The sequence below is a fragment of the Saccharopolyspora sp. SCSIO 74807 genome (assembly GCF_037023755.1).
GTDB classification, from domain to species: domain Bacteria; phylum Actinomycetota; class Actinomycetes; order Mycobacteriales; family Pseudonocardiaceae; genus Saccharopolyspora_C; species Saccharopolyspora_C galaxeae.
In genome coordinates this window covers 794,239-851,909 of record NZ_CP146100.1, presented here as the reverse complement: position 1 = coordinate 851,909, position 57,671 = coordinate 794,239, and the positions used below count along the sequence as shown (strand labels likewise).

Annotated in this window: 15 protein-coding genes (2 of these 15 only partly in view); 13 read left to right on the top strand and 2 right to left on the bottom strand. The window is 71.4% G+C overall.

The window, feature by feature from the left end; all coding sequences use genetic code 11:
* On the bottom strand, window positions 1-1,675 hold the 5' portion of the coding sequence (locus V1457_RS03585) for a LuxR C-terminal-related transcriptional regulator (protein WP_338600168.1). 1,142 nt of this gene lie to the left of the window's left edge; 1,675 of the gene's 2,817 nt are visible here — the first part of the coding sequence; its start codon is at window positions 1,673-1,675; its stop codon lies off the left edge, out of view.
* Window positions 1,676-1,995: 320 nt separating this feature from the next.
* Between V1457_RS03585 and V1457_RS03580 the strand changes: the two genes are divergently transcribed.
* The 3 genes from V1457_RS03580 to mycP all read left to right on the top strand — a co-directional run bounded on the left by V1457_RS03580 (window position 1,996) and on the right by mycP (window position 10,054).
* Complete coding sequence (locus V1457_RS03580; protein ID WP_338600165.1) at window positions 1,996-4,773, top strand: AAA family ATPase; 2,778 nt, start codon at window positions 1,996-1,998, stop codon at window positions 4,771-4,773.
* 194 nt (window positions 4,774-4,967) lie between these two features.
* Window positions 4,968-8,774, top strand: coding sequence for a hypothetical protein (locus V1457_RS03575; protein WP_338600162.1), 3,807 nt, complete (start codon window positions 4,968-4,970; stop codon window positions 8,772-8,774).
* Complete coding sequence (mycP, locus tag V1457_RS03570; protein WP_338600159.1) at window positions 8,771-10,054, top strand: type VII secretion-associated serine protease mycosin; 1,284 nt, start codon at window positions 8,771-8,773, stop codon at window positions 10,052-10,054. The genes V1457_RS03575 and mycP overlap by 4 nt, the downstream gene beginning before the upstream one ends.
* A gap of 83 nt (window positions 10,055-10,137) precedes the next feature.
* Here mycP and eccCa read toward each other — a convergent pair whose 3' ends face one another.
* A complete protein-coding gene (gene eccCa / locus V1457_RS03565) occupies window positions 10,138-14,133 on the bottom strand; it encodes a type VII secretion protein EccCa (protein ID WP_338600156.1) in 3,996 nt (1,331 codons plus the stop codon).
* 137 nt (window positions 14,134-14,270) lie between these two features.
* Here eccCa and eccD point away from each other — a divergent pair, with 137 nt between their 5' ends.
* The 10 genes from eccD to V1457_RS03515 form a co-directional block, all read left to right on the top strand.
* Window positions 14,271-15,677, top strand: coding sequence for a type VII secretion integral membrane protein EccD (gene eccD, locus V1457_RS03560; protein WP_338600153.1), 1,407 nt, complete (start codon window positions 14,271-14,273; stop codon window positions 15,675-15,677).
* Window positions 15,677-17,116, top strand: coding sequence for a type VII secretion protein EccB (gene eccB, locus V1457_RS03555; protein ID WP_338600150.1), 1,440 nt, complete (start codon window positions 15,677-15,679; stop codon window positions 17,114-17,116). Before eccD ends, eccB begins: the two co-directional genes overlap by 1 nt.
* A gap of 181 nt (window positions 17,117-17,297) precedes the next feature.
* Window positions 17,298-17,627 carry a hypothetical protein gene (locus V1457_RS03550; protein ID WP_200068559.1) on the top strand — a complete coding sequence of 110 codons (330 nt, stop codon included), beginning with the start codon at window positions 17,298-17,300 and terminating at the stop codon, window positions 17,625-17,627.
* Between the two features lie 56 nt (window positions 17,628-17,683).
* On the top strand, window positions 17,684-17,983 hold the full coding sequence (locus V1457_RS03545) for a WXG100 family type VII secretion target (protein WP_200068560.1): 300 nt from the start codon (window positions 17,684-17,686) through the stop codon (window positions 17,981-17,983).
* A gap of 122 nt (window positions 17,984-18,105) precedes the next feature.
* Window positions 18,106-18,552 carry a hypothetical protein gene (locus V1457_RS03540; RefSeq protein WP_307849889.1) on the top strand — a complete coding sequence of 149 codons (447 nt, stop codon included), beginning with the start codon at window positions 18,106-18,108 and terminating at the stop codon, window positions 18,550-18,552.
* Window positions 18,553-18,618: 66 nt separating this feature from the next.
* Window positions 18,619-21,354 carry a hypothetical protein gene (locus V1457_RS03535; RefSeq protein ID WP_200068561.1) on the top strand — a complete coding sequence of 912 codons (2,736 nt, stop codon included), beginning with the start codon at window positions 18,619-18,621 and terminating at the stop codon, window positions 21,352-21,354.
* 4 nt (window positions 21,355-21,358) lie between these two features.
* Window positions 21,359-23,410, top strand: a complete 2,052-nt coding sequence (locus V1457_RS03530) for a hypothetical protein (protein ID WP_200068562.1) — start codon at window positions 21,359-21,361, stop codon at window positions 23,408-23,410.
* The gene (locus V1457_RS03525; protein ID WP_200068563.1) at window positions 23,407-23,868 is read left to right on the top strand and encodes a YbaB/EbfC family nucleoid-associated protein; all 462 of its coding nucleotides are present in this window, start codon (window positions 23,407-23,409) and stop codon (window positions 23,866-23,868) included. Before V1457_RS03530 ends, V1457_RS03525 begins: the two co-directional genes overlap by 4 nt.
* On the top strand, window positions 23,861-24,187 hold the full coding sequence (locus tag V1457_RS03520; RefSeq protein WP_200068564.1) for a hypothetical protein: 327 nt from the start codon (window positions 23,861-23,863) through the stop codon (window positions 24,185-24,187). The genes V1457_RS03525 and V1457_RS03520 overlap by 8 nt, the downstream gene beginning before the upstream one ends.
* A gap of 68 nt (window positions 24,188-24,255) precedes the next feature.
* Window positions 24,256-57,671: the 5' portion of a hypothetical protein gene (locus V1457_RS03515; RefSeq protein WP_338600136.1), read on the top strand. It continues 14,725 nt past the right edge of the window; only the first 33,416 of its 48,141 coding nucleotides appear in the window; it begins with the start codon at window positions 24,256-24,258; the stop codon falls past the right edge of the window.

Genomic DNA, 57,671 nt, shown 5'->3' with positions numbered 1-57,671 from the left:
CGATGAACCCGCCGGGCTCGCCGACCTCGTCGGAATCCAGGTTGAACAGGGCGTTGAGCAGCGCGGCGGCCTCGTCCAGCCGACCGTCGAACAACGCCGAGGAGAACCGGCGGATCTCCGCGTCGAACCGGGAACCACCGCCGAACGCGGCGAACATGCCCGCGGGCTCCGGATGCGCGCGCTCGTCGTGCAGCAGCGCCGACAGCCAGCACATCCCGACCGTCACCAGCAGCGTCCGGCGTTCCCGCAGCGCCTCGCCGGTGCCGGAAGCGGCCGGGGCGAGCAGCCCGATGTCCTCGGTCAGCTCGCGGTACTGGCCCAGCGAAGTGCGCAGCCGCAGCAGCGTGCGCAGCAGATCCGGCCAGCGCTCGTCATCGGTGGCCAGCTGGCGCAGCGCCGCGTGGTACCAGGTGGCCGCCCACGACGGGGCGGTGTCGGCGACGCGGTCGGCTTCCTCGATGAGCACCTGCGCGCCGAGCGAGCTGTCGAAATCCGGGCCGGTGCGCACCAAGTGGTAGGCGAGCGTCGGCCGATCCACCGCACCACCCCGCTGCAACTGCGCCAGCATCCGCCGGGCCAGCGCCGCGTGCAGCGACCACGCCCGCTCCGGACCGGCGCGGCGGCGCAGCGTCGCGGCCAGCGCGGGTACCGCGAACCGCACCTCGTCCTGGACGTCGACCACCAGCACACCGCGCGCGACCAGCCGGTCCAGGTCCTGGCCGGACGGTTCCAGCCCGACAGCGGCGGCCGCGGTCAGCATCGGCAGGTCGTCCACCCGCACCCGATCTTGCAGCGCCAGCACGGAAGCCAGCCGTTCGGTGTCGTCGCCGTCCTCGACGACCGCTTGCACCAGGGCGTGCTGCTCCGGCAGCGCCACCGGCTCGGTCAGCGGGGACAGGCAGAAGTGCTCGTCCACCACGGTCAGCCGCCCGCGCTCGCGCAGATCGTGCAGCGTCGACAGCAGCGTGCCCGGATTGCCGAACAGCGGGCCGAGCGCGGTGCGCAGCGCCTCCACCACCGTCTGGTCCAGCTTCGCCCGGCCGTGCGCGGCGCACCAGCGGGTCAGCAGCGCGGTGACGTCCCGGTCGGCCAGCGGCCCGAGCTCCACTACCCGGTCGGCCAGCGAGATCAGCTGCCAGGTGCTGCTGGCGGCGAACGAGTGCGTGCGGGTGGAGAACACGACCGCGCAGCCGACCGCGCGCAGCCGCTGCACCAGCGGGCACAGGGCCACCGACAGCAGCGGGCCGCAGCGGTCCACGTCCTCGATGATGATCACGGTGCGGGCGCGGGCGGCGACGACGCCGAGCGCGCGGGCCAGCTCGTGCACCATCGGCAGCAGCGCGCGCTGCGGCTGCTGGTCGAGCTCGCTGCGCCGCCGCGCGGCCGCGGCCACCGCGTCCAGCAGCTGCGGATCCCAGCCGCGCTCCAAGAACTGCCGCGCGCCGTCGAGCAGCGCGTCGATCGCGGCGCGGCCGTCGCCGTCCGCGGCATCGGCCAGCAGCACGTGGCCACCGTGGCGCTGCGAGTTCGCCGCGGCCGCCTCCAGCAGCGCGGTCTTGCCTTCCCCCGGCTTGCCGTGCAGCGCCAGCAGCTCCCCCGAGCCGCGGCCGCAGGCAGCACTGATCTCGGCCCACTGCTCGTCCCGGCCGAACACCGGCCCGCTGTCCCGAGCCATTCTTCCTCTCTCCAATCGACTGCTCGCGGCCGGGCGCACCCCACCGCAAGCCTCCCCCTCGCCCTTCCTATTGCCCGACCGTGCGCGAGCGGTGGCCCGGTGATTGCGCGGACCTAGATCGAGGGACATCCCTCGGCTGGACCACAATGGGGCATTCGGCGCGGCCGGCGTCGACCGGCCCGCGTGCGGACATGGAGCCGTGGCGAGCTTTCCGGGCAACGGACTCAGGAAGGAGTGTGGAGTGGTTCGCGCAGAACGTCGCTTTTCGGCCGAATCTCCCGCTGTGGCCGGTTCCGTCCCGGACGGCCCTGGGCAGTGCCGTGGCTGAGCGCACATCGGCCGAACAGGATCCGGTTGGCGCGCGGCTGGCCGGCCGCGACGACGTGCTCGCCGAAGTGCTCAGAACCGTGCAGGCCAAGGACGTTCCCGTGACGTTGCTGAGCGGTGCCGCCGGCTCCGGGCGCACGGCGGTGCTCGCGGAAGTGCGCGATCGCTGCACCGCCGCCGGTGCGCGAGTGCTGGAGATGCGGGCCACGGAGCCGGACCGCTCGACTCCGTACGGTGCGCTGTACCGGCTGTTGTCGGAAGTGGGCGAACTCGCTCCCGCGGCCGGGGAGGCGCGCGGATCGGTGCTCGCGCTGGTGGCCAAGCTCAGCGCCGCGCCGGACCCGGCCACCTCGCAGCCCATCGCGGCGCAGCTGGCCGGTGCGCTGCACGCGGCGACCCGCAACATGCGGCCGCTGGTGGTGCTGGCCGACGACGCGCAGTGGCTCGACGATGCCACCGCCGCGCTGCTGGAGCCGCTGGTGCAGCGGATGAACGGCAATTCGTTCTCGATCGTGCTGTCCGCTCGGTCCGATGTGGACTCCGGTAGGGGAGTTGCGGCGCTGCGGCGGCTGCGCGCGGCCGGGCTGGTGCGCACGGTGACGCTGCGCCCGCTGACCAGGCTGCACAGCGCCCGGCTGATCGCCCGGACATTGCAGGCGAAACCGGACGCGGAAGTCGTCGACATGCTGCACGGCGCGGCCCGCGGACTGCCCGCGGCGCTGGAGGCGGGCATCGACGCCTACCGGCGCGCCGAGGCGCTGAGCATCGTGGACCGGCACGCCTACCTGGTCTCGCACGAGGAACGTCCTGCGCTGGACGATCGGCATCCGCTGCTGGCTCCGGTGCGCGACGCAGGCGGGCAGTCCTGGGCGGTGGCGCGCGCGATGAGCCTGCTCGCGCCGCTGGGCGAACAGGCGCCGCGGCTGGCCGGAGCGGCCATCGGGCTCGACCCGGAAACCGTGCGGGACGCGCTGGAACGACTCCGCGAGCGTCGCGTGCTGATCCGCTCCGGACGGCGTTGGCGGTTCCGGGTGCCGATGGTCGGCGTTGCGCTGGAAGCCGGGCTCGGACCGTTCGAGCGCCGCAACCTCGCGGCCGCGGCGGTCACCGCGATCTGGGACGGCTCGGCGCAAGCAGAAGACCCTGCTTACTTGCCGGACCGGCTGATCGACGCGGGCGCGCTGGTCGATCCGCAGCGCGCGGGGCGGGAACTGCTCGAAACGGGCGGACAGCGCATCTTCCAGGACACCGCGAACGCCTCGCGCTGGCTGCAAGCGGCCGCGGACAAGCTCGGCGATCCGGCCTCGCGCGCCATGGCGCTGATGGGAAACGCCGCCGCGTGCACCTCGCGCAGCCGCTTGAGCGAGACCGCTGAGAACGCCCGCGACCTGCTCAGCAGGCACGCCGCCGAGCTGGAACCGCAGCTGCTGCAGATGTCGGTGCTGTCCTACCTGTCCGTGATCGCCAGCATCGGTGACCACACCGCGCTGCGGCACATCGCCGAGGCGGAGACCCCGATGCCGGGCGGGCGGGCGCAGCAAGTCGTGGCGCAGGCGTTCGCGCTGGGCTGGCAGGACGAATGGGTGGCGGGCCGCCGCCTGCTGGACGAGAACCGCGAACTGTGGGCCGGGGCGGAACCGGTGCTGGAAGACCACGTGAACACCTACCGCAGCGGCGTCGCGCTGATGCAGGGCGACACCACCGAGCTGTTCCGGTTCATCGAGGATCCGGCGCTGTGGCGGGGCGGCGACCTGCCGACGCAACGGCTCGAAACGGTCCGCTACGAAGTCAACATGCTGCTCGCGCTGGGCGAGTTGCAGGATGCGACGGAACTGATGCGGCGCTACGAGCTGCCGCCGTCGCAGCTTTCGGAGATCGGCCGGTTCATCGTCGAGCACAGCCGCGGCGACTGGCTGCACGCGCTGGACATCGCCCGGCGCTACATGGCCGCTCCGGTGCACCGCGTCGAGTCCGTCGGCTGGGCGATGCTGCACATGGGCGCGGCGCAGGTGCACACCGAAGGCGGGATGCTCGCCCGCGCGCGGCACATGATCCAGCGGGCCGGGGGCGGATCGTTCGCCTACCTCTTCCGGTTCGCCGAAGCGCAGGTCTCGCGCGCCCTCGGCGAGCACGAGGACGCCGACGCCCTGCTGCGCGAAGCCGTGCGCATCTCCGAGGAGACCGGGTTCGCGATCGGCACCGAACTGCTGTGGGCCGAGGTCGCGCTGCGCGCCGAGCTGCGCGAAGACCACGTCGAGGCGCAGGAAGCGTTGGCACGGCTGGAAAAAATGGCCGCCCGGCTCGGCACCGGCCGCGCCGAGCTGGCACTGCGGCTGACCGAGGCGCGGATGCACGGCGACCTGGCGGCCGCGGACGCCGCGGTGGCGCTGGCCCGCGAGCGCGGCCAGCGCTATGAGCAGATCATCACCTTCAGCGGTGTCGCCAAAGCCGGGTTCCACACCGCGAAGCTGCTGCCGGAAGCCTACGAACTGGCGGGTGAACTGGGCTCGCTGCTGCAACGTTCGCGGCTGCGGCGGGCGATGCGCGAGCACGGCGTCCCGGTGCCCGACCGCACCACCGCGACCCGCGAGAACGAGCGGCTGCTGGCGGTGCTGGTGACCGAGGGCCTGACCAACCGGCAACTGGCCACTGTGCTCGGCGCCACGGAGAAGAGCGTGGAAGGGCGGCTCACCCGGATGTTCGCCCGCATCGGCTACCGGTCCAGAGTGGAACTGGCCGCGGCGATGGTCACCGGCGAGTACCCGGGCTGAGCCGGGCATGGCAAGATCAGCCGCAGCGGGCCTCCGGGATGAACCCGCGCTTCACCGCGGGAAGTGAGGGATACCCCGCCAGCAGCCCGTCCCCGCCCGATGCTGCGCGTGGACCGTTGGCGCAACGGTGATACTCCGGCGGTCGGACCCGTAGAAGCGTCACTTCGAGCCACTTGTGCTCGATGGGAGTGGAGATGCAGCAGGCGTCAGCAGGTCAGTCGCGCGGTTCGCTGGTAACCGAGCGGTGCGGTTCGCACGTGCTCGTCCGGCGCCGGGACGAGACCGCGACCGAGCGGGCCTTCTTGGCGCAGCTACCGGCCACCCCGAACGAGCTGTTCGTAGCCGTTTCCCGTGCGGCGCAGCAGGTTCCCGAGCTGCTCGGAGAACTGCCCGCGCTGCTCGGGCCGGTGGTGAAGGCCGCGGAGCAGGCTCCGCGCGTGCTGTGGCTCACCGCTCTCGGCGGCCGCGCCGAGCTGGCGGGCCGGCTTTCCCAGCAGCTCGGCATCGACGTGGTGCTGCCGGACGTGCAACCCGCGACGGCGCCCGGCACCGGCGCCTACGCCGGACGCGCCGCGGGCGGCAGCGGCTGGTACCGGTTCCGCGCGAACAACCGGCCCCTGCTGTTCAGCACCCGCTACCCGGTCCCGGGCTGGGAGCGGTCGATGCCCGCCCAGCGGCTGGTGCACGGATCCGCCGCCGTGGAACCGATGCCCGCGGGCGCACTGGTGCACGACGCGCGGAGATCGCCGCAGGCGGCCGCGCAGCTGGCGGCGCGGGTCGCGGTCTCCTCCCGGTTCCCGAAGCTGCTGCTCGGCGGGCAGGTCTCGCCGGAAGCGGTCGGCGGCGTGGTCAAGCAGCTGCCGGAGACCGCGCGGGCGGGGCTCATGCTGGTCCCGCTGGTCGCCGACGCGGGCAGGCACCAGTGGATGGCGGAACTGGCGCTGCGCCTGTCCAGGCCGCTCACCTTCACCGCGGGCGCGGAACTGGCCAACGCGGGCGGCGCCTGCGCGACGGTCCTGCTGGAGGAGTCCGGGCAGCAGCGGTTCCGCCCGTTCGCGACGGTGCTGCGCCAGCCCGCCGGGGCCGGTGACCAGGAAGTGCTCGACATCGCGGAGCCGCCGCCGGGCTGGCGGCGCTACGGGCCGCGCTCTTATCGCCTCGCCGCGGACACCGATGACAGCGGGGTGCTGGCCGATGTGGTGCCGTCCGGGATCGTGCTGCATGGGACCGGGTCGGAGCTGGCCCCGGAAACGGCCGCAAGGGCCGTGCCGTTCAGCCCCGACGAGTGGGTGCTGAACGTGGGCACCGCAGGGGAGGCGGTGGACGATGCGCTGCTCACCGCCGTCGAAGCGCTGCTGAACAAGCTCGACCCGGGGCGGCGTGCGACCGTGCGGCTGCGTGCGCCGGGAAAGCTCGAGCACGACACCGCGGCGCGGCTGCGCAAGATCGGCTCCGCGGCCGGGGTGCGGATGGACCTCCCGGCCGAGACGCCTGGGCAGTCCACTTCGGACGGTTCGGTGGGTAAGCCGGAGGGCGGCACCGTCACCGGGACGGAATCCGGCGGTGGTGCGGCATCCGGTCGTGGCCAGGCCGACAGTGCTCGGTCCGGCGGCGCACCGGCCGGTGATGCGCAGTCGGAACCCGGGCTGTCGGGTTCCGGTGGCCCCCGGCCCGGTGTCGTGCAGCCCGGCTCGGCCGAGTCCCCCGCCGAGCAGTCCGGCCCGGCGCAGCCGGGAACGGCCGCGCGATCGGATTCGGCTCAGCCCGGACCGGCGGGGACCGGCTCCGGGCAGGCGCCGGAATCTGCGCAGTCCGATCCGGCGTCCGCGGCCGGGCAGCCGCCGGGCGGCGCGCAATCCGGCACCGGGCGATCGCCTGCGGCCGAACCGCAGGTGCCCTCGGCCGGTCAGACCCAGGCGCTCGGCAAGCCGGATGCGCAATCGCCGCAGGCGGCGCCGGCTGCGCCCATCGTGACGATGTCCGCCCCGCCGGTCTCGACCGTCTCCGGGGCGCCGTCCCGATCGGATTCCGCTGCGCGGGCAACGCCGCCCGATTCGCCCGAGTCCGCTGAGCAGTCGGAGTCCTCCGAACCGCAGGATCGGGAAACCCCGGAAAATCCGGACGTCACGCCGGAATCGGCGGAGTCCGATTCGGACGGTCCGGACGAGCCGACGAAGCAGAACCGTCCGGTCGGCGAGCCCCCGCAGACCGGTCCGGACGCGCCGACCGAGCAGAACCGTCCGGTCGGCCGGAATCCGCAGGCGGGTCCGGACGTTCCCGCGAGCCCGGTCGGCAGACCGGGCCCGAACGGCCCGGCGACTCCGAACGGTCCCGCGAGCCCGGTCGGCCCAGCCGGTGCGGACCGCCCGATGAGCCGCAACAGCCCTGTCCGTCCCCACAATCCTCAGTCCCCCAATCCCGGGCATCCGCACAATCCCGCGAACGCCGCCGGTCGCCCGGTTCCGGGCGAGCCGCCGAATCGGGGCGGTTCGGCCAATCCCGCCGGTCCGGCCGCGCCGCAAGGTCCGGGTGCTGCGAACGGCCCGGCCGCGCCCAACGGCCCGGCCGCGCCCAACGGCCCGGCGAACCGGAACAGGCCGCCCGGCCCGAACGTGCCGATCGAGCAGAACCGCCCGATCAACCAGCATCCGCCGAGCGGGCCGAATCCCGTGGCGACTCCGGGTGGTCCGGTCGCCCCGCACGGCCCGGCGCATCGGAACGGTCCGGCGGCGCCGAACAATCCGGGTGTTCCGAACAATCCGGTGGCGTCCCCGAACGCTGCGCCGAACCCGAACGCTGCGCCGAACCCGAACGGCCCGGTGACCCCGAACGGTCGCGCCAACCCGAGCGGCGGCCCGGCGGCTCCGAACGCGCCGACACCGCCGAACCCCGCGGGACATCCGAACGCCCAGCCGAGTCCCAACCCCCGGCCGAACCCGAACGCGCCCGCGCCTCCGGCAGCGCCCGGACCCGCGGGCCCGCGGAACCCGGCGGCTCCGGAAGCCGGACGCGCTGCCGAACCCCAGGTGCCCGGCGTCGTGAGCGGGCCGGGCCAGTCGACCACCGTGCGGCTGGACCCGGTCGGCGGCTCCGAGCAAGTGGCCGAGCAGGCCGCGCCCGTCGAAGAGGCCCCGCCGGATCCGGCCCAGGCGTCGAAGGTCAAGGACCGCAAGAGCACCACCGGCGAGCAGAACCGTTTCGCGGCGGCCGCGGGCGAGGCGTACTCCGACGCGCTGGCGACCGTGAACGCCGCCATGGCGACCTGGCCTTCGCTGCGCCACTCCGACGACTCCGGCGCCAAAGCCGACTACGTCGCGGTGTGCCTGTACCTCGGACTCGGCGACGGCGGCGCGGGCGAACTCAACTCGGCGGTGCGCAGCGGCTCCGCCACCGCGCTGGAAAGCCACCTGCCATGCCTGGTCTCCGGGATGCGGCGGCTGCCGACGCACCGCAGGCCGGTGCTGCGGCAGTGCACCGTGGCGGACTCGGTCGAGGGGCGCTCCGAACCCGGCTCGCTGCTGGTGGAGCCGGGGTTCCTCAGCGCGAGCATGAACCTCGACGTGACCGTGCCCGGTGCGCACGTCGATGTGCTGATCTGGCCGTCCAAGGCGCGCCGCACCTCGGAGCTGGTGTTGAACCGTCCGGTGGACGAGGTCGTGTTCCTCGCGGGCACCCGGTTCAAGACGCTGGCCGTGCGCGAAGCAGCGGAATCCGAGGACGGCATCGACGAGGACGACGGCCCGACGGCCCCGCGGGCCGCGGTGCTGTTCCGCGAACTCGCCCCGGACGAACGTTCCACCGGATCCGAATTGGACGAACGGGACCAGGCCGCGCTGTCCAAACTGGACCGGGCGCTGGCCAGGCGGCAGCGCGCGTCGCTGCGGCAGGTGGAGGACTCCGACGTGGTCGCCCGGCTCACCAGATCGATGGTCGTGGCGCCCGAGGAGCACGCCGTGGACGAGCAGTTGGCCACCGCCGGAACCTCGGCGGGGCAGTCGTGACCGGGCGCGCGCGGCGCACCGCCGTCTGCCTGGCGCTGGCGGGAGGATTGCTGCCCGCGGTGGCCGTTCCCGCTGCGGCGCAAGGCGATCCGCCGCCGCTGCCGAACTCGGGGCAGAACTGCATCCAGGCGCCGACGGTGACCTACGAGAGCACTCCGTGGGGCCAGCAGCTGCTGGCACCCGAGCGCATCTGGGACATCACCGAGGGCAAGGGCATCAAGGTCGCCGTGGTGGACACCGGTGTGGATGCGCAGACGCCGCAGCTCGCGGGCAAGGTGCTGCCCGGCGCGGACGTGATGGGCGGCCCGGCGAACGGGCCGGCCGCCGACGACTGCTTCGGGCACGGCACGTTCGTGGCCGGGATCATCGGCGCATCGCCCGCCGAAGGCACCGGGTTCACCGGCGTCGCACCCGGCGTGCAGATCGTGCCGATCCGGGTGGCCACGGGTACCGAGGAGCAGACCGGCAACACCTTCACCCCTGCCGCGCTGGCCCGCGGCATCCGGGCGGCAGTGGATTCCGGCGCCCAGGTGATCAACGTCTCGGCGAGCTCCAACGCGCCGGATCCGCAACTGGCCGATGCGGTGCGCTACGCCGCCGAGCGGGACGTCTCGCTGATCGCCTCCGCCGCGAACGGTGCGCAGAAGGGCGACCCGGTCACTTATCCCGCGTCCTACCCAGGGGTGATCGCGGTGGGGGCGATCGATTCCGCAGGCAACCATGCGGCGTTCTCCCAGACCGGGCCGTACCTGTCGCTGGTGGCGCCGGGCGTGGACGTGGTCAGCACCGGGCCGCACGGGCCGGGGCACTGGCAGGGCAGCGGCACCAGCTACGCGGCGCCGTTCGTGGCGGGCACCGCCGCGCTGGTGCGCGCGTACCACCCCGAGCTGAACGCCGCGCAGGTCAAGCAGCGGCTGGAGATGACGGCCAGCCATCCGGCGACGGCGCTGCCGGACCCGGCGCTGGGCTGGGGGACGGTGAACCCGACCGCCGCGGTCTCCTCGGTGGTGAACGGCGAAGGCGGCGTCGGGCGGACCGTGGTGCCGCCGTCGCCGAAACCGGCTTCGGCGCGGCTGGAAGACGATCTGGGGCCGCGACTGGCGCTGCTCGGTGGCGGTGCTGCCGTGGTGGTGATCCTGGCGCTGGTGCTCGTCTTCCGGCTCGGCGCGGCGGGCAACCGGCGCGGCTGGAGCCCGGCGCGGGTGGTGCGGGTGCGTCCGGACCGTTCCGAAACCGAACCGGACGCCGAGCAGCAGCCGGTCTCCACCCCCAGCGGCTGACCGCCTGCCCGCTGCATTCGGAACCGAGCGAGCGGGCCGCTCACCCGCAACGGGTGGGCGGCCCGCTCACTTCAAAGCACTCCCTAGTCCTTCGACTTCGGGTTGGTGCCCTCGGTCAGCGGGGTTTGGACCAGGCGGACCGAGCGGCGGCGGTTGACGTACTGGGCGCGGCCCGGCAACAAGGTGCGCGGACGCAGGTTGCCCAGGAACATGCCCTCGTCCTTCGGGCAGGACAGCAGCAACCCCGGTGTCCCGAGCTCCCACATCCGCCGGATCACCGGGTTCGACATCGACCGCGCGGCACCGGACGTGCTGCGCGCGATGATCACGTGCACCCCGATGTCCGCGCCGTGCGGGATCAGCGGCATCAGCGGTTCCAGCACCCCGCCGCCGAAACCGCTCTCGGCCAGCTGGAAGTCATCGATGATGACGAACAGCCGGCCGCCCTGCCACCAGTCCCGCTTCGGCAACCGGCTCGGGCTGATCTCCGGCCCGGGGATGCGCTTCTCCAGCCCGACCGCGGCGCCCGCGATGGACTTGCCCAGCGCATCCGCACCGACCGCGTACTCGATCTGGTTCTCCGGCGGGATCGAGTCGTGCAGCTCGCGCTGGAAGTCGCCGAACATCACCCGCGCCTCGTCCGGGCCGTAGGCGGCGGTGATCGAGCGGGCGATGTGCCGCAGGACGCTGGTCTTGCCGGTCTCCGCATCGCCGTAGACCAGCAGGTGCGGGCTGGCGTCGAAGTCGTACCACTGGGTGGACAGGCCGACGTCCTCGATGCCCAGCGGCACCCGGACGACCGCCTGCGGCGTCGGCCGCACCGGGTCGGGCAGGTCGCTCGCCGAGAGCATCGTCGGCAGCATCCGCACCTGCGGAGCCCGCGGCGCGCCCGGCTGGGCCAGCGCCTCGGACAGCTCGGTGGTGGCATCGGCGAGGTCTTCGGTGTCCGACGTCCCGTCGATGCGCGGCAGCGCCGCCAGGAAGTGCAGCTTGTCGGTGGTCAGCCCGCGGCCGGGAATGTTCGGCACGGTCGCGGCCAGCCTGCTGTTGACCTCCGAGTCGACCGGGTCGCCGAGCCGCAGCTCATACCGGGTGCCCAGCACGTCCCGCAGCCACGGCCGCATCTCCGACCAGCGGTTGGTGGCGACCAGCAGGTGGATGCCGAAGCTCAGGCCGCGCGCGGCGAGCTCGGTGAACCGGTCCTCGAGCTCCTCGAAGTCCTGCCGGATCGTGTACCAGCCGTCGACCACCAGGAACACGTCGCCGTACGGGTCGTCCTGGTGGAACCGGCCTTCCCGGCGAGCGCGCCGGTAGCTGGTCATCGAGTCGATGTTGTGCTCGGCGAACAGCGCTTCCCGCCGGGCCAGCAGGTTCGTCATCTCCAGGACGGTGCGGGTGACGCGGTCCTTGTCCAGCCGGTTGGCCATGCTGCCCACGTGCGGCATCTTCGCCAGCGAGCTGAGCGTGCCGCCGAAGTCCAGGCAGTAGAACTGCACTTCAGCGGCGCTGTGCGTGAGCGCCAGCGAGCTGAGCATGGTGCGCAGCATCGTGCTCTTGCCGGTCTGCGGCCCGCCGACCACGGCCACGTTGCCCTTGCTGCCGGACAGGTCCGCTTCGAGCAGTTCGCGGCGCTGCTGCGCAGGCAGGTCCACCAGACCCGCCGGGATCTGCAGGCCCGCCGTCTCCAGGTCGCCGACCGGACGCGGCCCGAGCTCACCGTGGTCGACCAGCGGCGGCAGCAGCTGGTCCAGGGTCGGCGAGGTCTTCAGCGGCGGCAGCCAGACCTGGTGCGCACGGGGACCGATGTCGCGCAGCCGCTCGATCAGCACTTCGAGCATGGACTGCGCGGGCTCGTCGGGTGCCGGCTCCGGTTCCGGCTCCTGCTGCGGTGCCGCGGTCGGTTCGACGTAGCCGGTGCCGAACGACACGACCTGCTGTTCGGCCTTCGCCCGGGTGGTGCGCTGGCGCTTGCTCGACCGGTACGGGCCGGAGACGTAGGCGCCCTTGAACCGCACCAGATTCGTGGTGTCCGGACGCAGGTAGCCGTTGCCGGGGCTGGTCGGCAACTCGTAGGCGTCCGGCACCCCGAGCACGCTGCGGCTCTCCATCGCGGAGAAGGTGCGCAGCCCGATCTTGTAGGACAGGTGCGTTTCGATCTTGTGGATGCGGCCCTCGTCGAGCCGCTGCGAGGCCAGCAGCAGGTGCACCCCGAGGCTCCGGCCGAGCCGGCCGATCATCGCGAACACGTCGACGAACTCGGGTTTGCTGGAGAGCATCTCGCTGAACTCGTCGACCACGATGAACAGCGCGGGCATCGGTTCCAGCTGCGCACCCTGCGCGCGGGCCGCCTCGTAGTCGCGCCGCGAGGCGTAGTTGCCGGAGGCGCGCAGGTGCTCCTGGCGGCGGTTGAGCTCACCGGTGAGCGCGTCCTGCATCCGGTCGACCAGCTCCAGCTCGTCGGCCAGGTTCGTGATCACCGCCGAGGTGTGCGGCAGCTGGTCGAACCCGAGGAACGCCGCACCGCCCTTGAAGTCGACGAGCACGAAGTTGAGCTCCTCCGAGGAATGCGTGGCCGCCAGCGCCGCCACCAGGGTCCGCAGCAGTTCGCTCTTGCCGGAGCCGGTCGCGCCGATGCACAGCCCGTGCGGGCCCATTCCGTCCTCAGCGGATTCCTTGATGTCCAGTTCCAGCGGAGCACCGCCGCCGCCGATGCCGATCGGCACCCGCAGCCTGCGCTTGGCGGTGGACCGCTCGCGGCGGTACTTGACCGGGTCGAAGGTGCGCACGTCGCCGATCCCGAGCAGTCCGGCCATGTCGTAGTCGCCGGTGAGCGGCTCGTCCGACTCGTTGGACGCTTCTCCGACGCGGTAGCGCGCCATGGTGCGCGCCAGCGCGGAGGAGCCGATGGTGCTGAGCCGGTCCGGTACGCACAACTCGGTGTTGTGCGGCTTGCCGAGCCGGTCGAACGACACGGTGCTGACCAGCTCTTCCTCCACGTCCAGGAACAGCGCGCCCGGTTTCGCCTGCCACGGCAGGGATTCCCCGACGTCGAGCACCACCGCGTTGCGGTAGCCCTCGTCCCCGGCCCGGTGGTCCGGGGGCAGCTGCACCCCGTCGAGGACGATCACCACGAACGGTTCGTTCGCGGTGATCGGAGTGTCCGGTTCGAACCGCGGCCGCGAGGTGAACGCCCCGCCGCCGAGCAGTTCCTCCATCGCCCCGATGGATTCGGCGATCAGCCGCCGCGAACCGGCCGCGTCCCGGCTGTCCGGGGATTGGTTGTGCGGCAACCACTTCAGCCAGTCCCAGGCATCCTGGCGGTCCCCGCTGGCGCACAGCGCGACCTGCACGTCGCCGGGCGCGTGCGCGGTCGCCAGCTGCGCCAGCATCGCCCGCACCAGCCCGCGCACGTGCTGCGCGTCACCGCGGAACCGGATCTGCCCGAACCCGCGCAGGTAAACCGCGATCGGGGAGTGCGACAGCGTCGTGTAGGCGCGCAGGAACCGCCGCAGCGCGTGCGCCGCCAGCGGCTCCAGGTCCTCGACGGGTTTGCTGTCCGGCGGCGTCAGCTTCACCGACGACCGCTGCTTGCCCAGTCCCAGCCGGACTTCGCCGAAGTCGTCGTGCGCCGGGCGCCGCTCCCACAGCCGGTATCCCAGCGCCAGCGACCACAGCGACCGGGGCGACGGGTGGATCCAGCGCGCCGCCTGCTGCTGGGTGGCGAGCGCTTCGCGCACCCGGCGGCGGGTCTGCGACAGGTAGCGGATGTAGTCCCGCCGGTGCCCTTGGAGCTTCTGCTTGTGGGTGACCGAACTCCGCAGCATCTGCGAGACGATCATGCCGACCGCCGAGAGCGCCATCACGCCGCCGCCGATGTAGGCCATCGTGCCGGAACCCGGGCGCACGAACATCATGACCATCGCCAGCGAACTCAGGCCCATCGGCGCGTACATCAGCACGCCGCTGAGCCCACCGTCGGTGGACTCGGGTACTGCGGGCGGCTCCTGGATCTCTATCTCTTCGCTCGGTGCGGTCGGCTTCGGGCGCCGGGACCGCCGAGCGAACAACACCGTGCTCACACACTCTCCCTTTGGTGAAAGAAAACCCCAGACTCGCGGTCCCGGGTGCCGGAGCACCTCGCGTGCGCGCGCGGGCCGCGTACGTTCCTGGCCGGGTCACGGTCTCCAACCCTGGCAGGAAGGACCTCCGGCACCAGATGGCGTTTTCGGAAGAGCAGACTCAGCATCGCACAACCGAGTCCGGGAGGCTACGGTTCGTCCTCGGCAAGCAGGCGACGGACGTGGCGCTGCCCACCGAAGTGCCGCTGGCCGACCTACTACCCGCGGTCCTGCCGCAATTCGGTGCGGAGTGGATCGAGCAGGGCGCCGACCACGAGGGCTGGATCGTCCAGCGCGTCGGCGAGCAAGCCCTGGACGAGGACCGCACGATCGCCGAGCTCGGGCTGCTGGACGGCGAAACCGTCCACTTGCGACCCCGCGCAGGCGAGCTCGCCCCGATCGACTACGACGACCTGGTCGACGGCGTCGGTGAGCAGGTGTCGCGGGGCGCGGGCACCTGGAACCCGGAGCGCACCCGCTGGATGCTGCGCGCCGGCGCATTGTTGTTGCTGCTGCTGGGCTTTCCGCTGCTGATCGGTGCGGCGCCGGTGTTCCCGCAGTTCTCCATCGCCGGTGGCATCACGGTGCTGCTGCTCGGCGCGAGCGCGCTGGTGGCGCGGGGAGCGGCGAATCCGGTGGTCGCCACGTTGCTGGCCGGAGTCGGCGCCGGATATGCCGCGCTCACCGGAATTTCCTTGCTGCTGGCGCTGGATCCGGTGGCCGCGCCGGTCGTGATGCTGGCCTGCGGATGCGCCGGCGCGCTGGTCGCGCTGGTCGTCGGCGTGCTCGCGGTGGCCGATTCGGCGCTGCTGTTCACCGGTGCGATCACTTTCGTCACCGCGGTCGGCGGCACCGCGCTGATCGGCTCGACCGCTCCGGTGCAGCCGCACGCGGCGGGCGCGATCGGGCTGCTGCTGACGCTGGTCGCGGCGCTGTTCATCCCGTCGCTGTCGTTCCGGCTCTCCGGATTGTCGCTACCGATGCTGCCCGGCAACAGCAGCGAGCTCAGCGAGGACATCGAGCCGGTGCCGTACCAGCTGGTGGTGGACCGCGGGGCGCTGACCTTCGGCTACTCGAAGGCGCTCTACACCGGACTCGGCGCGGCGCAGACGCTGCTGGTGCTCGCGCCGCTGACCGGTAGCGACGTGTGGACGCTGGTGTTCTTCGCGGTCACCGCGGTGCTGCTGTTCCTGCGCGCGCGGCATCCGGAAGGGGCGGTGCAGCGCTGGTCGCTCATCGTGCCGGGCGGGCTCAGCCTGGTGCTGGTGGTGCTGCTGCTGGCGTTCGGCCAGGAGCCGCTGCTGCGGCTGATCGCGTTCTGGCTGCCGGTGCTGCTGATCGGCACGCTGATGCTGGTGTTCGGTGAGTTCCTGCCCGGGCGGCGGCTGCGCCCGTACTGGGGCAGGGCCGCGGACATCTTCGAGACGCTGACCGCGGTGGCGGCGCTGCCACTGCTGCTCCAGGTGCTCAACGTCTTCTCGATGATGCGGGGGCTCGCGGGCTGATGCAGTCGCGCAGGGATCAGGTCCAGGCATACTTCTTCGTCGTCGGGCGGCTGGTTTCCGCCGTGACGCACGGCGAACCGGACGCGCTGGAGATGCCGAACAAGCGGATCCGCAACGGCATCGTGTTCGGGGTGCTGGTGAGCGTCCTGCTGATGGCGATCTTCGGCATCCTCGGGCTGTTCAAGCCCGGCAAGAGCACGGCCTGGCAGCAGGACGGCTCGATCGTGGTGAACAAGGACAGCGGCGCGCAGTTCGTCTACCTCGGCGGCCAGCTGCGCCCGGTGCTGAACTACTCATCGGCCCGGCTGGCCGCGGGCGACTCCGGCGGCACGGTGCAGTCGGTTTCGCAGCAGTCGCTGGGGGGCACCCCGGTCGGCCAGCCGATCGGCATTCCCGGCGCGCCGGACTCGATCCCGACCGCGCAGACCCTGGAAACGGGGCCGTGGACGGTGTGCGTGCAGCCGGGCGCGGCGCGCCCGAAGCCCACCGATCCGCTGGTGACGCTGAAGTTCGGCAGCCGGCCCGGAAAGTCCACATCGGACGGTCAGGGGCTGCTGGTGAGCACCCCGGACGACGCCGTGCACCTGGTGTGGAACGGCAAGCGCTACAAGATCCCGGATCAGCGGACGCTGGAGGCGCTGCCCTACGGCAACGTGACCCCGTTGCAGGTCTCGACGGCCTGGCTGGACCCGATTCCCGCCGGACGCGACCTCGCGCTGCCCGCGATCGAGGGCGCGGGCTCGCCGGGACCGGTGATCGACGGCAAGCCGAGCAAGGTCGGGCAGGTCTACGAGGTGCGCAACCCGGCGACCGAATCCGACCAGTTCTACCTGGTCCGCAAGGACGGCAAGACGGCGCTGAACCGGACCAGCGCCGCGCTGGCCCTGGCCTCCCCGGCGGTGCAGTCCGCCTACCCGGGCGGGCAGGTGAGCGTGCTCCAGGCCGGTCCCACGGCGCTGACGAGCGTGCCCGATTCGGGCGGGCCGGACCTGGTCGGCGGTTTCCCGCCGGTGCCGCCGCAAGCCGTGGTGCCACCCCCGGACGCGCAGCCCTGCGCCCGTTACTCCCCGTCCGGCACCGGGGATCTGAAGGTGACCGTGGAGATGCAGTCCACATCGGAGGTCGACGCGGGTTCGGTGGCGCTGGCCGAGCACGTTTCCGGGTCGATGGCGGACAAGATCTCGCTGCCCGCGGGACGCGGTGTGCTGGCCAAGAGCCTGCCCGCACCCGGAGCGCAGCCGGGCGCTGCGTTCCTGGTCACCGATACCGGGACGAAATACCCGCTCGCCGACGACAAGGTGGTGGAAGGACTCGGTTACTCGCCGACTTCAGCCGTGCAAATTCCGGATGAATTGCTGGACTTGTTGCCTGCGGGTCCGATGCTGACCAGCTCCGGTGCGGTCCAGGTCCAGACGCCGCAGCCGAATGAGCAGCCCTGACCCGTGCCGGAACTCGTCCGAAGCGGTCCCGAGGGAAGTCCCTAAAGGACGACGATCGGACGAGCAGCACGGCTTTCACCCGAGATCACCCGAATAAGCTGGCCGACGGTAGGAAGTCGACCTGTGTCCTGCGGCCGTCGGCTTCCGAAAACCGGATACCCCGCTTCACCAGGAGGTTGTGGTGGCCAACAACGGCAACGTGAACATCGATCTGCCCGAGATCCAGCGGCAGGCTTCCCAGCACGACACGACCCGGCAGGACATCCAGACCGAGCTGGACCAGCTCAAGACCCGCATCGACAGCGTGCAGCAGGCCAGCAAGAACGAGATGACCGACGCGCTGCTGGAGCAGTACGAGCAGTCCGTGCAGAAGCTGAAGAACAGCGTGCTGGCCGACCTGGAGTCGATGGCGCAGCAGATGCGCAAGGTCTCCGGCGACCAGGACGAGCAGGACCGCTCCGCCAGCAAGCCGGTCCAGTCCGCGGACATGGCCAGCTTCATCCCCAGCTGACCGTTCCCGCCTGATCTCCGCTCAGGCCGTTCTCTCTCCAGGAAGGGTGTTTTCCCGTGGCTCCCAAGGTTTACGACTACGAGGCCCTGCAGCAGGCGCAGCAGGACATGAAGAAGACCGTCGACCACATCCGCGACGAGGCCAACAAGCTCATCAGCCAGGCCCAGCAGCTCCAGCAGAACGGCTGGACCGGTGAGTCCGCGCAGGGCTACAACGCCTCGGCGGAGAAGCTGAAGCAGTCCCTGAACGGCTTCGGCGAGTACCTCACGCAGCAGCAGCAGAACGTGAACAGCGGTACCGGCAACATGCAGGACACCGACAAGCAGGGCGGCAAGCAGATGGGCCAGTTCGCCTGACTCGTCCGCCGCGGCGACGAGAGCCGGGCCGATGGTGGCTCGGCTTTCCTCGTCCGATTACCCCGGGACGCCGGTGCGTCCCACCGCAATTCCGGAACGCGCAGTGATCGGAGAGAATTACCGTGGCCGACGGCACCGCATTCGATTCCGAGGAAATCGACAAGGCCGCCAAGGAGATCGGCAAGCTCATGAGCGACATGAGCGCCTTCCAGTCGCTGAAGGAGCACTGGCCGAACGCAGGCAAGTTCGAGACCGCGCAGTGGCTGGAGCGGGTCGTCGACGACCGCCGCAACGGCCTGGTGGCGCACGCCGAGCGCATGAAGAACGTGCTCGAGGAAATGGAGACGCAGCTGTCCACGATTGCTCGTGATTTCGAGAACATGGACGGCGAGAACGCTGCGAAGATGAAGACCAAGGTCGATGACATGCAGCGCAACATCGACAGCTCGGTAGCGAGCCTGGACAAGGGCACCGAGAGCGAGCAGCACAACTTCAGCGAAGACCCGAACATCAAGCCCGAGGACAACGCGGGCGACGGTGACGGTTACAACGACACCTTGCAGGCCTGACTCCGGTCCCGATCGATCACGAAGCTGCCGCCGGTGTCGCGGCCGCGCTGGTGAGGAACATTCGCTATGGCGGAAGATCAGCAGAATTCCACGGTGGGCGTGTACAACGCCTCCGCGCCGTCGATGGCTGTCGATCAGTACGGCAGCTGGGAGGAAATCGACGCCGCCACGGCGGACATCACGCACAACGGTGCGGCCGACGGCGAGCACGCCGATCTTTCCGGCAACCGCGCGGCCGAGGACTGGTACAAGCTGGAAGACGCCTTCAACAAGGCCACCGAGCGGCTCGGTGAGATCAACGAGCAGTTCAACGGGCTGATCAAGCGGGTCGGCGACCACATGCAGGGCGAGGCCGGGGACGCGTTCAACAAGTACGCGACCGACCTGTTCAAGCAGAGCGAAGACCTCTACAACACGCTCAAGAGCCAGGCATACGGCACCACGGTCGGCAACATCGGCCACGACATTCAGCTTTTCGCCGCGAACTGGTGGCAGGCGCTCAACGATGCGCACGAGGAGCTGGCCACCACCACCGACGAGATCTCCAACAGCTATTCCGGCACGAACGCGGCCGAAGAGGGCGCCAGCAAGATCAACGAGGCGGTCGACGCGAGTGAGAAGGGCCTGCTCGAAGACCTCAAGAAGCTGCTGAGCGAGCTCGTCGACAAGTACAGCAACCGCGGCCAAGAGCTGCAGCCGCTGCATATCGCGTTGTCCACGGATGGGGCCGGGACTGGTTCGGGCGGCAATACCGGTGGGAACGATCAGTCCGGTGGGAACGACCAGTCCGGTGGGAACGACCAGTCCGGTGGCAATGATCAGTCTGGTGGGAATGACCAGTCCGGCGGCAATGACCAGTCCGGCGGGAACAACCAGTCCGGTGGCAATGATCAGTCTGGTGGTAACAACCAGACCGGTGGGAATGATCAGTCTGGTGGGAACAGCCAGTCCGGTGGCAACAACCAGACCGGTGGCAATGATCAGTCTGGTGGGAACAACCAGACAGGTGGCAACAACCAGACCGGTGGGAATGACCAGTCCGGCGGGAACAGCCAGTCTGGTGGGAACAGCCAGTCTGGTGGGAATGACCAGTCCGGCGGGAACAGCCAGTCTGGTGGGAACGACCAGACCGGCGGCAATGACCAGTCCGGCGGGAACCAGCAGTCCGACGACCAGGCAAGGCAGCAGGCCAAGGCCGAGGCGGACGAAGCGATCAACGACATGGCGAACCAGGGCCCAGGTGGTTCGGAAGGCGGCTCCGGCGGCGGTAGTGATCAGTCCGGCGGGTCCGGCGGCGACCAGTCCGGTGGCGGTGCCGTTCCGACCGGGATGGGCACCGGCGGTGGCCCGAACAGCACCGGCGGCAACCAGAGCGGCGGCAAGGGCAAGGGTCAGAGCCAGGGCAGCAGCGGCGGCCAGACCGGTGGCGGCCAGAACAACGAAAAGCTGGACCAGGCCCGCCAGTCCGCGAACGACGCGATCGACGAGATGCAGAACCCGAACACCGAGTCCGGCGGACCGGGCGGCGACTCCGGCGGGCAAGGCGGTGGTTCGGGCGGCGACAGCGGCGGCAAGGACGGCGGCAGCGGCGGCCAGGGCGACCAGAACGGCCAGAACAAGCAGGACGGCCAGAACAACCAGGACGACCAGGCGCTGGACGACGCACGCAACAGCGCCAACGAAGCGATCAACGACCTGAAGAACCCGACCACCGAGTCCGGCGGCCCCGGCGGCGACCAGCCCACCGGACAGGAAGCACAGCACGCCGCCACGGGCGCGATCGACGAAGCGATGTCCAAAACGGACGATCCGCAGGCGCAGCAGGCGTTGCAGGACGCGCGCCAGTCGGCGAACGAGGCGATCAAGGGCCTGGGCGAGGACGGCACGCCCGCGACCGCGCAGGAAGCGCAGCACGCCGTCGACAACTCGCTCGGCGAGGCGGCCGCGCAGGCGAGCGATCCGCAGGCGCAGCAGGCGTTGCAGGACGCGCGCCAGTCCGCGAACGAAGCGATCAAGGGCTTGTCCGACCAGGGCGGCGATCCCGGTGGTGCGACCGGTGCGGAGGCCCAGCGCTCCGCCAACGACGCGATCGGCGACGTGGCGGCGAAGACCACCGACCCGGCTGCGCAACAAGCCCTCCAGAACGCGCACCAGTCCGCGAACGACGCGATCAACCAGCTGGGCCAGGACGGCACCCCGCCGACGCCGGAGGAAACCCAGCAAGCGCTGGACAAAACCTTCAACGATGCCAAGCAGGACGCCGCGAACCCGGCCGCGCAGCAGGCGCTGGACGAGGCGCGCAAGTCCGCCGACGAAGCGATCAGCGGGCTCGGCGGCGGACCGTCCGCAATGGACGATTTCCTCGCGGGCGGTGATCCGGGCGGCGCCAGCGGCGGGGACAGCTCGGCGTTGGATTCGGCCCGCAAGTCCGCCGACGACGCGCTCTCCTCGATGGGCGGCGGCTCCGGTGGCGGCGCTGGCGGTGGTTCGGGTGGCGGTGCAGGCGGCTCGGGCGGGCCTGTCGCGCAGTTCGACACCGACATGGCAGGCAAGCAGGGCCTCGCCCCGCCCGGCGGGCAGCCCGCCGGGCCACCGGCCGGTGGCGGCACCGGTGGCGGTGCCGGGCAAGGCGGTGGCATGGGCGGCGGCGGGATGCCGATGTCGCCGATGGGCGGTATGGGCGGCGCCGGTGCCGGGCAGCAGGGCCAGGAACGCGAGCCGCAGATCTGGATGAAGGCCGACGACGGCACCTGGGACGATCAGAACGAGGACAACCCCCCGCCGGTGATCGGACGGAGCTGAACCGATGGCAGGCGCGCAGCCGACTCCCGCCACCGACCCGTACCTGGAGCAGTTGAACTTCGAGCAATTGGCGCAGCTGGTGCACGGCAGCTCGCCGGAGGTCTTCTACCGGCAGGCCGGTGCGTTCGACCGGGCCGCGGACCGGCTGCGCGAGGTGACCGACCGGTTCCGCGCGCAGTGGCGGGACATCGGCACGCACTCGTCCGGGCAGGCCATCGACCGCGCCGTGGCGGCGGGCGATCGGCTCGCCGCGGACAACGAGAAGGTCTTGGAAGCCACGTTGGCACCGGGTTATGCGCGGATGCTGCGCCGCGCCGGTGACGCGCTGGCCGAGGGGCAGCGCCGGATGCGGGACCTCGAACAGCAGCGCAGCGCGCAAGCCGCCGCGCAGCCGGGAGTTCCGGGGCAGCCTCCCGGAATTCCCGGGCAGGCGCCGGGAGTTCCGGGGCAGGCGCTGGGTGCTCCCGGGCGGGTGCCCGGAGGTCCGGGCCGGCCGTCGCCGGGGCAGCCATCCGGATTTCCCGGGCAGCAACAGGGCGGGCCCGGGCCGGGCCAAGCGCTCGGCGCTCCCGCACCGGACGCAGCGGGGAACGGTCCGCAGGCACCGCCGCCGGGCGACGAGGAGCGCACCCAGCAGGCCCGGCAGATCGTCTACGACATCTCAGCGGTCTACAGCGACGTGGCCAAGTCCATGACGGCGATGCCCGGCAAGGGCGGTAGCACGCCTGGAGCGGCCGATCCGCTCGCGCTGCGCTCGGCGTCGTCCGGGTCCGGTGGCTGGAGCGCTTCCGGTTCCGGCGGCGCGCAGCAGGCCATGTACTTCTCGTCCGGCTCGGGTTCCGGCGCGATGACGGTCAGCGATTCTTCGGGCGGTTCCGGCGGATGGCAGGACACCGGGCGACCGCCGAACGCCGGTGGTGCATCGGAATCCGGGGCATCGCCGACGGGCGCGCCGTGGCTCGCGGTCGCCGCGCAGAGCTCGCCCGCCGTGCTCGGCGGGCGATCCTCCGGGGGTTCGGCGGGCAAGCGCACCAGCGAGAAGTCCACTGAGGACTCTTCGGTGGGTGGCTGGCAGGCCGCGTCCGGCGTGCTCGGGCGGCAGTCGAACAACTCGGGTGGATGGTCGTCCGGTTCCGAGCGGAGTTCCCGGTCGGGCGAGAGCTCCGGATCGGACGAGAGCTCCAAGCCGGACAGCAGCTCGAAGTCGGACGAGAACTCGAAGTCGGACGAGAATTCCGAGTCGGGCTCGGACCGCCCGGAAACCGTGTCGCGCAAACAGGATTCGGACTCGTCCGCGTCCGAGGTGCGCACCTTCTCGGCGGAACCGCAGCACGCCCCGGCCCGGTCGATGCCGGCCCACGCGAGTGCACCTCCCCCGCAGACCGCGGCGGCCACCGCTCCCACCGCGGCGAGTGCGTCGGCCGCGAGCGCCCCCGCGCCGCCCCAGCCACCCGCGAATCCCGGTCCGGCACCGCAAACCGTGTCCGGTCCCGACCCCTCCGCGGCAGGCGGGCACGGGCACAGCAGTGCGCAGTCCTCCGCACCGGCCGGTTCCGCTCCGGCGACGTCTTCCGCAAGTTCCCCGCCGAGCAGCTCGGTCCCGCGCACTCCCGCGCCGTCCGCGTTGGACCTGGGCCAGATGACCACACCGAACCCGTCGACCGGCGCGGGCACGCCGCCTGCCGCCGGGACGCACGGCGCGCCGGTGAACCTGAACACCGCCGGCTCCGGGCAGCCGATGACCGGCACCGCGCCCGCGGGCGGCACGGCACCACCGCCCGCGGGTGGAACCGGGCAGGCAGGCGGCCACCCGATGGGCCCGATGATGGGCGGGATGCCGCCTCAGCCGGGCCAGCAGCGCGACGACAACCAGATCCCGATCAACGCCGAGCGGACGGTTTGGGGCGAGCAACAGGGCGTGGCAGGCAGCCTCGGCAGGCCGGAGCAGCCGGAGGAACCGCCGGAGAATCCGGACGAGCCCACCGAAGCCGGCCCGGACCGCGCGCGAGCCGACGAGTTCCTGGAAAAGCTCCGGGAGAACAGGAGGATTCGATGACGGACCCGAAACCGGACCCGAAACCGGACGTGCCGACGGACATCGATTCCGCGATGTCCATGCTGGAGCGGGAGCGCGAGCGCGTCGCCGACGTCACCAAGCAGCAGCAGGGGCAGTCCACGACCGTGCAGGCCAAGGATCACTCGCTGGAAGCGACCTTCGACGGCAGCGGCGAGCTCACCGGCCTGAAGTTCAACGGGAACAAGTACCGCAGCATGGCGCCCGCGCAGCTGGCCAGCGTGATCGTCGAGACGATCCAGGCCGGGCGGACGCAGAGCATGACCAAGCTGACCGAGCAGATGTCCGGCGGCATGCTGCCGGGCGTCGACCTGGCGGGGATCGCCTCCGGCAAGGTCGACCCGAGCACGGTGCTCGACCAGCTGATGAAGCCGATCGTCGGAATGGCCGAGGAACTGCCGGGCGTCCCGCGCGAGAAGAAGGACCGCAGGGATGGCTGACGAGAACTTCCGCATCGACCCCGACGCGCTCGAAGACATCAACAAGAAGCTGCGCGCGGTGGGCGAGGACCTCACGGCGAGCTTCAACGAGATGAAGACGACGCTCGAAGACCATTGGGGCTGCTGGGGCAACGACGATATCGGTGAGGCGTTCATCAAGAACTTCGAAGAGCCGAACAAGAAGTTGCAAGAGGGCGCTGAGGCCATGAGCGGCGCCCCGAACGGCTTGGCCGACCAGATCGACAAGCAGATCGAGGTCGTCCGCAAACAGGACGCCGCGAACCGCGCCGCCATCGAGCAGAACGAATACGGAAACTGAACGCAGGAGCATGGCCCGCTGACCAACGGGGGAAATGACCGGTCGCGCCCACGAGGAAGGAGGTCTCTGTGAGTGGTTATGACGAAACCAACGACTTGCCGGACGGCTTGCAGGACTTCCTCAAGGGCACGATCGGCATGGAGCTGCCGGAGGGCAATGAGTTCGGCCTTCGGAACATCAGCCAGGCGCTGATCCAGTACGCCGATACGTGCCGGGACACGGCGGACCGGTTGGATTCGTTGTCGGGGGAGATCGACGACGTCTTGGACGGCGAGTTCGCCAAGCAAGTGGTCGACAAGCTGGGCACCACGTCGCCGGAGGCCCTGCGTGGGCAGGAGCAGTCGGCGCGCGATCTGGGCAGCCAGGCCAAGGATGCCGCGGCGGACATCGAGAAGACGCGGATCATGTTCATCGCCATGACGATCATGGTCGCGGCGGAGGTCGCGTATCTGCTGTCGACCCTGATCCTGGCGCCGCTGGCGGGTGCCGTCATCGCTACTGCCCGCGGCGTGATGCAAGTCGGATTGCAGCAGCTGATCAAGCAGATCGCGTCGCGCACGGCATCGGTGGTCAGCAAGATCCCCACCGCGCTGCGAGGTGCGAGCACGCAGGGCGTGGCCAAGGAAATCGGCAAGCGCGCGTGGACGACGGCGAAGTACGCCGCGGGCGGTGCGGCTTTCGGTACGGCGTTCATGGCCGGGATGGACGGTGGTATTCAGCTCGATCAGAAGAACAAGGGAACCCGGGACAAGATCAACAAGGAGTCCATCAAGGGTTCCGCGATCGGCGGTGCGATCGGTGGTGGTGCCGCAGGTGCGGCTGCTGGTGCGGCGCGGTCGGTGGCGGTGCGGGCCGAGGCGAAGCTGAGCCAGGGGCCGCGCGAGTTCAACAAGAAGATCGACAGCTTCAACTCTCAGCACGGCACGAATTTCGCGAAGGTGCCGGAGCGGCCGAACGCGAAGAGCGTCCGCGAGTTCAACAAGAAGATCGACGACTTCAACTCCCAGCACGGCACGAATTTCGCGAAGAAGCAGGAAGGGGCGGACTGGCCCCCCGGGATGCGCAAGCTGGGCGGGATGGCGGATGCCTCGCTGCAGATGCTGTCGGTGCCCGCGAGCAACCCGCTGGTGTACCTGGCCACCGACGATCATCACGGTGGTGCTGCGGACGGCATGTTCGGTGCCTTCGCGCGAGGTGGCGCGGGCGGCCGAACGGGCGGGGCCTCGGGGGAGGCGTCGTCGCGTGCGGACGCGAGTGCGCAGGCCGCGCTGGATGCGACGAATGCGGTGACGCAGGACGGGAAGTTGAAGATCCCGGAGGTGGCATCCTCCGGCGATGCGCTCAGCACGACATCGAGCGACCTCAGCGGCTCGACGCTGGACGGTGGTTCGGACTTCTCCTCGGACGCCGAGACGCTGAACGGGGATGCGGATCGTGCTTCGACGGTTTCGCAGGGGCCTGACGACGGCGCGGTGAGTTCGCCCGGGGACGCGCCGGTGACGACGTCCTCGGACGGGGCAGGCACCGCCGACGGCGATCCCGGTGGCAGCACCGAGCCGAGCGGCTCGCCTTCGCGCTCGGTGAGCGATTTCCTCGGTGGCGCGAACACCGAGGACAGCACCGTCTCGTCCGGTCAGGGCGAGACGATTTCGTCCGCTGATGCTCCGCCGCCTTCGGGCGCGCACGAGCCGAGTCAGCAAGCCGGGGGCGTTGCTCCCGGTGCAGCGCACGGTGGCGCCGCGCCGGGTCAGGGCGGCGCTTCGGGTGCGGCTGCCGGCCCGGGCGCGCACGCACCCGGGAGGGGCGGCGCAGCTGTTGGCGGCGTGCCGCCAGCGAGTGCTGCCGGTCCCGCTGCGCCGAGTGCCGTTCCGCCGAGCACCTCGTCGACGGGCCCGGGGCCATCCGGCCAGTCGGTCCAGCCGGGTTCTGCCACCCAGTCCGGGCCTGCCACGCAGTCCGGTTCGCCCGCACCGTCCGGTCAGCAGCCCGGTGCGACCCAGCCCGGTGCGACCCAGTCCGGTGCGACCCAGCCCGGTACGACCCAGCCCGGTACGACCCAGCAGGCGCAGTCCGGCCGGCCGGAGGGCGACACCGCGAACGGACGGCAGCCGGACCACTCCGGCGAGCGACCGCAGAGCACCGAAACCGCCGAGGGAACCGCGACCGCGAACGAGCAAGCACGCCCGGACGATGCCGCTGCGCCCGGCCGTGCCGACGCGCAGCCGGACGCCGACAACCCGACGGGTGAGCAGGGCACCCTTCACTCGGCTGGGGAGGACGCGCCGACACCGGAGTCCGGCGATCGCCCCGAACAGCCTGATGTTCCAGCGCGGGACGAAGAGGCCATATTGGACGGTGCGCCGCCGCTGGCGGAACGTCCCGAGAGCTCCGATGTTCAGCGCAGCGAGCCGGAGGCACCGGCGCGAACCGATGAGTCCACATCGGATGGTGCGGTCCCGGACGGGGAGCGGCCCGCGGACCAGTACGGCCGCACCGACGACCGGGGCGAGCCGGTTCCGGGCGGCGAACCGCTGGAGAACGGTGAACCGGCGCCGACCGGCTCCGTGCCGGGTCAGTTCCACCAGTCGCCGCAGAATCCGGGCCAGCTGCCCGCAGGGCAGTCCGCCCGCGGCGGTGCTCCCGATCCGGGTGTCGACCAGGGCCGCACCGCGCAGCAGGACCCGCGGGCAGCGTCGTCCCGGCCGGACACCACGGTTCCGGGCCCGCGCACCGGCGGTTCGGCCGACGCGCCCGCGGCGAACCAGCCGCGGCAGACCAGCTCCGGCCCTGCGTCCACATCGGACGCTTCGAATCCGGCGACTTCCTCCCGCGGCCCCGCGGCCGACACCGCTCGGCGCGATGCCGCGGACGACGAGCAGGGCCCGAATCTGGTTCCGCCCGATTCCCGCGCCGCGGGCGAGACCACGCAGCCCGAACACGACGGCACCACCCAGCAGCGGCCCGCGGACCCGCCGCGGCACGACCCGCCGCCGTTGTTCGCGTACCTCGCGGGCGGTTTCGAGCATTTCGTGCCGCCCGCGGAGCTTTCACGCCATGCCGGCGATGCCTCCACCGCGAACCGCCTGCGGATTCCCTCGGGCGACGTGATCGGGCGCAACCGGTCCCTGGTGCACGGCGGTGTGGCCGCGCAGCGGCCGGTCGTCAGCGCTTGGGGAAGCTCCACCGGTACCGCGTTCACCCGCGGCCCCGTGCCGGAGGGGGCTACCGGGCCGGTCGGCGACTCGCCGCGCGAGCCCGGTCCGGGCTCGCCGGACGCGGAGGGCAACGCGCGCACGGACGACGGCGCGCACGACCCGAACCGGCCGGCCGAAGACCCGGCGTGGCGGCGTTCGATGGCCAGGTCGGCGCCGTGGTTCGATCCGCAGCCGGATCCGCTGCGCCCGGACGAGTGGGAGCACCTGCGGGGCGCTCTGCCGGACGCCACGGTGCGGACCACTTGGCGGCTGGCCACGATGAACGGCAGCTACCTTCCGGGACAACTCCGCTACGACTGGCGCCGGATCGAGGTCCGGCCCGGTCGTTTCGTGCAGGAGTTCACGTTCAAGGCGGGGTTGGAGACCGAGCAGCAGCTGAAGCTGTTGGAGCTGACCGACGACCTGGAATTGCTCCGCGCGCAGCACGCGGACAACCGGGTGACCCGGACCGAAGAGGTCCTCGACCGGCTCCGTGCGGAGTCGGCCGACACCGCTCGGATCGAGCGTGCGCAGGCCCGCCTCGAAACCCGCCGGAACGAGGCCGCCGAGCAGTGGAAGACGGCTCGTGCGGCGCACGCCGAAGTAATGCACCGGCAGCAGTTGATCGACGACATGAAGCAGCAGACCTGGCTGCGGATGGATGCGCTGGTCAACCGGGGCTATCGGATGCCGGGCTCCGGTGATCAGTTCCACTTCCGGGTGGAGTTCTTCGACGATCCGGCGCAGGGGCATGCACCGATCGAGCTGAGCAGCGACCCGGCCACCCGCTCGCACATGAGCCTCTGGAACATGCACGAGGCCGGAGACGTCTTCGTGCACGAGCTCCTGCACCGCCTCGGCATACCCGACGAGTACGCCGAGGCCCCGCCGTTCCGGGTCGGCAGCAGGCGCACCGCGGACGGCCAGGTGTGGCCGGAATACACCGTCAACCTGCACGTGAACGGCGACGCGCACTTGGCGCCGTACCGCGACGAAGTGGCCGCGGCCGAACGCGACGCCGCGGAGCTGACGGAGGTGGCCGAGCAGGACCGCCAGTACGCCGAATTCCTCGGTCCGCGACCGGATGCCGGGTCCGGCGACGCCCCGCGCCAGGTGATCGACGCGCACGACAGGGCGGCCGCCGCGCAGCAGCAGGCGCAGCGCAAGCAGGAAGAGGCGGCGCAAGCGCGGCAGCGGCTCGTGGACGAGCAGCACAAGGTCGAGCAGCTGCGCGCCCGTGCGGTGGACGGGGTCGAGAAGTTCTACCGGCCGGACCGGATGAACAACAGCAACGATCCGTCGGCGGGCTACTTCGTCAAACTCGAGCTGGACAACGGTCAGCCGATCTCGGACAGCATCGGGATCACCATCGAACCGGACTCGACCGGCGACCGCTCCTCGTGGGGCATCGACGAGGACGGGACCCGCATCGCCCGCAAGGTCGGCCGGACCCTGGGGCTGGACGACGGATTCCTCGGGCAGCTGGAGAACGGCGCGGTCGACGGCAAGGTGCCGCGCCCGGACGGCGCGGACGAGCGGCGGGTGCTGAACCGGGCTGATCCCCCCATGCCGCGGGACACCGCCACCGGCCGGCCGCATCGAGCGCAGAACATGCACGTCCCCGACGACGGGTTGATGGGCACCAATCCCAAATCCTTCCTGCCGCGGCACCTGTGGCGGATCCAGGACGTCGCGCACAGCCAGGGATTGCGGCCGGACATGGCGATACCGGGTGCCGAGCGGCTGGCCAGGCGGGTGGACCACCTGCTCTCCCGCGAGCAGGTGGATTCGGACGCGGTGTTGACCGAGCTGGGCAAGGCGGGCGGCGATCCGGCGGCGGTGCAACAGCTGCGTACCGCGTTCCTGGACGGCACCGGCGAGCCGCTGGACGCGATGCTGCAGCTGCACTTCGGTGACGACGCGCTCAGCCGCGCGCAATGGCGCGCCGAGGACGCCGCGAACGGCAAGCCGGACGCCACCGTGTCGGCGCAGCGGCTCGAACAGCTGCTCTCCCGCGATCAGGTCAGCGAAGAAGCGGTGCTGACCGAGCTGGGCAAGGCGGGCGGCGATCCGGCGGCGGTGCAACAGCTGCGTACCGCGTTCCTGGACGGCACCGGCGAGCCGCTGGACGCGATGCTGCGGCTCGATCTCGGTGACGAGGGATACCACCGCGCGCAGTGGCAGCTGGAGTTGGGCGATCCCGCCACGCTGCAGAGCCTGGACGAGGCTCCTCCGTCCACTCCGGACAGTCAGGAGGGGCGGGGCTGGCGCAGCGGCAACCCGCCGCGGCACGACCCGCCGCCGCCACCGTTCGCGCACCTGCTGGACAGCGCCGGGCAGCCGCCTACCGCCCGGCCGCCCCGCGATGGCGCGGACGGCTCGGCGCTCGAAGTGCCGGCGGGTGGCCGGAACCGGGCCGGTTCCGGGCCGTACGAAGGCGTTTCCGGAGTGATGGGCGGGGCGCAGTCCGCGCAGCGACCGGTCGAAGGCGCAGCCACGGGGACCTCGTTCACCCGGCAGACCACGCTGGACGAGGACGTCCGCGGTGCCGCGGAGCGGGGCTACGGCAAGCTCTCCCCGGCCGCCGCGCGCAGCGCGCTGGACGCCACCGGCGCGCTGCTCAGCGACGCGCGGGCGCGGCCGGATACGGTGCCGACCTCGCTGTGGCAGGCCATCGCCTACCGGATGGCGCAGCAGGAGCACGGTCGCGCGCAGGAACTCGTGCAGCGCTACCAAGCCGACCCCGACTCGCTGACGTCCGACGGCGGGCCGCACCGCACCGGGCGCCCGGACGTCGATGCGGCGCAGTCCGGCCAGAACCGCCCGCAAGACGCCGAACGGTCGCCGGAACGCAACGGCGACGATGGTGCGGGCCGCGACGGCGACCGGCAGGACAACAGCGGCGACCGGCAGGAAACCAGCGACAAGCCGGAAACCCCGATGTCCGCGGACGAGATCCGCGAAGCGCTGCCGGAGTACATCCGCGACGGCCAATCGCTCGGCCCGCTCACCCCGATCGGCGCGACCCGCAGGCCCGAGCTGTCCGGGGAGAACACCCGCGACCTGCCGTTCACCGGCCCGGACGTGGTGGCCTCGCTGAACAAGCTGCTGCCCGGGAAAGCGGGCAAGTGGGAGGACGTCCACCTCGCGCAGAAGCAGATCGACAACGAGCCGCAGTCGCTGGTCGGCGAGGGCGACACCTTCATCGTGCGCAAGGGCGGCGAGTACTACGAGCTGGGCGTCAAAGCCACGCCGCTGTGGGACCGGGTGCGCCCGATGAAGACGGTGCTGGACGCCGATATGCGGGCGAGGACGATCCCGGTCAACAACATCAGCGACTTCACGCTGGCCGACCGCAACGACCTCTCGCGGGACGGGACGTTCAGCCCGCAGCTGGCCTACACCGCGATCCCCGGCCTGTACCTGTACGTGAACCCGACCGTGCCGTTCACGTACTCGGAAGGCGCCACGTCGAAGCACACCGGCAAGTTCGGCGCCAGCAACAGGTTCGACCTGAAGAACCTGCAGGACGTGGAAGTGCCGATGCGGTTCGACTTCACGTTGCGCGGCAAGCACGGCGAGCGCGTCATCCCCAGCGGGGTGCTGCCCGATGTGGACCCCGCGACGCAGCGGTTCCGGCCGTTCACGATCACCGACGTCGGCAACGTGGCGCTGCGAGTGCCGGTCGGGCTCGACAGCGGGAGGTGGCTCGGGAACCTGCTTGCGGCCGAGTACGCGCGCGGCGACAGCTACGCGTCGCCGCTCGACGCCGGACGGCTGGAGAACCTCGGTGCCGCGGGCGTGCACCGGCTCGGGCAGCTCGGCGACGCCGGGCGGCGGGCGATCCGCGACAGCAACGTGACCGGCGCCACGATCCACATCAAGCCGTCCCGCGGATCGTTCTTCGAGCAGGTCAAGGCGCGGCTGGACCGGAAGTACTCGCAGGAGACCGATGTCGGCGCGCACGGCCGCCCGGTGCTGGCGAACTTCCTGCACGGCAGCAACATCGCGGCCCTGCTGCCGAAGATGGCGGTGTTCGACGGTGCGCACCCGCAGGACGGGTGGACCCGGATCGACGACGAGATCTACCGCGGGCGGGGACTGTCGAAGTTCCGCACCCAGCCCGGCACCCGGGTGGAAATGCGTGCCGTCGCCAAGTGGATCAAGTTGGCCGGCGAGCAGCCCGACCTGCGCAACCGCAACGCCGGGATCAGCAACTCCGGCCGCGCGGAGACCCGCAGCGCGGGCCGCGGCGGCGGGGTCAACGTCGTGGCCGGTCCCGGCGGCGAAGTGCTCGGGCACCGCGCCATGGCCGGGCCGAACGTCGGCTTCAGCCGCGGCGCGAACCACGCGCAGGAGGTCAGCGGCTCGACCGAGGTCGCGAACACCCTGGAGAAGACCGGTGACACCGTCGGCCAGCAGCTCGCCTTCGAGATCCAGGTGCGCGAGCTGGGCGGCCGTCCGTTCACCTTGGACGGTCTGTTCGTCGCCGACATGCTGGGGGATCTGCCCAGCGGCCGGGAAGCGGGGCTGTTCGACGGCACACCGCTGGCGGCCCGGCACCAGCCGGGCGAGTTCCGCTCCGGTGCCGACCGCACGCACTTCCTGCCGGAGTCCGTCGAGAACGGACACGCCTTCGTCGGCGACCTCGCGGAGTTCCCGGTCGGGCGGGAACTGCACGACCGGCTCGCGGATCTGCTGCGCGACGTGCCGCTGCGCGGGAAGCGGCTGGACAGCAACAAGTTCGTGGGGCGGTTCGACGACCCGGACTTCGCGAAGGGGCTGTCCGCGAGGATCTCCGAGGCGCTCAAGCGGGAGCAGGACCTGGCCGGTGTGCTCGCCGATGAGCAGGTGTTCCAGCAAGTCGCGCCGCTCCTGCTGGGTGAGGGGCTCTACTTGCCGGTGTACGCGAAGGAGTTCGCGCACGACTACGTGTCGATGATCCGGTTGTCGATGGATTTCGACAACGTCCGGGACGGCGATCCGCTCCAGGTAGGTGCGCGGGACGACGAGGCGAACGGCGACCCGGCCGCGGACAACGGCAGCAGGACCGGCGACACCGCGGACACCGACGGCGAGGCGAACACCGACGGCGCGGCGAACACCGCCGACACCCCCGCGAACGGCAGCAGCAAGACCGGTGCTCAGGGCCGGGTCCACACGATCCAGAAGACGACCGAGAAGATCGGGGCGAAAACCAGCCGGTCCACTTCGTGGAGCGCGATCGGTGGCTTTCAGACGCGGTTCTACTCCGCGCTGGGCGGCGGCCTGAACGTGCTCTTCGGCGGCTACCGCACCGATTTCACCCGCAGTCATCGGCAGGATTACGAGTCCAGCAAGCAGACCGTCGCCGAAGGCAAGCGGGCGGCCGGGAGCCTGCAGGCGAACGGCAAGGTCGATCCGCAGCCGCTGCGGGAGTTCCGCGCCGATTTCCACCTGAGGGCCGAGGTGCTGTCGTACGTGCGCCCCAGCGAGGGGTTGCGCCGCGTTCTGCCGCAGCGCCCCGGCAGGGACGTGCCCAAGTTCCAGGCGCTGACCGCGGGCCTCCCGCTCGACCTGCCGCCGGAGCAGCACGGGCGGCACCGCAAACTGGCGAATCCGGCCGCGCCGATCACCAGCACCGTCGATGCCCGGTTCGTGGTCCCGGAAAGCCTCGTCTCCCGCGGCCGGCTCGGCGATGCCGGCGACGTCCCGCACTCCGAGCAAGCCGCCCGCGGCACCGAGGAGAGTCCCCAGTCCGAGCACGCAGGGCAACCCGAGCAGGTGGGTGACCGGACCGGCGGGTCGCAACGCGCCGACGCGGACTCCCCGGAACCGGTCATCCAGCAGCTCGGTGATCCGCCGCCGCTGAGCGAGCTGCCCGCGGGCGCCACCCGCAAGCTGGACTACGCCCGGCTGGTCGGCTTCCAGGGCGGCGAAGTGCTCGGGAAGATGGCCCAGGACCTGCTGAAGCGGGTCACCAACGACGATCCGATCGTGCGCTTCCCGGTCCCGGAGATCGTCCGCCCGGTGCAAGCGATGATCAACCCGCGGCGGATCGAGGCCGACCCGCAGCGGTTCAGCAGGCCCCGGACCGCGGAGCTGTCCTACCAGCGGGCGCGCGCCAACCTGCACGTCTCGATGGCCACCACGCTCAAACCGGTGCTGGACGATTCCGCGCCGGTGACCCGCAGCGAGTACGAGCTGATGTCCCGCGAGCTCACCGCCAGGAACAAGGTGGGCCATGCGCGGGGCTGGAACGTCACCAGCGCCGGCTTCGTGGGTTCGGTGTTCCTGGGCTACCTGGGCGGTTCGCAGCACGACGGGCACCTCGCGCAGGGCCAGGGGATCGGCGTGGTCAACACCTCGCCGTACAGCACGTCACGGGGCGCGGAGACCACGCGCGGTGTGGAAAGCGGCCATCGCACGCGGATCGAGAACCCGCCGCAGCCGGTGTACCTGGCGCGGGTCAAGGTGCACGCGGGCATGGTCGCCGAGGGCAGGTACCGGGGGAATCTGGACCCGTTCAACTGGTTCCCGGACCGCTCCGGGGTCAGGCGGCGCGGCAACATCGCCGAACTGCCCGGCACTCAGCTCATGTGGCTGACCAAGGACCAGCTCGACGAGTTGCGGCCCGGTCTGCCGGAACAGGACGGCACGGCCGCTCCGGACGCGCCGGTGCGGCCCGGCGAGCCCGCGGAAGCGGGCCCGTCCGAACCCCCTCCGCGCGCCGAACAGGACGGGCCGGCCGAACCGCCGCTGCCGGTGCCGCCCGCGCTGGACCCGCAGCGCGCCGTCCGGCCGTCGTTCGGCCTCGGCGGGATCATCGACCCGGTCGACCTGCGCGACCAGCTCGGCCAGGTGCGGACCAGCCTGGCCGAGCGCTACGGCACGGACGTCGCGCAAGCCCTGCTGCCGCAGGATTCCGCCGGCAACTGGCACCAGAACCAGGACCTGCTGAACACGCTGCTCAGCGACGTCAACGACGCCGCCAAGCAGACCATGAACGGCGGCGAGCGCACCGAGCTGCGCTACGAACGCCGATTCCGCGGCAACACCTACCACTTCGCGCTGGAAGCGGAGTTCGCCCCGCACGGCGACGGCAAGCTCGTGCACGCCAACAAGCTGAAGGTCACCAACCTCGCCACGCCGAGCGTGGAAAAGAAGGCGAACCGCGGCCGGACCATGTTGAGCACGATGCTCGGCGCCCGCCTCGGCGGCCGCGGCAGCGAGATCCGTACCGGGCCGGAGCACCACCCCAGCTACGGCGCGGCAGGTGCCGGGGGAGCTCTGCAGAGCCGATGGGGCTTCCGCAAGCGGACCGGCACCGAGACCGAGGAGACCGGGCTCGAGCACTCCGCCGAAACCATCGGCCCGGTCGCCGAGTACGGCGGGGACCTGCGGCTGAAGCTGCGAGTGGGGCGCAACGAGGAGAGCTTCACCGACGCGGTCGCGGTGGACCGGCCGGTCGCGGTGACCAAGCTGCTCGAGGAATCGCTGCCTGCGCCGGAGAGCCGGTACGGCCAGGTCACCCGCCGCGGCCGTGTCCCGGAGGCGGAACACACGCCGGAAGCGCTGGCGGACTGGCAGGAGCAGGGGCACCCGCAGCCCGTGCCGGACAGCCAGTGGGGCGAGCACTTTTTCGGCGATGTCCAGGAAGTGGTCGACGCCGCCCGCGGCGCGCTGGGCGACACCGGAATACGCGGCAGCGAAGAGCTCAGCCGAACCTTGACGTCGTCGATCACTCTCGCGCAGGTGCTGGCCGGACTGCCGGTGGGCGGATTCAACGTTCCGCTGCACGGGCTGGGCCGGACGCTGGAGGTGCGCGTCCGTTTCCCGGACGCGCCGAAGTTCGGCAGCACCAGCGACGCGGTGGAGCTGCTCAACAAGATCAAGCCGAAGATCGAGCGTAGTTCCGAACTGGAAACCGGACACACCAGCGAGGTGCGCCAAACCGAACCGTGGGGCATGGGCGGTGAGCGCCACGCGAGCGACCGCCACGCATTCGGGCAGCACTCCGGCTACTTCGCCCGCGACCTGATGGCGCTGTCCTCGCGGGACCCCGCCAAGCTGACCCAGACCGGCGAACTGCATTCCTACGAAGCGGAGCGCCAGCCCACCGCGGATTCGGTCATCCACAACGAGGAGACCCTGACCCGGGCGCTGCTGAACAACGTCGAGTTCCGCGTGGTCGCCAGGGAGAACCCGAGCGGGATGCCGCTGGTCGGGTCCGTGGTCGACGGGTGGCGCGGCTTGTCCACCGGTGCTCGGGACGTCGCGTTCCGGGACGCCTACGTCAACCGGATGTACAACGACGTGGCCACCGAACACACCGGCCACACCTTGTCGCCGGAGCTGGCGCAGGCCACCAAGGACCTCAAGGAGAAGGGCAAGACCTACCGGGAAGCCACGCAGCAGCTCGTTGCGGCCAGGGAGGAGGCCCAGCGACAGGAGGCCCAGCGGCAGGACGGCGGGCAGCGGGACGGCGACTCCGCGCAGCCGGGCCGGGCCGCCGAAGACTCCGCCGGGCGGGACGGCGTGGCCGAAGCGGAGCGGCAGGAGTCCGCGGCACGCTCGGAATTCTGGAAGACCAAGCGGGATTGGGATCGGCTCACCGTCGCGGAGCAGGCCCGCGACGCGCAGGCGCGGGAGCAGGCGCGGCGGGCGCGCCTGCGGGGCGAATCGCCGCCGCAGCGCGACGACCGGCCGGCCCGCCACGACGAGCACCGGCAGCACGAGCCGGGGCGGCCGGCCCGCCGGGGCAACCGCGGCGACTCCCCGCTGTCCGGCTGGCGGGGCTTGCTCGGCGGCGGGCGCCCCCGTCCCGAACCGCTGCCGGACATCCCGGAAGAGAGCGGATTCGAGCTGTCCGACCTCGGCCCCGGTGATCAGCCCGCCCGCGGCGCGGACGAACTGCCCGATCCGCGGAGCCCGCGGGACGATCAGGTTCCTGGCGACACCGAACGGTCCACTTCGGACGGTTCGGGACGGCCGCACGATCCGGATTACCAGGCACCCGGGTTGCTGCCGCCGATCCCGCGGATCGCCGGGGACGGCAGCCTCTCCAGCTGGCTCGACGAGTTGGGCGCCGACGACGGGACGGTGCGCGGTGAGCAGGCCGCGCCGGATTCGCTGACGCCGGACCCGACCCACCGGCCCGCTAGCCCCCAGCGCGTCGAGATGGGCGCAACGGTCCCTCCTTACCGCGCGTTGCTGGACGCGCTGCGGCAGTCGGAGCAGCGCGCCGTGGACGAGGCCGCGCGGACGCTCGGCGACCGCGACGCGCTGAGCCGACCGATCCGTGACACCGGGGCCGGCCGGGACGGCGCGACTACTCCGGACATCACGGCACCGCCCGCTTGGGACCGCGCGGCGACCGAGCGGCTGACCGGACGCGTGGTCCGGATGCTGGAGGACGGTCTGCGCGACCGCCCGGGGGAGCTGCTGCTGACCTCGGTCGACGACCTGGTGCGCAGCCATCCCGACCCGGCGCTGATCTGGAACGCGGCGATCACGCACCTGGCCGAGCACCCGGCTTCCGGCCCGCTGATCGAAGCCGCCACCTTCGTCCGCGAGGAGAACGGCAGGCCGCGGCCCGTCGACTTGCCGCGGCACGCCGCCAACGTGCTCCGCCTCGACGAAGCCGCGCTGTACCAGCGCGGCGGTGAGGCCGGCGCGCTCACCCGCATCGAGAACCCAGGTGCCCCGGTCCCGGACTCCGGTGCGACTCCGCCGGAGTCGATTGTTCCGTTGGGTCGTGGGCGGAGTTTGACGGCTGAGCAGGTGGAGATCGTCGGGCTGCGGGATGGTCCGGGTGGTGAGGAGGTTGGTTTCGGGTTTCCGCATAGTGCTGATGAGGCTGCGGCGATGCGTGGTGCTTTTGAGCATGGTGCGGTTTCGCGGGCGTCGGAGTTGTATGGCGTTCCGGAGGGCGTGAGGCCTGGTGTGGCGGCGGCGCATTTCGCGGATGGTCGGTTCGTGGTGCGTGCGAAGTCTGGGCGGTTGCATTCGCTTGATCATGAGCAGATGGCCGGTTTGTTGTTGAGTGCTGGTCGTCTTGGTGGGGGGTGGTCGCAGCAGCGGCCGTTGTTGTGGTTGAGCTGCAATCTGGGTGATGCGGTGAATTCGGCTGTGTCGCGGGGGTTGCGGGATTTGTTGTCTGCGCATGTCGGTGAGCAGCGGGTCTCGGTCGGTCGTCCGGAGCTGTTCGAGCGCGGTGGTGTCAAGCTCCATGGCGATGCGGGGGTTTCCCGGCTGGGTGATGGTGTGGTTCACCGTGCGGATCCGGCGGAACTCGGCTCGCAGGAAGGACACCGGGTCCGGCTGACCGGCGAACCCGAGATGCAGCCCACGCGCCGTGCGCAGGAAGTCGGCGAAGCGGCGGACCGGATGCTGCGGGACGTCGAGCAAACCGTGCGGCCGGACCGGGCCGAGCCCGCGCCGCTGCTGGGTGAGGACTACTTCGGCCTGCTGCGCCCGCATGATCGGCCTGCCTGGCTATCCGATGTGGACATTTCCGGGCTGACGACCGCGGAGCTCGGGTCGCTGCTGGAGGCGGCCGACCTCACCCACGACGCCCCCGGCTCGCTCAGCCGCGCGGACCTGACGCCCGCCCCGGAGAAGGTGTTGTCGGTGCACCGGCCCGAGCAGACCCGCTCGGACTGGGCGGAGGGCGCGGTCGAACCGCTTCCCGCCGAGCTGGAGATGCCCGCGCTGCTGCACACGGTGTGGCTGGGCGGGCCGGTCCTGCCCTCCGGTGGTACGGCGCCGGTGTGGCACAACTTCGGGGATGCCGCGTCGAAGTACACCGGCGGCACTTCGGTGCTGTGGACCGACATTCCGCGCGCGGATTTCCAAGCCGCCCGGGAAAACCCCGCACCCACCGACGGTTCCCCGGACCCTCATGCCGCGGTGCGGCAGATGTCCGAGTGGGCGCAGCGCAACAACGTGCGCCTGGTCAACATCCACGAGATGTTCCACGCGGATTCCCCGATGCGGCTGGCCGCCCGCTTCAACAGCCAATCCGCGCAGCTGTCCGGCCGCGGGTGGGCCGGTGCCAGCGACATCGCGCGCCTGGAGATCCTCCGCGCGTTCGGCGGCACTTACACCGACGGGGACAACACGGTGCGCGACCCGGACCTGGCACAGGCGGTCGCCCGCACGCCGGAAGCCTGGGCGCTGCTGACGACCAGCAAGAAGCTGATCGGCAATTCGGCGTTCGCGATGCCCCGTCACCATCCGGTGGCGGATTACCTGCTGGAGCACATGGAGCGGAAGTTCGCCGCGACCCAGCGGGGACGGTTCGGCGAGGCGATGGACCTGCCCAACCAGGTCTTCGACGCCCCCAAGATGCGATCCCGCCGGTACTCGGTGATGCAGCGCGGGCCGGATCTGCTGAACGACGTGGCGGCCGCGCTCGGCTACCGGGAGGCAACCGATCTTCCGACGGTGCCCGCGGTGCACCCCGACTCCGCCGGATCCTGGATGAGCGACCCGGCCGAGCAGCAGGGGCCGAGCAGCGATCAGGTCGGGAAGCCGGCGCCGATCCGCGATCCTGCCGGGTCCGCCGACCTGACCCGCAAGGTCATCCAGACGCTGGTGCGCGATCTGCACAATCGCGAGGGGGACCTGCACCGCACCGCTGTGGGCCCGGCTCTCGCGCGGCACGCCGATCCGGACGCGGTGTCCACCGCCGCGCTCCGGTTCATCGCGAACCGTCCGGAGCTGGCCGGCATGGTCCGCTCGATCACGGACCGCTATTGGGCGGACGGCAAGTTCCACGACACGCCTCTTCCCGAGGCAGCGCGCGACCTGTTCGTCGTGGCCCCCACCGGGCACCGGGACATGCTGGCGGAGACGGTGAAACCGGCGGCGGTGCGCACGCCCGCGACGAGCCTGGACCTCGGTCCCGGTGCGGGCGAGCTGCCCGCCGGCGTCCGGTCCGAAGTGGACTGGATGGCGGCGGTTGCCGGGGCGCTGGGGCTGGAGCACGAATCCGGGCCGGGGCCGTCCGTCGAGGTCCGCGGCGACGAGGCGGCCGCGCAGCAGGTCGCGTCGGAACTCCGCGAACGTCTCGCGCAGCACGCGCCGGGTCCGCTCCGTCCCGATGTGGTGGTCGTGCCGGAATCCGGGCGGACGACCGTCGACCTGGCGGTGAAACCGCTCGATCAGAACTGGCAAGCGAAGGTCGACGCGGCGCGCGACATGCCGGTCGAGTCCCCGGAAAGCCGTCCGGAGGCACTGGAAGATCCGGTCCCGCACGATTCGTTCGCCGACCAGAATCAGGGCAGGAACGAGGAGTCCGACAGCGATTCCGACGGTGGCTTTTTCGCGATGCCGATCCGGGGTTCGGGTGGTGAGCAGGCGGCGCGGCGTGATTCGGTCGACTCGGACGGCGATTCCGACGGCGGCTTTTTCGCGATGCCGATCCGGGGTTCGGGTGGTGAACAGGCGGCACGCCGTGACTCGGTCGACTCGGACAGCGACTCCGACGGCGGCCTTTTCGCGGTGCAGCCGAACCGGTCGGTGGAGATGGGGCCGAATTCCGCCGACGGGCCGGAGTCGATCGTTCCGTTGGGTCGTGGGCGGAGTTTGACGGCTGACCAGGTGGACATCGTCGGGCTGCGGGACGGTCCGGGTGGTGAAGAGGTCGGTTTCGGGTTCCCGCACAGTGCCGATGAGGCTGCGGCGATGCGTGGTGCTTTCGAGCACGGTGCGGCTTCGCGGGCGGCGGAGCTTTACGGCGTCCCCGAAGGCGCGAAGCCTTACGCGGCGGCGGCGCATTTCGCCGATGGCCGGTTCGTGGTGCGCGCCAAGTCGGGGCAGTTGCACTCGCTTGATCACGAGCAGATGGCCGGTTTGTTGTTGAGTGCTGGTCGTGCTGGTGGGGCGTGGTCGCAGCAGCGGCCGTTGCTGTGGTTGAGCTGCAACCTGGGTGATGCGGTGAATTCGGCCGTGTCGCGGGGATTGCGGGAGCTTTTGTCCGCGCATGTCGGTGAGCAGCGGGTCTCGGTCGGTCGTCCGGAGCTGTTCGAGCGCGGTGGTGTCAAGCTCCATGGCGATGCGGGGGTTTCCCGGCTGGGTGATGGTGTGGTTCACCGTGCGGATCCGGCGGAACTCGGCTCGCAGGAAGGACACCGGGTCCTGCTGCCCGGCAACACCGACGAGCGGGCGTCGCTGGTCGGCGAGATGTCCGGCTTGGCCGGTGCGGTGCAGCGGCGACTGTCGACGTTGCCCGCGCAGTTGTTCCCCGAGGTGCGCGAGCAGGTCGCGTCCTGGCCGGACGCAACGAGCCGCGGGGTGTTCAACAACCTCCCGGCGGACGCGCTCCGCGCGATGGTGCGAGAGACCCGTGGCTTGCTGGAGCGCCTGAGCGGGGAATCGGCGGACCAGCGGGGTTCCACCGCTGATAACGGCGCGAGCTCCGGCCCGGGCACGGCTGCGAACCCGGGCGAGGCTGCGAACCCGGGCGAGGCTTCGCACGCGCCGTCCGTCCCGCTCGTCTCGCAGTCCGACCGGGCGCGGTTCGCCTCCGGCATCGGCACCCTGATCGGCCAGGTGCGCCGGAACCTGGCCGTGCTGCCGCCGTCCGCGCTTCCCCGGGTGCGCGCGCAGGTCTCCGCGTGGCCCGCCCAGGTGCAGCCCGGCATGTTCGACCGGCTGAGCCTCGACGAGCTGCGCAAGTTCGAACGCAGGGCGCAGCGCGTCCTGCGCGAGGTGCGCGCGGAACGCGGCGCGCAGGTCGGCGAGATCTTCCGCCAGGCGCAGCAGGAGCGGAACCACTCCGGTGCGGCGTCCCCGGGCTTCCACCGGCACGGGCTGCCCGGCGGGGTCAGCTCGCGCCGTGCCGCGGCGCTCGACCTGCCGGTGGTTTTCCGGCTGCCGCAGGAGGGTTTCGCTGCTCGGCTGGATGGGCTGGGGCAGCGGTTGGTGGATGCCGGTGTGCTGGGTTCGTGGTCGCCGGGTCGTGGGTTGCCGGATGCGGCTGATCCGGCGGTGGTTTCCGCGGTTCGGGAGGCGAATGCGCGGGGCGAGTGGGCGATGGTCGCCGATGGTTCCGGTGCGGTGCGGTTGGTGCCGCCGCCGTTGCGGCCGGGTCACGATGCTCGTGCGTGGTCGGATTTCGCCGGGGTGCTCGACGAAGTCCGGGCCGCGGGCGGACGCACCGAGAACGTCCCCGGCAGCGTCGGGATCGGCTTCACCCAGCCGGTCACGCCCGCCGTCGACCTGCCGGTGGTTTTCCGGCTGCCGCAGGAGGGTTTCGCTGCTCGGCTGGATGGGCTGGGGCAGCGGTTGGTGGATGCCGGTGTGCTGGGTTCGTGGTCGCCGGGTCGTGGGTTGCCGGATGCGGCTGATCCGGCGGTGGTTTCCGCGGTTCGGGAGGCGAATGCGCGGGGCGAGTGGGCGATGGTCGCCGATGGTTCCGGTGCGGTGCGGTTGGTGCCGCCGCCGTTGCGGCCGGGTCACGATGCTCGTGCGTGGTCCGGTTTCACCAAGGCGCTCGACGAGGTTCAGGCCGCGGGCGGACATGTCGAGAACATCCCTGCGAGCGCGCGGGAAGGCTTCTCGCGCCCGCCGCTGACCCCGCCCGAACACACCCGGCTGGCGCAGCTGGCCAAGGCGTTCGAGCCGGTGCTGTTCCATCTGGGCAACCAGTCCGGCGGCGCTGCACGCGGGCTCAACGCGGTGGGTCCGAACCCGTTGCCGCCGGACCCCGCTGCGGTGACTTCGCCCGGCGATGTCCGCGGGCTGAACGGGGGCCCGCATGATGCGCTGGACTTCCGGCACGTCACGGGCTCCGGCAACGATCGAGTCGAGTTCCGCCAGCTGTCGGCGAGCCTGGATCCGGGCGTGCGGCAGGCGCAGGCGGAGTTGAGCGCGGCACTGCTGGCGGCGGCCAAGGACCGCTCCATCCACGCGCGGCTGGACGAACTGCTGGCCGAACCGCTGCTGCTGCGCGGCGGCCCCGCCGACTTGGCGCAGCTGCTGAACCTGCTGGAACTGCTGCCGTTGAGCCCGCACGCGCAGGAGCAGCTCGTCCGGCTGTTCGCCGCGACCGACCCGTGGCTGGACGACGGCGGGAACGACCCGGCAGCTCGCGCGCAGAGCGTGGGCCTGCCGGGCGGCAGGGGGTTGCTGTTCCCTGGCGAGGCCTACTCGGTGCAGGACGCCGCGCGGGTGGCGCGGACCGTGCGCAGCCACCCGGACGCGGATCTGGTGCTGGCCGGCCTGACACCCGGCGGGGACCGGGTCCGGCTCTGGAACGGCACGACCGTGCCCGGCGACGTCTTCGCCCGGATGCTCGCCGATCAGGGCATCGGACGGGACCGGCCGGTGGTGCTGGCCACCCTGGCCAGACCGGCCGGAACCGGGTTCGTGCAGCAGTTGGCCCACGTTTTCGACCAGCCGGTGCTGGCCGCGGCGAACGTGGTGCCCCGGGCGGGTCAGCTCACCGCGTCCCGGCCGGTCGCTGACGGCAACGGACGAGTGCGGTTCGTGCCGGACCCGCAGGGCTGGGTCCGGTATTCGGCGAACGAGCAGGTACCCACCGGCAAGACCGCGCTCACCGAACTCGGCCCGGACGACCTCGGCCTGCGCGGGCCCGCCGAGGCGATGGAACTCGACGATCGGCCCGCGTCCGAGCACAGCGCCTTCGACAGCGAGCGGGCCGCGGACGAATTCCTGAACCTTCCGGAGAGTCCCGCTGCTCCGACGCTGGACGAGGACGGCGACATCTCGATGGACTCCGGTCCGTCCGCGGACGAATCCGGCTCGTCCGATGGCGGCTCGCCGACTTCGGCGGCCCGGCCGGACGATGTCGGCCGGACCCCCGTCGACCAGCCCGCCGACCTGCGACCGGAGCGGGAGGCGCCGGTCGAGGACCGCTCGTGGCGGTATTCCGAGCAGCGCACGGCGCGCTGGTTCGAGCCGCTGTCCGATCCGCTGCACCCCGAGTCCTGGGAGCATCTGCGGCAACCGATCCCGGACGGCACGGTGCACATCGAACGGCTGCTCCCGCAGATGAGCAGCGATCGGGTCGAGAACTCGAACGCGCCGGGCACGCACATCAGGTCGTGGAACGTCAGGGGGCCAGCCCACTACGACTGGCGGCGCATCGAGGTGCAGCCGGGCCGGTTCGTGCAGGAGCTCACGTTCAAGGCGCACCTGCGCGAAACCGAGTTCCTGCAGACGTACCGGACTGCGAGCGAGCAGGACGATGTGCAGGCGGCGTCGCAGGAATTGACGGCGGGACTGCTCGAAATGGAGGCCGACTGGGCGGAGCAGAGCAACCTGCCCGGAACTCCGGCCGCGGTCATCGCGCGCGCGGCGGCCGCTGATGCCCGGCAGCTGGCGGACCAGCTGCGGCAGCGGGCGGATTCGTCGGCGGCCGAGCTGGCGGCCAAGCAGCAGCAGGTCGACGGGCTCAAGCAGCGTGCGCTGGAAGGCGTCGCGGACCGGTACAACAGGGGCTACCGGATGGCGCAATCCGGTGACCAGTTCCACTTGCGGCTGGAGTGGGCCGACGATCCGGCGCGGGCACACCAGTCGATCACGGTCACCGACGGCGGGGCGTTCAACCAGTCCAACTGGCAGATCGAGCGCCTACCGGAGACCTACGCGCACGAGGTCGGGCACTGGGCCGGACTGACCGACGAGTACAGCCGCGAGGCCGGTTTCGAACTGCGGCGCAGGCGGGCCGCGCCCTACGACTACCAGCGCGTCGAAGTGCAGCCGGGCCGGTTCGCGCAGCAGTTCACGGTCAAGGCGCACCTGCGTTCCGATGCGTTCCTCGCGGCGGCGCGCGAGCAGGCCGCGCACGACGACGCGCAGGCCACCACGCAGTTGATGACGTCGCTGTTCAACGAGTCCGATGCCGACTCGCTCCCACCGGGCTCGGCGCCGGAAGTCGTGGCCGCCGCGCGCGGGGCGGCCGCCGATGCCCGGCAGCTCGCGGACCAGCTGCGGCAGCGGGCGAACTCGTCGGCGGCCGAGTTGGCGGCCAAGGAGCAGCAGCTCGACGGGCTCAAGCAGCGTGCCCAGCAGGGTGTCGCGAGCCTGCTGAACCGGCAGCCCGCCGGTGATCAGGTGCGGCTGGAGTTCGTCGACGATCCGGCGCAGGCGCACCTGGCCATCGATCCGACGGACGGCAGGCCGATGAACCGGCTGGACTGGGACGTCAACGCCGACCCGGCCGGATACGCCGAGCAGGTCGCCCGGCAGCTCGGCGTGCCCGACGAGGCGATCACCGCGCAGGGCATCGACCTCAGCCGCAGGCGGACTCCGGACGGCCCCGGTTTCCTGCCGGAATACCGGATCCGGGTGCACCTGGACGCCGAGCCGTACCTGGCCCAGTACCGCGAGCAGGCCACTGCGGCCGCCGAGCGGGCAGCGGCGGACGAGCAGCGGGCCGCGCAGCAACAGCAGTACGCACAGGCACTCGCCTCGATGGTGACCGGCGATGCTTCGGTCGACTTGTTGATCAGCGTGGCCGACGCGCAGACCGATGCTTCCGCCGCTCAAGTGCAGGCCGAGCAGTCGCGCGAGTTGGCCGATCAAGCGCAGTGGGAACTCACCGACGCCATCGGGCAGGTCGACGGGCTGCGCGACCGCGCGGCGCGCGGGACGGAGAACTTCTTCCGCCCCGAGCGGATGCATCCCGACGCGCGGTATTTCGCGAAGCTGGAGTTCACCGACGATCCCGCGCAGGCGCACCTGTCCCGCCGGGTGCGCGGTGACGCGATGCTGATCGACGAGGATTGGGGGATCGGCGAGAACGACCGGGGCATCGGCTTGAAGGTCGCCGGGCACCTCTCGCCCGGGTTCGCGGCCGAGCTGATCTCCGGTGATGCCAGCGGTGTGCGGGATCTCCCGCTGGATGTGCGGTTGGCGGTGACCCGGCAGGATCAACCCACCGGCCGGGACCACGAAACCGGTGTTCGACACCAGGCGCGGAACAACCATTTCAGCGGCGACTCCCTGATGGACCTGAACGGGGCGTTCCTGCCCCGGCACCTGTGGCAGATCGAGCAGTTCGCCAGGGACCAGGGAATGCGCCCGGACGCGGTGATTCCGGGGCCGCAGCGGGTGGCGCGGCGGCTGGCCCACCTGATGTCGCAGCGCCCGCGGGGCAACGACGAGTTGTACGGCGAGCTGGCCCGGCTCGGCCAGGACCCCGCGGCGTACGAAGCGGTCCGGGCCGCTTTCCTGGACGACACCGGCCAGTCGCTGGACACGGCGCTGCACGACGCGCTCGAGAACCGGTCCTTCGAGCGCGCGCTGCAAAACCTCGGGATGAGCAACGTCTTCAGCGCGCAGCCCGAGGAACCCGGCAACGGCGGTGGACTGATCACCGGTACCCAGCAGGCCCCGCCGGGCGAGGTGCACCGGGCCGACCCGGAGCAGCTCGGGTCGCAGGAAGGCGATCGGGTTCAGCTGCCCGGCGACGCCCGCGAACACGCCCGGTTGACTTCCCGACTGGCGGGTCTGACCGGCGCGCTGTCCCGGCACCTGGCGGTGCTGCCGGGACAGTTCTTCCCCGGTCTGCGCGAGCAGGTCGCCACCTGGCAGGAGGCAGCGGAACGCGGCACGTTCAGCAGAACGCCCACGAGCCGGCTGCGGACGATGGTGGACGGCGCGCACGGCTTGCACGAGCAGGTGGCCGCGCAACGTTCCCAGCAGATCGCGCATATCCACCGCGAGGCCGCGAACACTCGCGCGCAGTTGGGCGAAGTATCGCCGCAGTTCTACCGCGACGGTGTCCCCGGCGGGGTCAGCTCCCGCCCGGACGTGCAGTTCGGTTTCGAGGTGGAGTTCCAGGTCGACAGCGCGGACTTCGACCAGAAGGTGAACGAGCTCGGCAACGAGCTCGCCGAGCGCGACCTCACGAACTGGGAAGACGAGCAGGGCTTGCTCGAGTCCGGGGACGCGGAGGTGGAGGAAGCCCACCGCGAGGGCAAGTGGGCGATGCTCACCGAAACCTCGGACCTCGATGCGGTGGAGCTGGTCTCGCCGGTCCTGACTCCCGGTGCCGAACCCCGGGCCTGGGAGAACTTCGGCGACGTCATGGACCTGGTCTGGGATGCCGACGGGTATGCCGAGAACATGGGCGGCCACGTCAACGTGAGCTCCACCGAAATGTTGACGCCGCCCGAATACCTGCGGCTCGCGCGGCTGGGCAAGGTGTTCGAGTCGGTGCTGTACCGGCTGGGCAACTACCCGAACCACGCGAACCAGCGGCCGATCAAGCTGGTGGGGCCGAACCCGCTGCCGCCCGATCCTTCGGCGGTGTCCTCGTTCGAGGACGTGCGCAAGCTCAGCCGCGGCAAGTTCGACGCCCTGAACTTCCAGCACGTCGGGCCGGACTCCGCTGCGCACCGGGTGGAGTTCCGGTTCTGGGCCGGCAGCGTCGACAAGGGCGTGTGGCAGGCGCACGCCGAGTTGAGCGCGGCGATGCTCGCGGCGGCCAAGGATCCGTCGATCGATGCGCAGCTCGAGCAGCTGCTGGCCGATCCGCTGCTGCTCGGCCACTCGCCCGCCGGGTTGCCGCAGCTGGCGCAGTTGCTGGGCCTGCTGCCGATGAGTCCGCAGTCGCAGCAGCAGGCGGTGGAGCTGTTCGCGGCGACCGACCCGTGGAAGGGCGACGGCAACAGCGACTTCCGCTTGCGGTCCCAGACGGTCGGATTGCCCGGGGACCGCGGGTTGTACTTCCCGGCCGCGGGCCAGCCGGTCGCCACGGCCGTGCAGGTGGCGCAGACCGCGCAGAGTCACCCGGGTGCCGACCTGGTGCTGGCCGACCTGGCAGCGGGTACCGACCGGATCGGCCTCTGGAACGGCAGAACGCTGGACGGCAACCTGTTCGCCGGAAACATCCGCTACCGGGGGATCGGCCACGGCAAGCCGGTGGTGCTGGCCATGTCCGGCGCTGCGCGGACCAATTGGTTCCCCGGTTTCACCGACTCCTTCGACACGGTGCTGACCGCACCGCGGCCGGCGTTCACCGCGGACGGTCGCCTCGTGGCGGTCCGGCACACCGTCGGTCCGGACGGCCGGGTACGGGTCGAGCAGGACCCGCAGGGCTGGGTGCAGCATTCCGCGGCAGGCTCGGTCGCCACCGGGGAAGCCGACCTGAACCGCGCGCTCGCTTCGCTCGATCCGCGAGGTGACGAGAAGGAGCAGCTGGCTTCCCGAATCGACGACTCGTTGCAACGGGCCCAGCAGTACCTGAACGCATTGCCCGGCGATGCGTTGCCGCAACAGCGCGGGCAGATCATGCAATGGGCAACGGCGCGCAACGCCATCCTCGAGCGCACCGAAGCCGATGCGCTGCGCGGCTACGAACGCTCCGCCGGCGAGTTGCTGCACCAAGCGCGCGCGAGCTGGGCCGAGAAGGTGCACGCCGACGCCAGACAGCGCGTCGCGGCCGGACAGCCCGCGGTCATCTTCCACGCGGACGGGTTGCCCGGTGCTGCCACCGGCCGGGAGGACGTGCGGCTCGGGTTCGAGGTGGAGTACCAGCTGCCCGCTGAGCGCTTCGACGATCGTGCCGAAGCATTGGCGCAGCACCTGCACCGCGAGGGCTTCATCGAGCGGGAGGACGGCGAACCGGCGCTGCTGGACGCCGAAGACGAGGTGGTCGGCGAGCGGCTGGAGCAGGACTCCTGGGTGCTGGTCGAAGGGGCCTCGGAGGAGAACACCGTCGAGGTGGTCTCCCCGGTGCTGCGGCCCGGCGACGACCCCGGGACGTGGAACTGGGTCGCCAAGCTGCTGGACATCGGCGGGCAGGCGCGCGGAAACCCCGCGAACAGCGGCGGGCACGTCAACGTCAGCCTCGCTGGCGGGATGACACCCGGCGAGTACGGGCAACTCGCCCAACTGGGCAAGGCCTTCGAGCCGCTGCTGTTCCGGCTCGGCAACAACCCGCGCGGGCTGGAACACCGGTCGTTGACCTTCACCGGACCGAACCCGCTGCCACCGGATCCGTCCGAGGTGCGCACCTGGGCCGATGTCACGGCGCTGAGCCGGAACAAGCACGACGCCATCAACTTCCACCACGTGCACGGCACGCCTGATGACCGCGTGGAGTTCCGGTTCTGGGCGGCCAGCCTCGATCCGGGCGTGTGGCAGGTGCACGCCGAGATCAGCGCGGCGATGCTGCTGGCCGCGAAGGACCCGTCGATCCGGGCGAAACTGGCCGAGCTGCTGACCGAACCGCCGCTGCTGGGCAGGGGGGACGTCGACCAGCCGCGGCTGCTGATGGACTTCCTGGACCTGGTTCCGCTGAGCCCCGCGGCGCAGCAGCAGGTGGTGGAGCTGTTCGCGAGCACGGACCCGTGGCGGCCCACCGGCGGCAACGACGAACACTTCCGCGCGAGCACGCTGAGCATCGGCACCGACGGGCTGTTCTACCCGCGGCAGCGGTACTCGGTATCTGCGGCGGTGCAAGTGGCCCGGACGGTGCAGCGCTACCCGGACACGGACCTGGTGCTGGCGGATCTGCGGCCGGGCACCGATCAGGTCGAGCTCTGGAACGGCGATGCCCTGCCCGGCGACCCATTCACCGACGTGATCAGGGAGCGCGGCGTCGGGTTGAACAACCGCACCGTGCTGGCGATTTCCGGGGTGGCGGAGACTCCCTGGTTCCGGCCGATGGTCGAGTCCGGCGGCCAGCCCGTGCTGGCGGCGTCCAAGGTGGCGATGACGCCGGACGGCAGGTTGCTCGCCGTTCGCTCGGCGTTGCGGCAGCAGGACGGCACGGTGCGGTTCGAGCCGGACCCGCAGGGGTGGGTCGAGTACCACCCGGACGGCCGGGCCGTCCCCACCGGCAGGAGCGACCTCGCGCAGCTGATCGACGACGGTCCGCTGGACCCGCAGCGGCTGCCGGCGATGGGTTCCGACGTACCCGCCGAGCCGGGTCCGGCCGTCCCGTTCGGACGCGGGCAGGACCTGACCTCCGCCGAAGTGGACATGGTCGGGTTGTCGCACGCCGCGGATGCGGCCGAGGTCGGGGCCGGTTACCCGCACCGCGCTTCCGGCACCGCCGACGATGCGTTCGCGGGCCGGTCGGTGACGATGGGCGGCGACCCCGGCCGTTCCGCCGCACCGATGTCGCTCGATGACTTCCTGGCCCCTGGCGGATCCGCGCGTCCGGACGACGCGGAGCCGGACGGCAGCTCGCTGGATGCCGAGGGCGAGACCGACCCGGATGTGGCCGGGAGTTCGCTGGACGCCGAGGGCGAGACCGACCCGGACGTGGCCGGGAGTTCGGTGGATGCCGAAGGCGAGACCGATTCCGGCAGGTCCGGCGACTCCTCCCCGGACCCGACGCCGCAGGACCGGGCCCGCGCCCGGATGCATGACGAGCTCTCCGCCAAGGTCGCCCAGCTGCGCAGGGACGTGGCCGCGCTGCCGCCGGACGCGGTGCCGCAGCTGCGGGAGCGCACCGCGATGTGGTCGGGCCTGCTCGGTTCGCTGGCCGGTGCGCCGGTCGCGCACCTGCGCGATCGGTCGCGCGAGCTGGAGGCGCTTGCGGATCAGGCGCGCGGGCTCCGCTCCGCGGCGCTTTCCCAGGAGTTCACCGCGGCCAGGCATGCCGCCCAGCGCCACCAATCGCCGCTGGTGTTCCGACGGGACGGCATCCCCGGCGGCGTGAGTTCGCGGACCGACCTCAAGGCCGGATTCGAAGTCGAGTTCCAGCTGCCCGGGCGCGGGTTCGAAGCGCGGGCGCGCAGGCTTGTGGCGCAGCTGCGCAACCTCGGATTCCTCGGGGAGCAGACGGACCTGCTGGACGCGGGCAGCACGCGGGTCGGCGCGGCGCACGAGGCGGGCAAATCCGCCCTGGTGCGCGAGGAGTCCGATCTGAACACCGCCGAGCTGGTCACGGAGATCATGCGGCCCGGGCAGAACCCGGGAACCTGGGCGAAATTCGCCGACATTCTCGGGCACGTGCGCGCCGAATCGGGCGACGCCGCGATCACCGGCGGGCACATCAACCTCAGCTTCGACGCGCAGTTGACGCCGCAGCAGTACGTGCGGCTGGCGCAGCTGCAGAAGAGCTTCGAGTCGCTGACCTACCGGCTGGGCAACCACCCGAACGGCCGCCGCGCGCGGGTCATGGACTACGTCGGGCCGAACCCGCTGCCGATGAACCCGGCCGAGGTCACCTCGTACTCCGACCTGCGGATGCTAAACCGCGGCAAGCACGACGCGATCAACTTCGCGCACCTCGAGGGCACCGGCTCCGACCGGGTCGAGTTCCGGTTCTGGGCGGGCAGCCTGGACCCGGCGGAATGGCAGGTGCGCACCGAGATCAGTGCGGCGATGCTCGCGGCAGCGCAAGACCCGTCGATCTACCCGCGGCTGAACGAGCTGATGACCGATCCCGGGCTGCTCGGCATGGGCGGCGCGGAACTGCCCGAGCTGCAGAACTTCCTGGAGTTGCTGCCGCTGAGCCCGGAGGCGCAGCGGCAGGCCGTGCGGCTGCTGGCGTGGACCGAACCGTGGGAGGGCACCAGCGGCAGCGACTTCTACGGCCGTGCGAACAGCGTGACGATGCCGAGTGCGGGCGGGGTGTACCTGCCGTACTTCGAGCAGCCGGTGCCAGACGTCATGCAGGCCGTCGCGGGACTGCCGCGGTTCCCGAACACCGACCTCGTGGTGGCGCACCCGGAAGACGGCGACCCCAGCACGTTCGAACGCTGGGACGGCGAGACGCTCGACGGCGACGAACTCGTGGACGTGATCACGAACCGCGACGTCGGCAACGGCAAGGCCGTGGTGCTGGCGATCCCCGGGCTGCTCAACGAGGACTCCAACGCCGGTTACGCCGATCCGGGCGCGCCGAACCCGTTCGCGGCGGATGTGGAAGCGGACTGGCTCGACTCGCTGACCTTCCGCACGAAGGCCCCGATCTACGTCGCGGCCAACGTGGTCCAGACCCCGGACGGGCGGCTGCTGGCGGGCAAGAACGTGCCGATGCCGGACGGCACCCTGCGGTTCCAGCCGGACCCGCGCGGCTGGGTCCGGTTCCAGCAGAAGACCTCCGCCTCCCGCGGCGAGACCGATCTCGCGCGGATGCTGGCGGCGGACGCGCCGGTGATCCAGCAGTTCGTGGATGCGCAGCCGGCCCTCGTGGACCCGCGCGACGAGAACTCCAGCAGCGACGGCGAGTACAGCGACAGCGATGTCGACATGGACGGCCGGTCCGATTCCGGCAGCGAGTCCGGAGCCGCGGCGTACGAGCAGGTACTGACGTTCGAGCCGCAGCAGCCCGCGACCCGGCCGCGGCGGCCGCGCGCGGAGTCGGACGACGAGATGACCGACGCGGACGCGACCGACTCGCACAGCGATGCCGAGATGACCGAGGTGGAGTCGGTCAGCACCGAGGTCGCGTCCGGCGCGGACTCCGCGTCGGCGCACAGCGACGCCGAGATGACCGAGGCGGACGCGCGTTCCGACGCGGACTCGCCGGACCCGGACCGGACCGAGTCCATTGTGGAATCCAGCAGTGCTGAGTCGGTCGGCTCGAGTGCGGACTCCGAGGCGGGACCCGGCCGAACGCGCGGAGCGGAACCTCCGGTCACCGACCCGTCCTGGCGGCACACCCAGGTCACCTCGGCGTCCTGGTTCGATCCGAAAGGCCCGCTCGACCTGGACGCGCTGGACCGGACGCGGCGGCCGATGCCGGACAGCACGGTCGAGACCGAGGACGCCAACCTCAAGATGTCCGGCAACGCGCGCCGGGCGGACGTCGTACACGGACCGGTCCGCTACGACTTCCAGCGCCGCAAGGTCGGCGACGACTGGGTCCAGGAATTCACCTTCAAAGCGCACCTGGAATCGGACGAGCACCTGGCGCCCTACCTGGAGGAGGCCGAGAACCACCGGGCGGCGGCCGACAAGCGGGAAAGGGCGGCGCGGGATGCCGAAGCGGCGGCCGGGCTGCTCGAACTGTCCACCCCGCAGGGTGATCCCAGCGTGGTGGAGGCGCGCAACCGCGCGGATCGGGCCCGGGAGGAGGCCGACCGGCGCAGCCGGCAGGCCGACGAGGCCGAAGCCGAGCTGCGGCACCAGCGTCAGCGCATCGATGACCTGAAGGACCGCGCGCAGCGCTCGATGGACTCGATGTTCAACCAGGGCTACCGGATGCCGCACTCCGGCGACCTGTTCCACGCGCGGCTGGAGTTCGTCGACGAGGACCAGGCGCACGACTCGATTTCGCTGGTCGAGGGCGACCGGATGAGCCAGGGCACGTGGTCCTTCGACGACCCGGGTACCGGGTACGCGCACGAGGTCGGGCACTACTTCGGCCTGCCGGACGAGTACTTCGAGCGGGCTCGCTTCGAGCGCGGCTCGCGCAAGTACAAGGGACGGCAGGTGCCGGAGTACACCGTGCGGACCCACCTGAACACCGCGCCGTACCTGAAGCCGTACGCCAAGCAGGCCGAGGCCGCCGAGAGGCGGGCGGTCGAGGCCGAGGAGATCGCCGACCTCGACCAGGACGACGTCGTGCGGCTGACCGCCGACCTGATGGACGAGGACAGCGTCGAGACGCCCGACGAGGTGCTCGCTGCCGAGCAGCAGGAGCGGAATTCGCGGGCCGAGGCGGAGCGGCTGCGGGAGGAAGCCGAGCTCGCCAAGCAGGGGCTGCGGAACGAAACCCAGCGCGCTGAAGCCATCCGCGACCGCGCGGCGCGCGGCGTCGCGGACTTGTTCCACCCAGGCCGGATGAAGCGGGACGAGCCGTACTTCGTCAAGCTCGAGTTCGTCGACAGCCCGCAGCAGGCGCACCACCTGGTCGATCTCCAGCGCGAGGAGGTGCACGTTCCGAACAAGTGGAGCGTCGAGGACCCCGGCGGCGTCATCGCGTTGAAGACCGGCAGGCACCTGGGCATGCCAACGACCTTCATGATCGGGCTGCGCAACGGAACGCCGGACGACGCGACCGTCCACCCGGTCGACAACCGCCGGGTGTTCAACCGGATGGACCGGCCTGTCGCCTACGACCACACCACCGGCGTGCCGCACTGGATGCAGAACTCCTACATCGACGGCACGGGGTGGACCGGCGCACCGGGCGATGAGTTCCTGCCCCGGCACATGTGGCGGATCGAGGAGGTAGCGCGTTCCCAGGGGCTGACCCCGGAGGCGATCGTGCCGGGGCCGACGCGCGAGGCGTGGCGGCTGCGCTACCTGCTGTCGAAGGACAACGTCAGCGAGGGCGAGGTGCTCGGAGCGCTGCGCGAGCTGGGCGGGGACCGGGCCAAGGTCGACGCGGTCCGGGAGGCGTTCGGGCAGGAGACCGGCCGATCGCTCGATGCGGCGCTGCACGCCGCGCTCGACGACCGCGGTTTCGAGCGCGCGTTGCAAAATCTGCGCAGCAGCGAGGTCTTCCGCGCCGGGCCGGCGCACACCCCGACGAGCGGCGGCCGTCCGCGGATGCAGCCGAACGCGCTCGACGACACGCCGGAACCGAGTCCGGAACACGTTTCGCAGGCGGAGACGACTCCCCACAAGCAGCACGCGCAGCAACGTCCCGAGCAGGGCGCGGAGGAGCAACCGCGGTCGGAATCGGAGCCCGCCACTTCCGAGACCGCCCAGGTCGAGAGCCCCCGGACCGAGAACTCCGAGATCGGCACTGCCGAGCCCGAGGCCACCGCCGCGGAGGCCAGTACGCCGGAGGCGGCGGCGCCCGCCCCGCATTCCACGCTCGAAGACTTCCTGTCGCCGTCCGAGCCGGTCGCGGAGAACACCACCCGCGAAGCCGACGAGTCCGCGCCGGAGCAAGCGATCGGCATCGAGGCCGCACCCGAGAGCCCGGCCCGTCCGGAGACCCCGGATGACACCCGGGAACCGAATCGCGAGGACTCGGCCCAGCCGGACCCCAGCGCAACGGCTTCCCCGAACCGCGACGAAACGGTTTCGCCGGATCAGGAAGAGACGGTGTCGCGGGACAGCGACCAGACGAGTTCGCCGGACCCCGACGGGGCGGTCGACCGCGATCGCGACGAGACGACCTCGCTGGACGGGACGACTTCGCGGGACGAAGCACCCCGGGACGACCCGGCCCGGCAGGACCCCGACGACCGCGCCGAACGGCCCGATCCCGAGGCGCCGGTCCGCCGCGGCGGCGGCCGGCTGCCGTCCGCCCTGCGCGAAGGACGCGGGTTCGGCCCGGGCGGTCAGCGCCGCCCCATCGAGGAAGCCGACCGCATCGTCGCCGCCGCGTGGAACCTGCTCGGGCGGACGTCGGACGAGCAGGAATCCGCCCGCGTGCGGCGGATCGTGGCGAACGAGTTCGAATCGTTCGTCGGCAGCGGCCGGACCTTGGAGATCGGCGGCGAGCGCGTGCACGTCACGGCCGAGCTGCACCCGGAACGGGCGAGCACCCTGGAGCAGCACAGCGGCGACGCGCCGGTGCGCGAGGCCGGTTGGTCGAACAGCACCGCCGCCAAGGGATCGGTCGGCAGCGCCCCGATGTCCCGGTGGTTCTTCTTCCTGCCGATGGTTCCGGGGTTCTTCGGCATCGGCGCGGTCAACGTCGCGACGGACGTGGCCTACTCGCGCACGGCAGGCCGCAACGACGCGCTGGGCGTGCGGACCAGCGTCGCGCTGCCCGCGAATCCGGAGCACCCGCGGCTCGGCGGTTACCAGGGGATGCGCGCGGCGCGCGTCCCGGCCTCGGTGTCGCTGCGCCGGCTGGACGCGGACGCCACCCGGCCCGGAACGGTCTTCGCGACCCGGGTGCCCGAAGGCCCCGGCGCCGACCCGATCGAGGTCGAGGTGAACGTGCCGGAGGGGCTGGAAGGCGCCGGGCGCGGGGTCGCGATGCCAGCGCGGCTACCGGACTCGGTGCTGGAGGACGCCCGGATCGATGACACCGCGCGCGGCTGGTACCGGGGCAAGTGGCTGCCGCAGCGCGACGGCGCCCCGGCCGCCATGCACGAGCAGGTCGCCGCGCACCTGGGCGAACTCACCGCACGTGGGCGCGAGGCGTTGCGGGACTTCCTCAGCCCGGAAAAGCTCAAGCAGAACCTGCCCGCGATGACGGTCACCCCGGCCCAGGCCGCGCGGGGCGAAGGCTGGACGAGCCTGGAAACCCTGCTGCCGCGCGGCAACTGGTTCAAGCGGCTGATCGACCGCGCGCCCAACCAGGTGCAGATGCGCGCCGTGCTCACCGACCTCGCGCACGACCAGATCATCGATGGCGCGCACTTCACCAGGACCACCAGCGATGCGCAGACCGCTACCGATACCGCGCAGGCGGGCCGCGAGGTGGGCGGCTCCTTCGCGGGCGGTCCCGGCCTGGACAGCGGCGCGGCGACCTTCGGCGCCGGACCCGCCGCCTCCGCCGCGCACGGCAGGAGCAACACGCAGGAGCGAAGCCGCGAGACGACCGGCGAAACCACGGACTCCTACACCGGATCGCTGACGCGCTACACCGGTCGCGTGGAGTTCCAGGTCCGCCGGTCCGGGCATCCGCCGATCTCGTTCCCGGACGCCGCGCAGGCCGCGTTCTGGGCGAAGACCGCGGAGGCCGAAGCCGCGGGCATCGGCGAGTCGGCGGTCACCGAGGAACTCACCCAGCGGCACGTCAACGGCGCGGCGACCGGCATCGCGCTGCAGGAGGCGAGCGAGCGGCTCAGCGAGATCCTGCGCAACAGCCTCCCGGAAGTGCCCGGTCACCACCGCTGGAAGTGGCGCGACAGCGAGTACACCACCGCTTTCGACGACCCCGAGCTCGCGGACGGCGTCTCCGCCGGTGCGCAGCGGAAGCTGACCCGCAACGAGCAGATCGACCAGCTGGTCTCGCCGCAGAACCTGCTCAACCGCGAACGGGACATGCTGGCCGGCCAGCCGCTGGTGCTCGAGCTGGTGCCGGAACCCGGGCGGGCGCACGACTACCACGCCGAGCTGCTGATCTCCGCGAAGCTGCACGACGGCGCGCGGGTCACTCCCGAAGCGGACCAGACCGGTACGACGACCGAGAAGCTCTCCGACTCCGAGGGCGGGACGTTCTCCCGCAGCCGGAGCTGGTCGTTCTTCGGCGGCATCGTCTTCCGCGCGTACTCGGCCCTGATCGCGATGGAGATGCTGACCAGCCCGCACGGCGTCACGCACGGCCGGTCGGAGACGACCTCGCTCGGGCGGCAGGCCGGGCATTCCAGCGGTGGCGTCCGCGGCGGGCAGCTGGACGCGGACGGCAACGTGCGCGCCGAGCCGCCGCAGCGGTACCGGGCGCGGGTCGAGTTCGAGGTTTCCGGCCGCTACTGGTCCCGGACGAACGACATGGTCCGGCACCTGACCATCGGCAGCCCCGGCAAGCACGCCCCGGAGTGGCACCAGCTGCCCATCGCGGATCCGACGGCCGCTGCGGACGGCCGCAGGCCGGGCGTCGTCGCCGTCGACGTGGTGCTGGGGCCGGAGGCCGGGACGGTGCTGCGCGATCCGCAGACCGGGCAACTCGGTCTCCAGCAGGCGGACCCGAACGCAGCTGCCGAGCCGGACCCGCCGCGTGCCGCGGACGAGACCGCGAACAGCCCCGACTCCGCGCACCCGCAGCCCGCGCGGCAGCCGCTGCCCGACGTCGAGCCGGTCAACCGGACCGAGCTGCAGGACGTCTCGATCAACCACAGCGACCTGCTGCGCCACGGCCGGACCTCGAAGCTGGACGGCGTGCACCTGCTGTCGGTACGCGGGCTGGAGCACGTGCGCGGATCGCTGCGGTCGCTGCTGCACCGGTCTTCCGGTGATCCGGCTATGAGCTTCCCGGCAGGCGCCAACTCCCGGCTGATCGAGCAGACCGTCTCCGCGAGCGCGCTGCGCCGCGACCGGCGGGCGCTGAGCCGGTTGCAGCGGATCAGCGGACTCGGCTGGACGCGCAGGCTGGCGAACACCGAAGGCACCGCGGCGGTCTCCTACCAGCTGCGCGACGTCAACAAGCACGAAACCGTGTGGCTGCAACCGGAGGAGTCCAGCACCGGCACCAGCACCACCGGTTCCGAGCGCAGCCGCAGCTGGGGCTGGAAGAGCACGATCGAGCCCGCCTTCATGGCGACCAGCGAAACCTCCGGGCACAGCCCCGGCACCACCAGCTACGGCTTCGGGATGCTGTTCAGCACGATCGACGTGCTGAACAACTCCAAGGGCCGCACGGACGGGCACCGCAGCACCATCACCGACGAGCTGGCGATGTCCTCCGAACCGCGCCGGGTGCACGTCATCAGCGCCACCCTGGAAGCCACCCAGGCCGTCGAGACCCGCCGCCGCGGCAAGCTGGACCGCTGGAACCTGTTCAGCTCCCGCGAGGTCGGGCG

Bases quoted from the DNA above. Each gene is read 5' to 3' on its own strand.
- V1457_RS03520 (WP_200068564.1), top strand. From the start codon at position 23,861: ATGGCTGACGAGAACTTCCGCATCGACCCCGACGCGCTCGAAGACATC.
- V1457_RS03525 (WP_200068563.1), top strand. From the start codon at position 23,407: ATGACGGACCCGAAACCGGACCCGAAACCGGACGTGCCGACGGACATC.
- eccB (WP_338600150.1), top strand. From the start codon at position 15,677: ATGCAGTCGCGCAGGGATCAGGTCCAGGCATACTTCTTCGTCGTCGGG.
- V1457_RS03575 (WP_338600162.1), top strand. From the start codon at position 4,968: ATGCAGCAGGCGTCAGCAGGTCAGTCGCGCGGTTCGCTGGTAACCGAG.
- eccD (WP_338600153.1), top strand. From the start codon at position 14,271: ATGGCGTTTTCGGAAGAGCAGACTCAGCATCGCACAACCGAGTCCGGG.
- V1457_RS03530 (WP_200068562.1), top strand. From the start codon at position 21,359: ATGGCAGGCGCGCAGCCGACTCCCGCCACCGACCCGTACCTGGAGCAG.
- V1457_RS03535 (WP_200068561.1), top strand. From the start codon at position 18,619: ATGGCGGAAGATCAGCAGAATTCCACGGTGGGCGTGTACAACGCCTCC.